Genomic DNA, 57,671 nt, shown 5'->3' on the forward strand with positions numbered 1-57,671 from the left:
GTGACGGACGCCGCCGGGTCGGCCTGGACGACCGGCTCCGACGGCTTCCTCGCCGCCGCGGGGGGGGGGGGGGGGGGGGGGGGGGGGGGGGGTTGGGGGGGGGGGGGGGGGGGGGTTTTTTTCTTGGGGGGGGGGGGGGGGGGGGGGGGGGGGGGGGGGGGGTGGCGGGACCCCCCCGCGTCCGTAGGTGGGACCAGGGACTAGGCCGCCGTAGCCGTCCGCGACGTGACCAGGCGGACGAGACCGTCGACCGTGCGGAAGTTGTCGAAGTCCATGTCCGCCGGGCCGAGGGTCAGGGCGAAGTCCTTCTCCACGAAGAGCGCGAGCTGCATCGCGAAGAGGGAGTTGACGTAGCCGAGGGCGAAGAAGTCGTCGTTGTCGGCGAGCGGCTGGCCGGCCAGGTGCGGGGCGAGGAACTCGCGGACCCGGGCGCGCACGTCGTTGTTCGTCATATCAGGTTTCTCCTTGGGTAGTTCGAGGATCAGTAGGTGTAGAAGCCCTGGCCGGTCTTGCGGCCCAGGAGTCGTGCGTCGACCATCTTCTGGAGCAGGGGCGCAGGGCGGTACTTACTGTCCTTGTAGCTCTCGTACATGACCGTGATCGAGTTCAGGATCGTGTCGAGGCCGATCAGGTCGCCGGTCTCCAGGGGCCCCATCTTGTGGCCGAAGCAGCCGCGGAACATCTTGTCGACGTCCTCGGCCGAGGCGATCTGGTCCTGGACGCAGAAGACGGCCTCGTTGATGGTCACCATGAGGACCCGGTTGGTGATGAAGCCGGGGGCGTCCTGGACGACGATGCCCTCCTTGCCCATGTCCGACAGCAGCCCGAGCGCGGTGTTCAGCGTCTCCTCGCTGGTGAAGTGGCCGCTGACAACCTCGACGGTGTCCATCATCGGGACGGGGTTCATGAAGTGCAGCCCGAGGATCTCGGCCGGTCGCCCGGTGACCGAGCCCACCCGGGTGATCGGCACGGCCGAGGTGTTCACGCCGAAGATCACTCCGGGGCGGCAGATGGTGTCGATCTGCTCGTAGACCGTGCGCTTGATGTCCCAGTCCTCGGTGACGTTCTCGACCACGAAGTCGGCGTCGGCCAGCGAGGTGAGCTCGGTGCCGGTGGTGATCCGGGCGAGGACGGTCTTGGGGTCCTCCTTCAGCGGCTTGCCGAGCAGCATCGGCTGGACCAGCAGGTCACGGCCGATCTGGGCCACCGCGCTGTCGAGCTGAGCCAGTGAGATGTCCACGAGGATCACCTCGAACCCGGACTCCGCGAAGGACTGGGCGACGCCGCGGCCGATCGTGCCGGCGCCGATCACGCCTACGGTTCGGATGCTCACGGGGATACCACCTTTGCGGGATAGAAGGGGGGAGTGGGGGTGCCTGGTCAGGCCCGGGCGTCCCTGGTGTCCAGGTGGTCGGCGAGATCCGCGATCGTGACATAGCGGAACAGGTCGACCATGGAGACCCGGATGTCCATGATCTTCTGGATGCTCTGGGCGATCCGGAGTGCGGCCAGCGAGTCCACCCCGAGCGCGAACGAGGTGTCACGCACGTTGAGTTCGGTGAGATCGAGCTCGCGGGCCCAGATCCGGGCGAGCGCGCGCTCGGTGTCGCTGAACTCGCCGCTCTCCTTGCCGAAGAGCTTCGGCTCGCCGTCGGACGGCGTGCCGTCCGGCGGCGCGGCGGATTCGCCGGCACTGCTGCGGGCCGCGGCGATGGCCTGCCGGATCGGGACGGCCAGCACCAGCGGCGCGCGACGCAGCAGCTCCGCGAGCTCGCCGGACCCGCCCAGCTTGCGGTAGTTGACCTCGCCGACGATCACCGGGGTGCAGGCCGAGGCGAGGATCTCCTCGAAGCTGCTGAGACCGTCCTCGACCGACACCGACCGGAAGAAGCCCTGGTCCTGCTGGACTCCGTGGTCGAAGGCCATGCCGGTTTCCAGCCAGTCGCTCCAGTCGACCGTCACCGTCCACCGGCCGCGCGCGGAGCGCTGCTCGGCGAACTGCTCCAAGTAGCTGTTGGCGGCCGTGTAGTCGCCTTGCCCGGCCGCACCGAAGATCGCCACCGTGGAACCGAAGTTGACCATGCAATCCGGCGGATCGTCCTGGGTGACGAGGTCCAGCACGGTGGCGCCGAGCACCTTGGGGTTCAGAGTACGACGGAAGGTCTCCGCGTCCTTGCGGAAGAGGAAGCCGTCCCCGGCCACACCGGCCGCGTGGACGACGCAGCCGATCGCGCCGAGATCGGCGCGGATCTTCGCGACGACTCCCTCCATGACCGCCAGGTCGGTGACGTCACCGGAGTAACTGCGAACTTCGGCGCCGTTCCGCTCCAGTTCACGCAGTGCCTCGATCTGCCCGCGCAGCTTGGCGTCGGTGACCTCGTCCCACCGCTCGCGCGGCGGCAGTTCGGTGCGGTTGACCAGGGCCAGCCGTGCACCCGGCCCCGAGCGGCTCAGATGGCGGGCCACCGCGAGTCCGAGTCCGCCCAGACCGCCGGTGATGAGGTACACCCCGTCCGGGCGGACCGGCGCGGACCTCGGCTGCTCCCGCAGGTGCACCGGTGCGAGCTCCGCGACGTACCGGTGCCCGTCGCGCAGCGCGACGGTGGCGGGTGTCCGGGCTCCGAGCAGTTCGGCACAGACGGCCTCGGCGCCGGTGTCGCCGGCGATGTCGAGGCAGAACACCTCGGTGTCCCTGTACTCCTGTCCGATCACCTTCGCCAGGCCGAAGAGCGTCGCGTGGACCGGGGCCGTCGCCGGCTCGGTGCCGGTCACCCGTGCCACCGAGGGGGCGACCACGCTCAACCCGGCCGGGGCCACGCCGCGCTCGGAGAGGCAGCGGGCCAAGTGGAACAGGCTGTGGACGCCGTGGCCGAGCCTGGCCTCCAGGAGCGACAGATCCTGCTGGACGCCGTCGTCGGCAGGGGCCGCGACGTGCACGACCTCGTCCGGGAGCTCCGCACCGAGTGCGTCCAGCAGCCGACCGAAACCCTCCGGGGTGGGCGGCACTTCGTACCGGTCCGGAACCGTCTGCTGCCACCGGTCTGCGAGTACCGCCTCGGCGACGCCGACGCCGCGCGCACGCAGTGCGGCACTCAGCTCGGCGCCGATACCGCCCTGCTCGCCGATCACCAGGACCCGGGCGGGCAGGGCCCGGCGCTCCTCGGGTGCCGGTGCCGGGACCCATCGGAGGGTGTGATGACGGGTGTGCGGGCGCAGCTGCGCGACCGTGCGCTTGGCGTCGGCGACGCGCTTCACGGTGAAGCCGCGGATCTCGGCGGCGGTGGCCCCCGACTCGTCGCAGATCACCACGTCGACCTTGCGGAACTCGGCGTTGTTCGCATAGCCCGGATGCGGTTGGACGAAGCTCAGGCCGCGAGCGGGCAGCGGGCCGTGCAGGAGCAGCGAGTCGTAGCCGACCGGGAGGAAGAAGTCCCTGTCGCCGAGGGCGAGTCGACGGTCGGCGGGAGTCTCCAGGACGGCGAAGCCACTGAAGCCGGTGGCCTGATCGAGCAGGGTCGGGTGCAGGAGGTGGTCCTGGCACTCGGCCCGGTACTGCTCGGGCAGGTCGAGTACGCCGAGGGCGGCCCGGACGCCGAGGTGCACGGTCGGGAGGCTGCTCCGCCAGCGATCGCCGAACTCCATCACCTTGTGCTCGGTCTGCCGCCGGGCGATGTCCACGCTCTCCAGCGAGCAGAGCTCGCGCAGAGCTGCCGGATCCTGCAGCGGCGCGGGGGCGGTGTGCGGCTCGACACTCACCACGCCCTGGACGTGCACCGTCCAGTGGTCGCTCGCCGGGTCGTGACTGGCGACGGTGAACTCGGCCCGCAGGTCGTCGATTTCCCGGACGGTCGTGTGTGCGGTACGTGGGGCCCCTTCCTGCACCAGCAGCGGGACGAGGAAGGTGACGTCGCACAGCTCGGTGACCGGCCGGCCGAAGTGCAGGGAGGCGGCGGCGCGGGCCATCTCCAGGTACGTGGTTCCGGGGACGATCGCCTCTCCGAGCAGCTTGTGCTCGGAGAGTACCCAGTGCAGCTCCAGCGAGAACTCGGTGAGGAAGACGGACTGGCCCGTCGACCGGAGCAGGACCTGGTCCAGCAACGGGTGCGGGCCGGGCGTGCGCTGGACCGCCGCCTGCGGGATCCGGGGCTCCAGCCAGTAGCGCTTGCGCTGGAAGGGGTAGGTGGGGAGGGGGATGCGGCGGCGCTGCTGCTGGGCGAAGTAGGCGGCCCAGCTGGGCCGGGCGCCGGTGAGCCAGAGGCTGCCGAGGGTGCGCTGGATGATCTCGGTGGCGGTACGGCGGTCGCGCTTGTGGGGGAGCGAGGCGAGAGCCGTGGCCTCGATGCCCGCACTGGTGAGGATGCGCCGGGCGAGGCTGCTGAACGTCTGGCCGGGGCCGACTTCGAGCAGGGTGACGTGCGGCTCGGTGGTGGCGGTCCGGACGCCGGCGGAGTACTCGACGCAGGCGCGGACGTGGTTGCCCCAGTAACCCGGGTCCACCGCCTGGCCGTCGGTGATCCACGTGCCGGTGAGGTTGGAGACGAACGGCACCTGCGGAGCACGGCGGTCGACGGCGGCGACGGCGGCGACGAACTCTCCGACCATCGGCTCCATCAGGTGGGAGTGGAAGGCGTGGGAGGTGGCGACGGGCTGGGTGGCCCAGCCGTGTTCTTCGGCGAGGGTGGTGAAGGCCCGGATGGCGTCGTGGGGGCCGGAGACGACGCAGTCGCGGGGGCCGTTGTGGGCGGCGAGCGAGAGGCCGTGGGGCAGGGCGGCTTCAACGGTGGAGCGGTCGGCCATCACGTTGAGCATGGCGCCGGGGGCCTGGGCCTGCATGAGGCGGCCGCGCAGGGCGACGAGGTGGAGGGCGTCGGGGAGGGTGAAGACGCCCGCGACGCAGGCGGCGACCCACTCGCCGAGGCTGTGGCCGAGCATGGCGGTGGGGGTGATGCCCCAGGACTGCCAGAGCCGGGTGAGGGCGTACTCGACGACGAAGAGGGCGGGTTGGGCCCACTGAGTCCGGTCGAGTCGGCTGTCCTCGGTGAAGATCACCTCGCGGATGTCCTGGTCGAGCTGCGGCCTGAGCAGCTCGGCGCACTCGTCGACGCAGGCGCGGAAGACGGCTTCCTGCTCGTACAGGTCACGGGCCATGCCGGAGTGCTGGGAGCCCTGGCCGCTGAAGACGAACACCAGCGGTGTGGCGCCGCCCGCGACGTGACCGGTGACGACGTTGGCCGGGTCCCGTGCCTCCAGAGCGGCCGCGACGGCTTCGGCGGAAGAGCCGGTGACGGTGCGGCGGTGGGGGAAGGTGCGGCGGCCGGTGGCCAGGGTGTGGGCGGCGTCGGCGAGGTTGGGTTGTTCGCGGCGCAGGTGGGCGGCCAGTCGGTCGGTGGCTTCTTCGAGTGCCTGCGGGGTGCGGGCGGAGAGGATGAGTGTTTCGGTGGGGCGTGTGCCGGCCGGGGAGGCTTCGACGGCCGGGGCTTCTTCGAGGATGAGGTGGGCGTTGCTGCCGCCGAAGCCGAAGGCGCTGATCCCGGCGCGGCGGACGCGGCCGTCGGTGCGTGGCCATGGGCCGGTCTCGGCCTGGACCCGGAAGGGGCTGTTGGCGAAGTCGATGTCGGGGTTGCCGCGGGTGTAGTTCAGCGAGGCGGGGAGGAGTTCGTGCTTGAGCGCGAGCGTGGTCTTGAGCAGGCCCGCGATGCCGGCGGCGGCGTCGAGGTGGCCGATGTTGCCCTTGACCGAGCCGAGGGCCCAGGACCCGGTGTCGCCGAACGCCCGCGACAGCGCCTGCACCTCGATCGAGTCACCGATCACGGTGCCGCTGCCGTGCGCCTCGACGTAGTCGATGTCCTCGGGGTCGACCTCCGCGACGGTCAGCGCCTCCGTGATCACCTCGGCCTGACCGCCGACGGTCGGGGCGGTGAAGCTCGCCTTGACCCCACCGTCGTTGTTGATCGCCGATCCCTTGATCACGGCGTGGACGGTGTCGCCGTCGGCCAGCGCGTCCTCCAGCCGCTTCAGGGCCACCACGCCGACACCGTTGCCGAAGACCGTGCCCCGGGCGTCCGCGTCGAACGGGCGGATGTGTCCGTCCGGGGAGAGGAAGGCCCCCTCCTGGTAGGGGTAGCCGGTGTTCTCCTGCACCTTGTAGGAGACCGCACCCGAAAGGGCCATGTCGCACTCGTAGTTGAGCAGGCTCTGGCAGGCGGCGTGCAGCGCCACCAGCGAGCTGGAGCAGGCGGTCTGGACCGGGAAGCTCGGCCCCCGCAGGTCGAGCTTGTACGACACCCGGCTGGTCAGGAAGGCGAGTTCGAAGCCCAGGCCGACGTTCTCACCCTTGATCGCCTCGCCCTGCTCCAGGTTGCCGAGAATGTTCCCGAGGTAGGCGGTGGTACTGGCGCCGCCGAAAACGCCGGTTCTGCCCTCGCACCGGGCGGCGTCGTATCCGGCGTGCTCCAGCGCCTCCCAGGCCGTCTCCAGGAAGAGCCGGTGCTGCGGGTCCATGATCTTCGCCTCGCGGGCGGTGTACCCGAAGAACTCCGCATCGAACAGGCTGATGCCCTCGAACCTGGGTGCGGCCTTGACGTAGTGGGGCCGGCCGAAGACCTCGGGCGGCACCCCGGCCGCCGTCAGCTCCTCGTCGGTCAGGGCGACGATCGACTCGACGCCGTCGCGCAGGTTCGACCAGAACTCGGTCAGGTCCCCCGCGCCGGGGAAGCGTCCCGCCATCCCGATGATCGCGACGCCGTCCCGTTCCGGGAGATCCGTGAACTCATTGGTCATCATTCGCCCCTTGCTGTCCGACGCCGTTGCTGGTGCTGACGCCGGCGCTGCTGCATCTTCTCTCTGCGTTCCTCAAGTGCCTTGAGGTTGCTGCCCGTTGTCTGCTGCAGGGGCTGCTCGGCCAGGCCGGCCAGGTGTGCCGCCGTCAACCCCTCGTACAGGTCGCCGAGGGCGAGCTTCGTGCCCAGCCGGGTGTTGATGGTGCTCACCAGCTGGATCGCGATCAGGGAGTTGCCGCCCAGATCGAAGAAACTGTCCTGGATGCCGACCGTCTCGATGCCCAGCAGCTCCTGCCACAGCTCGCAGATCGCGCGCTCGGTGTCGCCGCGCGGTGCCACGAACTCGGTGAGGATGTCCGGGCGTTCGTGCGCGGCGCTACGGGGCTCCGCGGTGTCGCCCTGCTCCAGCGAGAAGGCGTTCTCGAACAGCGCCGAGAGCTCGGCGGGCGACACGATGACCTGCGACTCCGAGACGCCGGCCAGGATCGTGTCGAGGGCCCGCAGCCCTTCGGCGGGCGACATGGCGCGCTCGTCCACCTGCTCGACGCCGGACGGCGCGGCGGTACCGACCGCCATGCCGATCTCCCGCCACGGACCCCAGTCGATCGAGATCACCCGCCGGGTGCGCCCCCGGTCCTGGGCGAAGGCGTCGAGGAAGCAGTTGGCGGCGCAGTAGTCGACCTGGCCGACACTGCCGATGTTCGCGCCGTTCGAGCCGAACAGGACCAGGAAGTCCAGCTCCTGGTCCGCCAGCACCTCCTCCAGCACCAGGGTGCCGTGCACCTTCGGGAGCAGGACCTCGGCGGCCGCCCGGAGGTCCTTGAGCTGGATCAGGCCGCCACCGGCGACGCCCGCCGTGTGGAAGGCGCCGTGGATGGCCCCCCACCGCTGGGTGGTCCGCCGGACGGCCTCGCTCATCGCCGCCCGGTCGCTCACGTCGGCCTGGAACACCAGGAGCTCCGCACCCGCGTCCCGCAGGCGGACCAACTCCCGTACGGTGTCAGCGAGTCGGCCCTTGCCCGGGTTGCCGGCGAGCCAGGAGTCCCACTGTGCGGCGTCTGGCAGCCGGGTGCGCGCGGTGAGCGCGATCCTCGCCCCCGCTGCCGCGAGGTGCCCGGCCAGGGCCAGGCCCAGGCCGCCGGTGCCGCCGGTGACCAGGTAGACACCGTCCTTGCGCACCACCGGCGACTCGTCGCGTCGGGGCAGCGGCTGCGACAGGTAGTGCTGGGACCAGCGGTGCCCCCCTCGGTGCGCCACCGTCTCCGTGCCGGGCTCCGGCGCTGCTGCCAACTCGGCCATCAGCTTGCCCAGTTGGGCCTGGGTGGGCGCTTCCTGGCAGTCGAGGTCGACGCTGCGGCAGGTGGTGCCCGGCAGCTCGCGGGGCAGCACGCGGCACGGGCCCAGCAGGGTGGCCTTCAGCGGCGAGAGCGGCTCGGCGCCGGTGACGTTGTGCACGCCGTTGCTGAGCACCCAGATCCGGCGCGGCTCGCCGTCCGGGTGCCGGACGAGGGCCTGGGCGAGGCGGATCAGACTCTCGAAACCGTGCTGGAGGCTGCCCTCCTCGCCCGGCGCGGTGACGCTCCAGCCGTGCACGATGTGGGTGGGCACACCGGCAGGGCCGTTCCGCAGGGTGCTGATCAGCCGCTCGTAGTCGGAGCTGTCGGCCGGGTCGATGGCGTAGCGGTTGCCTCCCCGGTCGGACCAGGCGCCGGCCGCCGCCACCACGGTGACGGTGGCACCGGCGGCCCGCAGCTGCTCGGTCACCGCCTCGCCCACACCCAGGCCGTCGGCGAAGACCAGCCAGTGCCGGGTGCGGTCCGGCCGCTCCCCGGCCGGGAGAGGCGCCCGCTGCCAGGACGGGGCGTAGAACCACTGCGTGATGTCGTCGCGGCGCGCCGCGGCACGACCGGTGGCCCGGGCCGTCGTGGCCTGTCGGTCGAGCCAGTAGCGCTTGTGTTGGAAGGGGTAGGTGGGGAGGGGGATGCGGCGGCGTTGTTGGTGGGAGTGGTAGGCGGTCCAGTCGGGTGTGGTGGTGCCGGTGAGCCAGAGGGTGGTGAGGGCGCGTTGGACGGTTTCGGAGGGGGTGCGGGGGTCGCGTTTGTGGGGGAGTGAGGCGAGGGTGGTGGCTTGGGTGGCGGTGTTGGTGAGGATGCGGCGGGCGAGGCTGGTGAGGGTCTGGCCGGGGCCGATTTCGAGGAGGGTGGTGCCCGGTTCGGTGGTGGTGGTGCGGATGCCGGTGGCGTATTCGACGGTGGCGCGGATGTGGTGGCCCCAGTAGGCGGGGTCGGTGGCCTGCTGGTCGGTGATCCAGGTGCCGGTGGTGTTGGAGACGAAGGGGGTGCTCGGTGCCTGGCGGGGCACTCCTGCGACGGCGGTGGTGAATTCCGTGATCACCGGTTCCATGAGGGGGGAGTGGAAGGCGTGGGAGGTGGTGACGGGTTGGGTGGGCCAGCCGTGTTCTTCGGCGATGGTGGTGAAGGCCTGGATGGCGTCGTGGGGGCCGGAGACGACGCAGTCGCGGGGGCCGTTGTGGGCGGCGAGCGAGAGGCCGTGGGGCAGGGCGGCTTCGACGGTGGAGCGGTCGGCCATCACGTTGAGCATGGCGCCGGGGGCCTGGGCCTGCATGAGGCGGCCGCGCAGGGCGACGAGGTGGAGGGCGTCGGGGAGGGTGAAGACGCCCGCGACGCAGGCGGCGACCCACTCGCCGAGGCTGTGGCCGAGCATGGCGGTGGGGGTGATGCCCCAGGAGTGCCAGAGCCGGGTGAGGGCGTACTCGATGACGAAGAGGGCGGGTTGGGCCCACTGAGTCCGGTCGAGTCGGCTGTCCTCGGTGAAGATCACCTCGCGGATGTCCTCGCCGAGGTGTGGTGCGAGGAGTTCGGCGCATTCGTCGACGCAGGCGCGGAAGACGGGCTCGTGCTGGTAGAGGTCGTGGGCCATGCCGGGGTGCTGGGAGCCCTGACCGCTGAACAGGAAGACCAGTGGCGCGGTTTCGCGGGTGGTGTGGCTGGTGGTGACGTGGGCGGGGTCGCGGGTCTCCAGGGCGGTGGCGATGGTGTCGGGGGTGGTGCCGGTGACGGTGCGGCGGTGGGGGAAGGTGCGGCGGCCGGTGGCCAGGGTGTGGGCGGCGTCGGCGAGGTTGGGTTGTTCGCGGCGCAGGTGGGCGGCCAGTTGGTCGGTGGCCTGTTCGAGTGCCTGCGGGGTGCGGGCGGAGAGGATGAGTGTTTCGGTGGGGCGTGTGCCGGCGGGGGAGGCTTCGACGGCCGGGGCTTCTTCGAGGATGAGGTGGGCGTTGCTGCCGCCGAAGCCGAAGGCGCTGATCCCGGCGCGGCGGACGCGGCCGTCGGTGCGTGGCCATGGGCCGGTCTCGGCCTGGACCCGGAAGGGGCTGTTGGCGAAGTCGATGTCGGGGTTGCCGCGGGTGTAGTTCAGCGAGGCGGGGAGGAGTTCGTGCTTGAGCGCGAGCGTGGTCTTGAGCAGGCCCGCGATGCCGGCGGCGGCGTCGAGGTGGCCGATGTTGCCCTTGACCGAGCCGAGGGCCCAGGACCCGGTGTCGCCGAACGCCCGCGACAGCGCCTGCACCTCGATCGGGTCGCCCAGCGAGGTGCCCGTGCCGTGCGCCTCGATGTAGTCGATGTCCGTGGGTGCGAGGCCCGCGCCGGCGAGCGCGGCGGAGATGACCGCGGCCTGGCCGGTGACGCTCGGCGCGGTGAAACCGACCTTCACCGCGCCGTCGTTGTTGATCGCCGAGCCCCTGATCACGGCGTGGACGGTGTCGCCGTCGGCCAGCGCGTCCTCCAGCCGCTTCAGCGCGACCAGACCGACACCCGTCCCGAAGACCGTGCCCCGGGCGTCCGCGTCGAACGGGCGGACGTGCCCGTCGGGGGACACGAAGGACCCGTCCTGGTGCAGGTAGCCGGTGCCCGGGTTCGGGTCGACGTGGACGCCACCCGCCAGGGCGAGGTCGCACTCCCCGGCGAGCAGGCTCCGGCAGGCGGTGTGGGCGGCGACCAGCGCGGTCGAGCAGGCGGCGCGCAGCGAGACCGCGGGGCCCTTCAGGTCCAGCTTGTACGACACCCGGGAGGCCAGGAAGGCGAGTTCGTTGGCCACCAGGATCTGGGTCCGGCCCAGGGTGTCCACGATCTGCTGGTGCGAGTAGACGTGCTGGACGTAGCGGTTGGCCCCCGCGCCGCCGAAGACACCGATGCTGCCGTCGTACCGGGCGGCGTCGTAGCCGGCGTGCTCCAGCGCCGCCCAGGCCGTCTCCAGGAAGAGCCGGTGCTGCGGGTCCATCACCTCGGCCTCGCGGGCGGTGTACCCGAAGAACTCCGCATCGAACAGGTCGCTGCCGGCGAAGGCGGGCGCGGCCTTGACGTAGTTCGGCTGCCCGAAGACTTCGGGTGGCACCCCGGCCGCCGTCAGCTCCTCGTCGGTCAGGGCGACGATCGACTCGACGCCGTCGCGCAGGTTCGACCAGTACTCGGTCAGGTCCTCCGCGCCGGGTAAGCGTCCCGCCATCCCGATGATCGCGACACCACCGCGCGCCGTCATCACCGCGCCGCCCGGAGGTTGTCGACGAGCGCGCCGAGGGTGCGTACGGTGGGGCCCTCGTAGACGATGGTCAGCGGTACGGCCACCGCCAGTTTCTGACGCAGTCGGTGGACGACCTGCAGGCCGAGCAGTGAACTGCCGCCCAGTTCGAAGAAGTTGTCCTGCACGCCGACGCTCTCCAGGCCGAGCAGCTCCTGCCAGATCTCCGCCACCCGGTGTTCGGTCTCGCCGTTCGGGGCGACGAACGGGTTGCGCAGGTTGGGGCGCTCGTGCCGTGCGGCCGGGGCCGGCGCCTCGGCCACCGGGTCGGCCCACAGTTCCTGACGTAGCGTCAGATCACCGGTGGAAGTGATGATCTGCGCTTGGGGCACCGCGTCGAGCAGGGCGTCGAACACCTGTCGGCCCTCGGCCGGGGTGAGTGCCAACTCTCGTACCGCAGCGCCGAGTTCGGAATTCGCCCGGTCCTCCTGGGAGAAGTGCCAGGCTTCCCAGTTGACGCTGGTCCAGGGCAGGGAGGTGCTGTGGTGCCGCTGGGCGAAGGCGTCGAGCGCGGCGTTCGCGGCGGCGTACGCCCCGAAGCCGAGTCCGCCGAGCAGCGAGGCGATCGAGGAGCAGATGACGGCGAAGTCCACCTGCTGGTCGGCCAGCACCTCGTGCAGCACCTGCGTGCCGTAGAGCTTGGGGCCGAAGTGCCAGGAGGCCTCCTCCGCACCCAGGACCGCGACCTCCCGGTGGGCCGCCGTGCCGGTGGTGCCGGCACAGTGCAGCACGCCGTCGATCGGGCCGAACTCCCGCAGGACGCGCTCCTTCAGGGCGAGCATGGCCGTGCGGTCGGAGACGTCCGTGGCGGTCACCAGCACCTCGGAGCCGAGCGCCTCGATCTCCTGGACGGCCCGGATCGCGGACCGGACCGCTTCCGGGTGCTGCGGATCGGCCCAGCTCTCGCGGGGCGGCAGACCCGTCCGTCCGAGCAGCACCAGGCGCACCTCGGCCCGGTCGGCGAGGGCACGGGCCATCAGCAGGCCGATCTTCCCGAGGCCGCCGGTGACCAGGTACACCCCGCCGGGGCGGACCGGGGACCCACCCCGCGGGCGCGGCGCGCCGGTCACGTACGTCGGCGCCCAGCGGTGCCGACCGCGCAGCGCGATGGTGCGCTCGGCGGGCGGGGCGGCGAGCTCGGCCAGCAGCCGGTCGACCAGCCCGGGTACGGCCTGCGGGCCTTCGGGGCGGAGGTCGAAGTGGACGCAGCTGAGCGAGGGGTACTCCTGCGGCAGCACCTTGCACAGGCCCTGGACGGTGGCCTTCGGCGGGCAGAGCGGCTCGTCCCCGAGGACGGCGTGCACCTCGGAGGACAGCACGTCCCAGCGCTGCTGACGTGTCATCAGCTCGGCCTCGGTGGCCTGGACCCAGTGGACCAGGCTGTCGAAGGAGCGGTGCAGCAGGGCCCGGACGTCCTCGGGCGCCGTGGCCCGGTCGGCGTCGTCGCCGACGCTCCAGCAGTGCACCACCCGACCGGGCAGCGGCCCCTCGGCGCGCAGCGCCTCGGCGAGTCGCTCGAAGTGCTCCGGCCGGGCGGGGTCGAGGACGTACTCACGCTCGTCCTTGCGGTGCCACTCGGCTCCCCGTGAGACCGTGCGCACGGTGGCGCCGAGACCTTCGAGGCGGTCGGCGAGGTGGTGGCCGACACCGGTCTCGTCCGCGAAGACGAGCCAGCGCTCGTCGGCCAGGCCGACCTCGGCGGGCTGCGGTGCGCCGGCCAGCCGCTGCCAGGACGGCGTGCAGAACCACTGGGGCAGGTCGCCGCGCCGCTGCTGGGCCGAGCCGCTGCCGGGCTGGGCGGTGCCGGGTTCGAGCCAGTAGGTGCGCCGCTCGAAGGGGTAGGAGGGGAGCGGGACCCGCCGGGCGCCGGCCGTGGCCGGGAAGGGGCGCTCCCGGCCGGCGAGCCAGAGGCGTCCGGCGGCCCGCAGGAGCGCGGTGCGGTCGCTCTGCCCGAGGAAGGCGCCGGGGAGGGACGGGAGGACGACCCGGTCGGTGCCGGCGGCGGCGGGGTGCTGGAGGGCCCCGGGGGTCAGGGCCGGCGCGGGGCCGATCTCGACGATCGCGATGTCCGGGACGGACCACAGGGTGGCCAGGCCGTCCGCGAACCGCACGCTCTCCCGTACGTGCCGGGCCCAGTACTCGGCGCTGGTGGCCTCGCCGTCGGTGATCCAGGTGCCGGTCAGGTTGGAGACGAACGGCACGGCCGGGGCGTTCAGCCGGACCGAGCGCACCAGTTCGGCGTAGCGCTCGACGACCGGGTCCATCATCGGGGAGTGGAAGGCGAAGCGGGTGGTCAGCCGGCGGGTGGCGATGTCGGCGGCCAGCAGTTCGCCGGCCACCCGCTCGATGCCCTCGACGGTGCCGGAGAGCACGCAGGTCTGCGGGCCGTTGATCGCGGCGAGGCAGACCTCCGCGTCGGTGTACCGTGCGACGGCCTCCTCGGAGAGCGGCACGGCGAGCATCGCGCCCTCGCCCTGCTCCTCGATCAGCCGGGCGCGCTCCGCGACCAGGCGCAGGGCGTCGGGCAGCGAGAAGACCCCGGCCGTACAGGCCGCGACGTACTCGCCCAGGCTGTGACCGATCATCACCTCGGGCTCGACCCCCCGGGCGGCCCAGAGCTTGACCAGGGCGTACTCGAGGGCGAACACCGCGGGGTAGCCGAGGCGTGGCTGGTCCAGCGGGTGCTCGCTGCGCTCCGGCTGGAGCAGCAGCCTGCTGAAGTCGAGGAGCTTTCCGGGGGCGGCGTCCGCGGACTCGTCGACGGTGAACACGAGTTCGCGGATGTCCGTGCCGAGCAACGGCTCCAGCAGTCCGGCGCACTCGTCCATCGCTGCCCTGAACTCCGGCTCCTGGGCGTAGAGTTCGCGCGCCATGCCGGGGAACTGGGAGCCGAAGCCGGTGAACATGAAGGCCACCGGCCGGTGCGGGGCCTCGGGCGCGGTCGCGGTGAGCAGCCGACCGTCGTCGCGGGCGTCGAGCGCCGCCAGCGCCTCCTCGGTGCCGCCGGCCACCAGCATCCGTCGGTACGGGAACGCCCGGCGGCCCTGCTGGAGGGTGAACGCGACATCGGCCAGCGGGAGTTCGGGGTGCGCCCGGAGGTGGTCGTGCAGCTGGTCGGTGGCCGCCTCCAGGGCCTCCGGGCTCTTCGCGGAGAGCACCAGCAGCTGCTCGGCGCCGTCGGCCTGCCGGGATTCGCGCGGCAGCTCCGGGGCCTGTTCGAGGATGACGTGGGCGTTGGTGCCGCCGAGGCCGAAGGAGCTGACCCCGGCGCGGCGCGGTCCGTCGCCCTCGGGCCAGGGCAGCAGCTCGGTGTTGACGTAGAACGGGCTGCCGGCCAGGTCGATCCGCGGGTTGGGCCGCTCGAAGTGCAGGGTGGGCGGCAGCTGCCCGTGCTCCACCGCCAGCACGGTCTTGATCAGGCCGGCGACGCCGGCGGCCGAGTCGAGGTGGCCGATGTTGGTCTTGGCGGAGCCGAGGGCGCAACTGCGCTCCCCGACCCCGGAGTAGGCCGAGGCGAGTGCGGAGAACTCGATCGGGTCGCCCAGGATGGTGGCCGTCCCGTGCAGCTCGATGTAGCCGATGCTCTCGGCCGGCACGTCCGCGTTCGCCAGCGCGGTGGAGATGACGGCGGACTGGGTGGCGGCGCTGGGCGCGCTGAAGCCGGCCCGGCGGGAGCCGTCGTTGTTCAGCGCGGAGCCCTTGATGACCGCGTGGATGTGGTCGTTGTCGGTGATCGCGTCCTTGAGGCGCTTGAGCACCACCATCCCGACGCCGTCGCCGCCCACCGTCCCCTGGGCGCGGGCGTCGAAGGTGCGGCAGTAGCCGTCCGGCGAGAAGATGCCGTCCGGGCGGTAGACGTAGCCCTTGCTCCTGGTCCCGTCGACGGCGACGCCGCCGGCCAGTGCGGTGTCGCACTGGTAGGCCAGCAGCGCCTGGCACGCCTCGACCACGGCGACCAGTGACGTGGAGCAGGCGGACTGGATGTTGAGGGCGGGGCCCTCCAGGCCGAGCTTGTAGGAGACCCGGCTGGCGAGGAAGTCCGGCCGGTTGCCGATCACCGTCTGCTTGTCGCCGAGGATCTGCGCGGCGCCGGGCTGGGAGGCGATGTTGAAGAGCAGGTAGGTGTTGTTGCCCGCGCCCGCGTAGACGCCGACCGGGCCGTCCTGCCGATCGGTGGCGTATCCGGAGCTCTCCAGGGCGGCCCAGGCGCATTCGAGCAGGACCCGGTGCTGCGGGTCCATGAGTTCGGCCTCGCGCGGGGAGTAGCCGAAGAAGGCGGCGTCGAACTTCTCGCTGTCCGCCAGCGGGTAGCCCGCGCCGACGAAGTTCGGGTCGGCCAGGGTGGCGGCGTCCACGCCCCGGGCGGCGAGCTCCTCGTCCTCGAAGCGGGTGACGGAGCAGACGCCCGCCTTGAGGTTGCTCCAGTACTCCTCGACCGTCCGGGCGCCGGGGAAGCGGCCGGCCATGCCGACGACGGCGATGTCCAGACTGTCGTCGAACTCGGAGAAGCCGTCGGCCCGCTCGGAGTCCAGCTCGGTGTCCAGCTCGGTGTCCAGCTCGGTGTCCACGGTGGGGTCGAGCTCGGGGGAGTACTCACTCATGGTGACCTCGCTTCGCTTGCAGCTGCTGCTGGCGGCGCTTCAGCAGGGCGTTCTGCTGGGTGCTCCTGCCGCGGGTGGCGGCCGGTGCCACCCCCTGCCTCTGCTGCGAGAGCAGCTCGGCCTGGGCCCGGACGGTGGTGTGCTGGAACAGGTCGAGCAGGTCGACCTCCCGGCCGGTCGTCGCCCGGAGCCGGTGGTGCAGTCCGACCATGAGCAGGGAGTGCCCGCCGATGTCGAAGAAGTTCTGGTCGGTGCCGACCGCCTCGGTGTGGAGGACCTCCTGCCACACCTGCGCCACCAGTCGCTCCAGTTCGTTCCGCGGTGGCAGCGGTGCGGTGGCGGGCTCGGCGGGCCGGGGCAGCCTGCCGCGGTCGACCTTGCCGTGCCCGGAGAGCGGCAGCCGGTCCAGCGTCACCATCGCCTGCGGCACCATGTGCGGGGAGAGCCGGTCCCGCAGGTGGCGCTCCAGCCCGGCGGTGCTGAACCCGGGGCCGTGCGGCTCGATGTAGGCGACCACCCGCCGGTCGCCGGGGACGTCCTCGCGGACGACGGCGATGGCGTGGCGCACCTCGGGGTGGCTCTTCAGCGCGGCCTCGATCTCGCCCAGGGCGACCCGGAAGCCGCGGACCTTGATCTGGTCGTCGCGCCGGCCGAGGAAGGCGATCGTCCCGTCGGCCAGGCGGCGGACGATGTCGCCGGTGCGGTAGAGGCGGTCGCCCGGCCCGCCGCCGAGGGTGTCGGGGACGAAGGCCGCCGCGGTGAGGTCGTCCCGGCGGTGGTAGCCGCGGGCGAGGTTGTCGCCGCCGATCAGCAGTTCTCCGGCGACGCCGACGGGTGTGGGACGGCCCGCCGCGTCCACCACGTGGGCCCGGGTGCCCGGGAGCGGAACGCCGATCGGCGCGGTCTCCCACTCCGTCTCCGGGTGGTCGGCCACGGCGAGGGTCAGCACACCGACGGTGGTCTCGGTCGGACCGTAGTGGTTGAAGACCCGGCAGTGCGGGACGAGGCGCTGGAGGGAGCGCAGCCAGCGCCAGTCGGAGGCCTCGCCGCCGATGACCAGCAGGCGGCGCGGCAGGAGCTCGGCGAAGCGCGGCGAGGTCTGGAGGGCCCGGAGGTGGGAGGGCGCGATCTTCAGGCAGTCGACCCCCCGGGTCTGCACCCAGTCGGCCAGCCTCTCCGCGTCCAGCGCGACGTCACGGGAGATCAGCTGGACCTCGCCGCCGGTGCACAGCGGCGGGGCGAAGGCCGTGACGCTGGAGTCCACCGTCAGCGGCTGCACCATCGCGTAGCTGAGCGGCCCGTCGATGCCGAGCCGCCGGACGACGGCGCGGGTGTAGCCGACGAGCTGGCGGTGCTCGATCACCACGCCCTTGGGCTTGCCGGTGGAGCCGGAGGTGTAGAGCAGGTACGCGGCGTCCCCCGGGGCCGAGTGCCCGGCCGGCGGGTCCTGGTCCGGCCGGCCGGCCAGCACGGTCAGTCCGGCGTCGAGCTCGACCACCCGGTGTCCGGTGTCGAGCGGGGCCGTCGCCACCACGATCCGCACGGCCGCGTCGGCGAGGATGCCGTCCCGCCGCTCGGCCGGGTCGTTCGGGTCCACCGGTACGTACGCGCCGCCGGCCTTGAGGATGCCGAGCACGGCCACCATCAGCCGTACGTCGCGATCGGCGCAGAGGCCCACCGTCACCTCGGGGCCGACCCCGTTCTCCCGCAGCAGGTGGGCCAACTGGTTGGCCCGGGAGTTGAGTTCCCGGTAGCTGAGGGCGGCGCCCTCGGAACGGACGGCGATCGCTTCGGGGGTGCGGGCGGCCTGCTCCTCGAAGAGCCGGTGGAAGCACCGGTCCGTCGGCTCGCCCGGGACGCCGTTCAGCGCCTCGACGACGCGTTCCTCCCCGGCGGTGAGCAGGGGCAGCTCGGCCACCGACCGGTCCGGATCGGCCGTCGCGCCTTCGAGCAGGCGCAGCAGGTGGTCCACCGCGCGGCGGGCGGTGGCCGGGTCGAGGACGTCGGTCGCGTGGACCAGGTGCCCGGACAGTTCGCCGTCGGGGCAGGAGAGCCGCAGGTCCAGGTCGCAGTGGGTGGTCCCGGGCACGGGACGCGGTTGCGGCCGGAAGGAGAAGCCCGGCCAGAGGTGGACGGCCGCGCCGGTGCGGACCTCTTCGGCCACCGCCAGCGCGGCGCCCGCCCGCCGGACCAGGTCCCGGAAGCTCCCGCCGGCCTCGACGCGGACCGGCGTGGTCACCCCGGCGCCGTTGGTCACCCCGACCGCGAGCTCGGTCTGGCCGCCGTACCGGTGCAGCAGGGCCAGGTGGAGGGCGAGGGCCGCCGCCGGGAGCCCTCCTCCGCAGGCTTCACCCAGGTGCCGCAGGGCGGCGGTCGCCCCGGCGGGGACGACGAGGGGGACCGAGCCGGCCCGGCGGTCGCGCCGGGCCGGAGGCGTCCGGTCCAACGGGAGCTCCGGGGCGGCGGGCAGCTCGGCGGGGCGCCCTTCGGCATCGGGGCCGGGCACGGGAGGTGCGGGGTGGCGCAGTGTCATGAGGGTTGCCTCGAGGAGTCTGGGGGCAGGACGTACGTCACCCGTCTCGCCGGAACGGGCCACGGCTACGCGGATCGCTTGGTGCAGAGATAGACCTGGTTGCGGCGGTGGTCGGCGGGGACGTCGATGATCTCGACCGACTCCGAGAGCGAGTGCAGCAGCGCCTCGAACGGGCCGGCGGCGTAGCGGTTGAGCCAGATGTAGCCGTCGGCCGTCTCGCGCCGCAGCAGCACCTCGGTCTCCCGCGGCACCTGGAACATGCAGATCACCACGGTGCGGCGGGAGACCCGGAACAGTTCGCGGACGGCGGTCTCGTAGTACGGCAGGCTCTCCAGCACGTGCCGGCAGTTCACCACGTCGAACGAGCCTTCGGGGAAGGTGAGGTCGGTGACGCTCATCTGCTCCCACCGCGCCTCGGGGTGGAGCCCGCGGCAGTCGTCGATGGCGGCCTCGTTGATGTCGATGCCGGTGTAGTCGACCTCCAGGCCCGCCGTCAGCAGGTGGCGGTAGGTGACCCCGGAGATGACACCGCAGTCGAGCAGTTCGAACGGTTCCTCGCCGTGCAGTGCCGCGATCCGCTCGGTCACGACCGCGTGCGAGGGGTGCCCGGCCCGGGACTCCTCGCTCATGTGAGCCATGTCAGAGGTGTGCGCCCAGAGCGATTTCGTGTTCACTGCGTTGATCCTCCGTACTGCTGGAGCGAAGCCGGTCATGACGGCACGGCCGTCCGGACGGTGGCTGTTGGGAGAGTGCCGGGCGCGCGCGGGACGCCGCCGGACCAGGGCCGTCGGGCGGCGCATGGCGGACGGTCCGGAGGGCCGTTCCAGGGTTTCCGCGGGCGCGGCACCCGGTTCCCTGCCACCCTCCGGAGCGGGAGAACCCTGGCAGCCGGCGGTGCGCGCGTGACATCCGTCCCGTCCCGGAACACGGGAACTGATGTCACATCAGAAAGCCGCGCCTTCCTGGGACTCGGTGTCGAAGACGGCGTCCGGGCCGAACATCCGGGCGTGCTTCGCCGCGGCGAGGGCCAGCGTGCCGCTTGCATCCCGGGCGCTCGCGACCTCGGCCAGTTGGTTGACCACGGAGGGCTTCGCCAACGCCTGATCGCGCAGCTCGGGGGAGCGGGACATCAGGACCATGGCCGCGGTGGTGTAGCCCGATTCGACCCAGGACTCCCAGATCGCGTCGCGGTCCTGCTCCTGGCCCGCGAAGAGCTCCTCGCGACGATCGTGCCGACGCGTGGGAACCGGGCTCCGGCCGGCGGCCTCCGTGCGCAACCGGACGCGGCGGCCCGCGATGTAGGCGACGGCAGCGCCCTTGCGGATGGCGAAGTTCAGGGCCTGGGCCGCCGTGTCCACCACCGGCTCACCCTTGTCGTTCAGGGAGGTGTTGCACACCATCGGCACCCCCGTGGCTTGCCGGAACGCTTCGATCGCCCGGTGGAGCAGGGGGTTGGTCTCGGCGGACAGGGTCTGACGCCGGGCCGAATCGTCGAGGTGGAGGATGGCCGGGACCAGCCGGCGCTTGGACTCGGTCACGTACGCCGTCTCGAGCATGTAGGGCGAGGGCCAGGGGTCCTCGAACCACTCGCCGCTGTACTCCTCCAGGACGATCGGGGCCACGGGGCGCCACCACTGCCGGCTCTTCCAGTCGTTCAGCAGCTCCTTCGACCGGGGTGAGCGGGGATCGGCGAGGATGCTCCGGTGGCCCAGTGCGCGCGGACCGATCTCGGCCGCTCCGTCCGCCCACACCAGCGGTCCGGTGGAGAGGTCCTCGACGAACCGGGCCTCGGTGAACTCCTCGACGTCCTCGATGAAGTCGTCGAAGTGCCGCAGCGCGCTCTCGACGTCGGTGAGCTCGGAGCCGTGGTAGGCGGACTCGAGCCGGAAACCACCGCCCGGGAGCAGCCCCTCGCCGAGGAGGCCGAGGAGGCCGATCCCGAGGGACTGGCCGGAGTCGTTCGCGCTCGGCGGCGTGAGCAGGCCCTTGAATCCGTAGCGGCGCAGGAGGAAGGAGTTGGTCGGACAGTTGAGGGCGAAGCCGCCGCTCAGGGAGAGGTACGCCTGGCGCGGGTCCACCCCTGCCGATTCGAGCAGCCGGTCGACGTTGCGCACCATGACGAGCTCGCAGGCCGTCTGGACGATCTTCATGACCGCGGACTGCAGGTGCTCCTGGTGGGTGAAGCGGCTGTCCAGCTCCATGGACGGCAGCTGGGACTCGGCTGCACGAATCACGGCCTGGACGAAGGGAAGCGTGTCGACCAGCGGTACTCGTCGGCCTCCGAACAGCTCCAGCTCCCGCACCGCCGCCTCGGTGTCGAAGGCGATTTCGGTGGGGCAGGCCGACGCCAGGGCCATCAGGGTGCCCGGCTCCTTGCCGAACTCCGACGACGCGGCGTCGTAAATCGGGGCCGGGGATTCGACCGGAGCGAAGTCGACGTCGCCCTTGGCCGACACGCAGCCGGTGTACCAGTACTTCTTGCCCGTCCGGTCGAGGCCGAAGTCGGGCCGGCCGTCCAGGGCCATTCCGATGATGGTCTCGCCGCGGAACACCTCGGAGTCGAGGAGCAGTCCGCTGTAGAGGTGGGCGAGGCTGTGGATCGGGAAGTCCTCGGCGCCCGCCGGTAACTTGATGTCGGCGTGGTGCGGCAGGCCGGGCGTGCCCCAGGACAGGCTCACGTCCTCCGGGGAGAGCCCTTCGGCCGCGAGCAGTTCGGTCAGCACCTTGTTGTAACGGTCGACGGTGAACAGCGGCCAGAAGTGGTGCTTCTGTCCGCTGACGCGCTCGAGCTCCCAGACTCTGACGAGTTCGACCCGCGAGTCGTGACTGCGCCAGAGCGCGATGTTCTGGTCGTGGCGCGGTGCGATGACGGATAAGCTGCCGGGCGGGGAGATGTAGCTCGACAGGAAGTACTTCGCGGCTGGGTACGCGGTCACGATGTCTCTTTCGGCGGTCGGACAGTGGCTGCTGGCTCTTCGGGCCAGACGGTCCTGGAAACGGCCCGCGTAGGCGGTCGCGAGGCTGCCGGGGCCGGCTCGGCCGGGCGTCGGTGTCCACCGGCGACGTCAGGTGCGACAGACTGTCCCGGTCGGGTGCGATCGGGCCTCGGGCCGGAACCCCGGCGGCGGCCTGCACGGGGACTTCGACCCTCTGCGAGGCCTCGGGACGGGGACGGCGGGGACGGACTCCGACCCCGCATCCTCATGTGTATGCGCCGGCCCCGAGGCGAGCGACGGGATCGCTCCGGTCCGTCCGTGGCGGGACTACTTCGAAGCGGGGATCCGCTCCTCGACGAGCTGGACCAGTTCACCGACGTTGGCCACGGTGAACATGTCGACGACGTCCAGATCGACGTCGAACGTGCTCTGGATCGAGACCATCAGGCGGAGCAGCGACACGGAGGTGGCTCCGAGGTCATCGAAAGTGCTGTCCAGCGAGACTTCAAGGGGGGCGAATACTTCGGAAATCACCGACATCAAGTCGTCGGACTGTGCGTTCGACATTTTGTGTTCCAGATCTCTTGCATTCGAGGCCTATGCAGGTAATTGACCCTATGGTGTTGCTGGGACATCGTCAAGTCTCTTTTTCTGGTTGGCAGACGGCTGATGTCCAGATTGTGTCGCGTTGGGTCAGGTGGGCGAGATTGGTGTGAAACGGGCGTAGTGAAGCAATGGTTTGTCGAGTCGGCGCGCTTTCCCTGGTCGAAGGCTCGACAGGACGTGGGTACCCTGGGGTAGGGTGGTCCACGTTTGATCGCACAGGCACGCCATTGGGGGTTCTGGTGTCAGAAATGACTTTTCGGCCTCTCACGCCTATCACTGGCGCGGAGGTGGAAGGCGTCGATCTCGCGGCGGAGTTGTCGCCGGCCGTAGTGGCCCGCCTTCGTGAGGCCCTGGTGCGTCACAAAGTTCTCGTTTTCCGGAATCAGCCGATGAGTGACGCGCAACAGGTCGAACTCACCAATGCTCTGGGCGGTGCCACTGCGGCACATCCCATCGTGAACGGTCTGAGCGAGGCCCCCGCCGTGTTGCGGACCGCACTGTCGGAGGAGCGACGGGCGCTGGTCGAGGCCGAGGCCGGCCTCAGTCATCCGTTGAAGGGATCGACACCGCGGCGCCTGCGAACCGAGTGGCACGTCGACAGCACCTTCGTGGTCAATCCGAACGCCATCACCATTCTGCGCGGTGTCGAGATTCCACCGGTCGGCGGCGACACTCTCTTCGCCAATCTGGAAGCGCTCTACGAAGGGTTGTCGCCTTCCCTCCGGGGGTACGTCGACACCTTGCAGGCGATACACTCCCGACACGCCCCGACGGCCGCGCCCCGCTTCGACGGCAAGCCGGCCGGCCCCTTCGCGGCCGTGCACCCGCTGGTGCGGGTGCACCCCGAGACCGGTGCGCGCAGCCTGCTCGTCAGCGCCGTCTTCCTCCAGGCCATCCGCGGTCTCAAGCCCCGCGAGAGCGCGGCCCTGCTGGACTTCCTTCTCGACGAGCTCGCCGGGCGGGACGAGATCCACGCCCGGGTCCGCTGGGAGCAGGACACCCTCGTCATGTGGGACAACCGCGCCGTGGCCCATGCCGGTCCGGTGGACGGCCTGATGTTCCAGGAGGAGCGGATCGTGCACCGCACCACCGTCGTCGGCGACGTGCCCCGCGGGCCCGACGGCTTCGTGTCGCGTGCCCTCATGGGAGGCCGGAGCGAAGCGCTGGCCTGAGAGGCCGCGCCGTGACGCCACGGCGATCAGGTGGTGCGTGCAGGTCAACTCGGTCATACATGTAGATGTACTGGCATCGTGGCTCCGGCATAGATTCGGGTCAGTCGGTCCATTCTCCGGTAACTTCTGTGGGGGAAAAGCAAAATGCCGGTCATCGACCACTGTGCAAAAGCCGAAGCGCCGCCCAAGTACCGCCTGTTATGCGTCGACTGCGGCTGGGAATCCGACCCGGAATTCCGGCTCCGATGTCCCCGGTGTTCGGGTGCACTCGATCCCAGGATGAACCTGGAGAACGTCACCGAGCATGACGGTGACCGGCCTGAGCTGACCTACCTGGACTTCCTTCCGGTCGAATCCGAGCACTTACACGACGCCGGCATCAGCGTGCGGACCCCCTGCCGTCCGGCCTCGCGCCTCGGAGCGGCCATCGGTCTGCCCCGCCTCTGGGTGAAGGACGAGTCCCAGCAGCCGACCGGGACCACCAAGGACCGGCTGGCCTCCGTGGTCCTGGCCGTGTTCCGGCAGTTCGGGATCAAGGAGTTCGTCGCCTCCAGCACCGGGAACAGCTCCACCGCCCTGGCCCGCGCTGTGCGGAGGGACCACTCGATGCGGGCACACTTCTTCTGCGGCCGTGACTTCACCGGCGACCACGACATCGAGACCGGCGACCGGGTGTCCCTCACCGTGGTGGACGGCAACTACGCACAAGCCACCCGGGCGGCCCAGGAGTTCGCAGCTCGGAAGGGCCTGGTCTGGGAGGGCGGGTTCTTCAACTGGGCCCGTCGCGAGGGCCTGAAGCTCACCTACCTGGAAGCCTTCGACGCCATGGACGACAAGCCCGACGTCGTCGTCCAGGCCATCAGCAGCGGCATGGGGATGATGGCCGCGCGCAAGGGCGTGGCGGAGTACCTCGCCTGCGGCCGGCTCACCTCCTCGCCCCGCTTCGTGATGGTCCAGCAGGACACCTGCGCGCCGATGGCCGCGGCCTGGCGGGAGGGACGGGCCGAGCTCACCGAGGACGACGTCATCGAGCACCCGACAGGTCTGGCCCGGGCCATCCTGCTCGGCGACGGCCGGGCCACCTATCCCTACATGCGGGACATCGCCACCGGGAGCGGCGGCTCCATCGTCTCGGTGAGCCAGGACGAACTGGTCCGAGCCCGTACGATGCTCCGCGAGCTGGAGGGGCTGGACGTCTGCCACTCCTCGGCCGCGACCATTGCCGCGCTGCGCAACGAGGTCGCGGCCCGGCGGATCACCCCGGACCAGGTCGTCCTGGTCAACCTGACCGGCCGTGAGCGGTACACCGCCGCCGACGCCGGACCGGCCCTCGCCGTCGCCACCGCCGGCTGAGCCTCCCCCTCTCCGAGCCGGATGCCACCGCTCCCACCGGAGTGGTGCGCCCGCCCCCACGTTCGCAAGGAATGCGTTGATACTCAGTCACCTCACCCCGCAGCAGGCCGAGCGCCACGCCGAGTTCCGTGCCTTCGCCGACCGTGTCCTGGTCCCGCAGGCGGACCGCTGCGACCGCGAGCAAGCGGTCTCCCGAGAGATCGTCGCCGACCTGGCCGGGCAGGGCTACCTCGGCGCGCCCGTCCCGAAGGAGTTCGGCGGCCTCGGCATGGACTGGGTCGAATACGGACTGCTCACCGAGGAACTGGGCCGAGGCTGCCAGTCGATCCGTAACCTCGTGGCCGTGGAGGACATGGTCGCCCACTCGATCCACAAGTGGGGAACGGAGGAGCAGAAGCAGCGGTGGCTCCCCCGGATCACCTCGGGCCGAACGCTGGCGGCCTTCGCCCTGACCGAGCCGGACGTCGGCAGTGACGCCGCCGCCGTCGGGACCACGGCGACGGCCGACGGCGCCGATGTCGTCCTGCGCGGCACCAAGAAGTGGATCAGCTTCGCGCAGATCGCGGACCTCTTCCTGGTCTTCGCCACGTTCGACGGGCAGCACACCGCCTTCCTGGTGGAGCGGGACACTCCCGGCCTGTCGGTGGAGCCGATCGAGGGCCTGCTCGGCCTGCGCGGCTCGATGCTCGGCCGGATGACCTTCGACGACTGCCGGATCCCGGCCGCCAACCTGGTCGGGCGTCCCGGCCTCGGCCTCACCTTCGTCGCCTCCAGCGCCCTCGACCTCGGCCGCTACAGCACCGCCTGGGGCTCGGTCGGCCTGGCACAGACCTGTCTGGAGGCCTCGACGGAGTACGCCGGCCGCCGCACCCAGTACGGCACCGAGATCCGCAACCACCAGCTGGTCCAGCAGCTGCTGGCCGACATGCTCACCGACACCATCACGGCCAGGCTGCTCTGCTACCACGCCGGGGTGAGCAAGGAGCGGGGGGAGACGGAGTCCGTCAACCACACCCTGCTGGCGAAGTACCGGACCTCGACGATCGCCGTCAAGGCGGCCGCCGACGCGGTGCAGATCCACGGTGCCCAGGGCATCGGGGCGGAGGCTTCCGTTCAGCGTCACTACCGGGACGCCAAGGTGATGGAGATCATCGAGGGCACGACGCAGATCCAGCAGACCATGCTCGGTCAGTTCGCCGTCCGGGCGGCCCGGCTGTGAGCGAGCTCCGGACGGGGGCGGTGACGTACGGGCAGCTGTCGGTCCTGCGTTCGCTGGAGACACACGGCCCCGACCATCGGGCGGTCGCCAATCTGGTCAGTGTCTGGGAGGTGCCGTTCGGTCTCGGCGCGGCCCAAGTCATGGACGCCTGGCTCCAGTTGGTGGCGAAACACGAGTCGCTGCGGACCACCTACGACCTGAGCGGCCCGACACCGGCCCAGACGGTCCACCCGTACCGCCCGTCCCGGGTGGCTGCGCTGGAGCTGGCCGAGGACAGCTTCGCGGCGGCCCTCCGGCTGGGCGGCGAGGCGGCGGTCGAGCCGATCGACATCGAGACCGAGTTGCCGTGGCGCGCGTTCGTCACCACTCACCAGGGGGACGCGCTCCACCTGGTCACCGTGATCCACCACGTGGCGGCCGACAACGGTGCGCTGCGGGTGCTGGAGGAGCAACTCGGTGTCCTCCTGGAGGGCGGGGCGCTCGGGCCGGTGGTGCAGCCGCTGGAGATGGCGCAGGAGCAGCAGGAGGAACCGGGCACCCGGAGCGTCCGGCACTGGACCGAGGCCTGGAGCCGGCTCGTCCCGGCGGACCGGGATCCGGAGGACGCCACCGAGCGACGCCGGGCGTCGCTCTACAGCCTGGAGGGGCTGACCGCCGCGCAGGAGCTCTCCGACCGGCTGAAGATCTCGGTCCAGTCGGCGGTGCTCGGCGTCGGCGCGCTCGCGCTGTCCCGGCTCAAGCGCACCGAGCGGATGACCTTCGCGCTGATGGCCGCCAACCGGCTCACCACCCGGTGGGTGCCGCTGGTCGGCTCGCTCAACCAGTTCGCCCCGGTGACCGTCACGGTCGACGAGGAGGCCCACCCGCTGGAGTATCTGCGGGCCTGCTACGTCCAGTCCATGACGGCGTACATGAACGGCTGCTACGACGTCGACGCGCTGAAGGAGAGTCTCCGGGAGGCCGGCCTGCCGGACGCGGACCCCACCGCCTTCGCCAAGCACTACAACTTCCTCGGCGATGTGGACGCCGAGCCGGCCGCCGGGTCCGCCCTGCGCACCGGGATCGAGTGGCGTCCGTCCACCCAGCGGTCGGGGCCGAACTTCCACCTGGCAGTGGCCACGGGGAAGGGAATCCTCATCGGAGTGGGCGCGAGCCGCGAATATCTCGACGGAAATCTCCCAGCCGTTCTCGCGGCGTCGATCGAGGCTGGTCTGATCAATATGTCCAAGGGGTCCGAGAACTCCCTGGCAGAAGTTTCACTGGATAATCCTTGGCGAATGTTCTGAAGAGCGGAAGAATGCAGGGAGAAAAGCTTCTTCCCCCCGCACTTCGGCATCCCTGGGCTTGGTCGAGCCAGTTCTAGAAGCCTGCACAGATTCCTCGAAGCTGCTTCTTCATCATGACCACCTCCTGTCCGTGGTGACTATAGCCACAGACGGTCGGGAGGTGGAAGGAAAATCTGGATAAGGCCCAGGAAAGATGGTTAGGATTTCACTCATGACGGATTCGTACGCCGATCCGGGAACCCCGGATCACCGAAGTGCCGCGCGTTACCTGTGGTGGCTGACCATGAGTCAGCGCCGACGGGTGACGGGCGGCGCGGTGATCGGCACCCTCTGGATGGTCGGCCTCCTGCTGCCGCCGTACCTCATGCAGCGTGCGATCGACGACGGGCTCCAGCGGGGGAGGACCGGCGTCCTGGTCGCCTGGGTGGCCGCACTGATCGGCGCCGCGCTGCTCAACGCATGGCTCGGCATCATGCGCCACCGCATCATGACGCGGGTCCGGATGGACGCCACCTTCCGCACCATCAAGGTCGTGGTCGCGCACTCCACCCGGCTGGGTGCCGAACTGCCCCGAAAGGTGACGGCCGGTGAGGTGGCCAGCATCGGCGTGGGCGACGTCGCGCAGATGAGCCAGACACTGACGATCACCGGCCCCGGCGTCGGCGCTGTCGTGGCGTACCTGGTGGCGGCCGCGCTGCTGCTGTCGGTCTCCGTCGCGCTCGCCCTCGTGGTCCTGCTCGGGGTGCCGTTGCTCGCGGTCGTGGTCGGACCGCTGCTGGAACGCCTCCAGGGCGCGGAGTCCAAGTACCGCGCGCAGCAGGGGGCGCTGACCGCCCGGCTCGGGGACATCATCGGCGGCATGCGCGTGCTCAACGGCATCGGCGGCAAGGAGATGCTGGCCGGCCGCTACCTGCGCGGATCGCAGGACCTGCAGGCCGAGGGCTACCGGGTCGGCGCCGTGACCAGCTGGATCCAAGCACTCTCGGTCGGCCTGCCCGCCCTCTTCCTCGCGCTGGTGACCTGGCTGGCCGCCCGGATGGCAGCCGAGGGCACCATCACGATCGGCACGCTGGTCGCCGTCTACGGCTACGTCGCCGTCCTGGTGGTACCGGTCTCCAACTTCATCGAAGGCGGATACGACCTCACCAGGGGCCTGGTCGCCGCTCGACGCGTCGTCCGGATGCTCGACCTGAAACCCGCCTTCGAAGACGCCGCAACACTCCGGCCCACCCATGACGAGCCATCAGCACTGCACGACGCCGACACCGGTGTGGAACTGGTCCCGGGCCGGCTGACCGCGATCGTGAGCGCTCGCCCAGCCGACTCCGCGGCCGTGGTCGACCGGCTCGGCCGGTACAGCGCGTCCGCCGCGACCTGGGGCGGCGTGCCGCTCGCCGAGGTCGCCCTGGCCGAGATCCGCAGGCGGATCGTGGTGGCGGACAACGACGCCGACTTCTTCTCCGGCACGCTGCGCACCGTGCTCGACGGCCGGTCCGAGCACACCGGCCCGGCCATCGCCCAGGCCGTCCGAGATGCCGCGGCGCAGGACATCGTGCAGGCACTGCCCGATGGCCTGGACACCATGATCCAGGCCCAGGGCAGCAACCTCTCCGGCGGACAGCGCCAGCGGCTGCGGCTGGTCCGTGCCCTGCTGGCGGACCCGGAGGTGCTCCTGCTGGTCGAGCCCACCTCCGCCGTGGACGCCCACACCGAGGCCGCCATGGCCGCCGGGCTGCGCCGGGCGCGGACCGGGCGCACCACCGCCCTCACCTCGACCTCCCCCGTCCTCCTGGAACAGGCCGACACCGTCTGCTACCTCGTCGACGGCCGCCTGGCGGCGGCCGGCCCGCACCAGGAACTGCTCGCAACAGAGCCCGGCTACCGCGCGCTGGTGGCTCGCGGCGAAACCGCCACCGAGTCCACGCCCGCCGAGGAGGCCGTCCGATGACCGCTCAGACCGAGACCGCCCCCGGACGGCTCCCGATCGCCGGTCCCGCCGAGGTCCGCCGGGCCGCCGTGCACCTGATGAGGCAGGACGGCCGTGCCGTCGCCGCGACGCTGACCCTCAACGGACTGGCCGCGGCCGCCGGACTGGGCGGCCCCTGGCTGCTGGGCCGCATCATCGACGACGTCCGGGGCGGCGCCGGCACCGGACACGTCGACCGACTCGCCCTCGGCATCCTCTGCTTCGCGCTCGCGCAGCTGCTCCTCGGCCGCTTCGCCCGCTACGCCGCCCACCGCTTCGGCGAGCGGACCCTGGCGCGGATCCGCGAGCGGTTCGTCGACCGCTCCCTCGCCCTGCCCGCTTCGGTGGTCGAACGCGCCGGCGTCGGCGACCTGCTGACGCGCGGCACCGCCGACGTCGCCACCGTCGGCTCCACCCTGCGCGACGCCGGGCCCGAGGTCTCCGTGGCGCTCGTCCAGATCCTCCTGATCCTGGTCGCCATGCTCGCGGTCAACCCGCTGCTCGGCATCTGCGGGTTGCTCTGCCTCTCCGGGATCTGGTTCGCCACCCGCTGGTACCTGCGCCGCGCACACACGGGCTACCTCGCCGAAGGCGCCGCCAACTCCGCGCTGATCGAGATCCTCACCTCCACCGCGACGGGAGCCCGCACCGTCGAGGCCCTGGGTCTCCAGGACCGCCGCATCGCCGCCACGGCCGAGGCCGTCGAGCACTGCCGGGCCACCCGTACCTACACCCTCAGCCTGCGCACCGTGCTCTTTCCCGTGGTCGAGTTCTCGTACATCGCCCCGGTCGCCGGCATCCTGCTGCTCGGCGCCGCCCTGCGCGACACCGGCGCGGTCACCACCGGCGCGGTCGTCGCCTGTGCCCTCTACTTCTGGAAGCTCTCCGAGCCGCTGGACAAGGTCCTGCTCTGGCTCGACCAACTCCAGCGCAGCAACGCCTCCTTCGCCCGGGTCGAGGGCATCGGCCAGGTGGACGCCCCGGCCGTGACCGGCGGCGGCCGGCCCGAGGACGACCGGATCGACGTGGTCGACGTCCGGTACGCCTACCAGGGTGAGCGGGACGTCCTGCACGGCGTCGACCTCACCGTCCGTCCGGGCGAGCGACTGGCGATCGTCGGCCCGTCCGGAGCCGGCAAGTCCACCCTGGGCCGGCTGCTGGCAGGGGCGGAGACGCCCCGCACCGGACGGGTGACGGTGGGCCAGGTGCCCGTCGCCGAGCTCGACCCGGCCCAGCTGCGCCGACACGTCGTCCTGGTCTCCCAGGAGCATCACGTCTTCCTCGGCACCGTCCGGGACAACCTCCTGATCGCCGCGCCCGCCGCGACCGACCAGGACCTGCTCGCGGTGCTGGCCGCCGTCGACATCGACTGGGTGGACGAGCTGCCGGACGGCCTGGACACCGAACTCGGTGCCGGCGGGCTCCGTCTGGACGCCCAGCAGGCCCAGCAACTCGCCCTGGCCCGGGTGGTCCTGGCCGATCCGCACACGCTGATCCTGGACGAGGCCACCTCCCTGCTCGACCCGACCACGGCCCGGCACACCGAGCGCTCGCTGGCGGCCGTGCTCAAGGAACGCACCGTGATCGCCATCGCCCACCGCCTGCACACCGCCCACGACGCGGACCGGGTCGCGGTCATGGACGGCGGCCGGGTCACCGAACTGGGCAGTCACGACGAGCTGTTGGCGGCCGGCGGCGGATACGCCGCGCTGTGGAAGTCCTGGCACGGCGCCTGAGCGCGCCCCGGCCCTCCCGACCTCTCCCGACCAGTAGGAGCGGAACCCCATGCACTCGGCACCACCGCAGGCCCAGAGCTGGGTCCGGCCGATTCCCGGCCGGACCGAGCCCGGCGCCCTCCGGCTCTTCTGCTTCCCGTACGCCGGGGCAGGCGCCTCGGCCTTCCGGGGGTGGGGCGCCGGACTCCCGGAAGGAGTGGAGGCACTCGCCGTGCAGCTGCCGGGTCGGGAGGACCGGTTCTTCGACCGGCCGATCGCGGACCTGGAAGAACTGCTGGACGTCCTTCTCCCCGCCCTGCTCCCGTACCTGGACCGGCCGTTCGCCTTCTTCGGGCACAGCATGGGCGCCATCGTCAGCTGGGAGCTCGCCCGCAGGCTGCAGCGTGAGCAGGGGCTGGAGCCGGTCCGGATCACGGTGTCCGGCTGCCGGGCGCTACCGGCCCACGAGTCCAGAAAGCCGAGCGAACTCGACCTCTCCGACGAGGAGCTGATCAACGAGCTCCGCCGTCTCAACGGCACACCGGAGACGCTGCTGCAGAACCCGGACTTCGCCGCCTTCATCCTGCCGACCTTCCGGGCCGACCTCTCGCTGTTCGCCGGCTACGTCTACCGGCCGGGCGAGTTGCTCACCTGCCCCGTCTCGGCCTTCGGCGGTGACGCGGACCCCAGGGTCGCCGAGGAGCACCTCCATGGCTGGGCCGAGCTGACCACCGGCCGGACCGAGGTGGAGGTCTTCCCCGGCGGCCACCTCTTCCTCAACGACGAGCGGGAGGCCGTGCTCCGGAGCGTGTCCCGGGCGCTCCCGGTCGTCGGCCACTGACCAGTACTTCTTTCGAACCCAGGGGGCTCGCGTGGAGACAGTGTGGAATGTCGTCCAGGCTCAGGCGGAGCGGACGCCCGATGCCGTGGCCGCGCGGACGGCACGCACCTACACCTACCGTGACCTCGCCGCGCTGGCCGCAGACCTCGGCGAGCGGATGGCGGCGAAGGTCCGGCCGGGCTCCGTCGTGGCGCTCGACGCGTCCAGCCGGTTCAGCGGGGCCGTCGGCATCCTCGCCGCGAACGCCGCCGGCTGCGCCGTGCTGCCGCTCGACCGGCAGAGCCCGCCGGCCAGGCGGGCCCGGGTCCTCGACGACGCCCGCCCCGCCCTGCTGCTGCGCGAGCTGGCCGAGGGCGAGTTCGCCCTGGAGGGGAACGGACTTCCGTCACCGCCGAGGGAACCGGACCTGGGGGAGATCGCCTACATCCTGTACACCTCCGGCTCGACCGGGCAGCCCAAGGGCGTGATGGTGGGCCACCAGGCCCTGATCGACCGCCTCGCCGCCCTGGCCGAGCGGCCGGGGCTGGCGGCCGGCGAGAGCGTGCTGGCGATGGCCGCGCTGTCCTTCGACATCTCGCTGGTGGAGCTGATCCTTCCACTGACCGTGGGGGCCTCCTTCACGGTGGTCCCGGAGGAGATCAGGGCGGATCCGCTCGCCTTCGCGGAGCTGGTGGCGGGGGCCGCACCGGACGTCGTCCAGGCCACCCCCAGCTTCTGGCGGATGCTGACGGCCTCCGCCTGGAAGGGTGCGCCCGGCAGCCGACTGTGGACCGGCGGAGAGACGCTCACCCCGAGCCTCGCCCGGGAGCTGCTGCCGCGGTGCGGCGAACTCTGGAACGTGTACGGCCCGACCGAGGGAGTCCTCTGGGCCACGGCGGCGCGGGTGGACTCCGCCGAGCGGATCTCGCTCGGCGAGCCGGTGGCCGGGGTGGGCCTCCTCACCGACGAGAGCGGTGAACTCCTGCTCTACGGGGAGGGGCTGGCGCACGGCTACCTCAACCGGGAGGAGCTGACGGCAGAGCGTTTTCTGCACGGCGACACCCCCGACGGCCGCCGCCGCGTCTACCGCACCGGGGACCGGGTCGGACGGGGACCGGACGGCGCACTGACGTTCCTCGGCCGCCTGGACAGCCAGGTCAAACTGCGCGGCCACCGGATCGAGCTGGGCGAGGTGGAGGCCGTCCTGGAGGAGCACCCGGAGGTCTCGCAGGCCGTCGTGCTGCTCCAGGACGCCGACCGGCCCGACACCGCGGCGCTGGTGGCCTTCGTGGTACAGCGCGGCGAGGCGGACCTCCAGGGCTGGCTGAAGGACCGGCTGCCGTCGAGCCACCACCCCGCCAGGATCACCGCCCTGTCCGCGCTGCCCCGCACCACCACGGGAAAGGTGGACCGGATCGGATTGGCGGCCGGCCCGGCCGTTGACGACCGGGTGGTGCAGGCCGCCGAACCGCCCGCCGCAGCGCCCGCCGAACCGCCCGCCGCAGCGCCCTCGGGGGACGTCCGGGCACTCGTGGCCGAGGCGTGGCGCCAGACGCTCGCCGCGGACCCCGTCGACGAGGACACCAACTTCTTCGACGCCGGCGGGAACTCGGTCCTCCTGACGGTGCTCCAGAAGCGGCTCACCGACGGCCTCGACATCCGGGTGCCGATCAAGGAGATCTTCCGGCACCCGACCGTCGCCTCGCTGACCGACCACATCCTCCGTACGGAGACGCCCAAGTGAACCTCTACTGCATTCCCTACGCCGGGTGCTCGGCACGCGTCTACGACCCGTGGCAGCGGCACCTGCCGGACCGCGTCACCGTCGTGCCGCTGGAGCTCCCCGGCCGGGGCTCACGCTGCGTGGAGGAGCCGATCGACGAGCTGGCAGCCCTGCTCGCGGACCTGTACCAGCAGCTCGACCCGACCTCGCCGTACGTGCTGTTCGGCCACAGCTACGGTGCTGTGATCGCCTTCGAGCTGACCAAGCTGCTCCGCTCCAAGGGCGCTTCGGAGCCGTCGGCGCTGCTGGTCTCGGCCAGCCGCGCACCCCGGCTGCCGGCCGCCGACGCGGACAGCCACCGACTCTCCGACGCCGAACTCATCGAGCGACTGGCCGCGTTGGGCGGGACCCCGAAGGAACTGCTGGAGAACGAGGAGCTGATGGAGATCTACCTCCCCGTCATCCGCGCCGACTACCGGATCCTCGGCGAGTACGGCACCGGCACCCCGGGCACGGTCGGCTGCCCGGTGGTGGCGTTCTACGGGGACACGGACGACGAGGCGGACCTGCCCTCGGTCGAGGCGTGGGCGGAGTACACGGACGGTCCCTTCCGAGTGGAGGAAATCCGCGGCGACCACTTCTTCCTGCACTCCGCCGAGCGTGAGCTCGTGGCCGCCGTCGAGGCGGTCTGTACGAAGGGGGAGCCGTGCTGAGTCCGGCCGTCGCACCGGTGACCCCCGGCCCGTTGTCGGTCGCCCCGCCGCGCCGGGTCGACCAGAACCCGGAGAGTACCAAGTGACCGTGACACAGGCCCCACGCTGCCCCTACCGCGACGACGACCGCCCGGCGGCCGACCCCTGCGCGGACTACCTCCCACTGCGGGAGGAGGAGCCGGTCCGCTGGGACGAGGACCTGGAGGTGTGGATCGTCTCCGGGTTCCGCGAGACGACGGCCCTGCTGCGGCACCCCGCTCTGTCGGCCGCCTGGCCGCAGCGGGGCACCACCACCCTGCACCGGGAGGGAGAGGGCGGGGGGCGGGCCGCAGAGGTCGTGCGCAGGTGGTTCATGTTCAACGACGACCCCGAGCACGCGGCGGCCCGCCGGGTCGTCGCGCCGCTCTTCGCGGCCGACCGGCTCGCCGCGATGCGTCCCGCCGTCGAAGAGCTCGTCGACGAGCTCCTGGCGGGGCGGACGGACGGGCTGGAGGTGATGGCGGAACTCGCCGTCCCGCTCTCCAGCCGGGTCATCTGCCGGATCCTGGGCCTGCCCGGGGAGGTCGCGCCCCGGCTGCACGACTGGGCGCCCGACATCGCGGCGCTGCTGATGGCGGACTACCTGCCGGAGGTCAGGACCAGGGCTCATCGCGCCTTGCGGGAAATCGCGGACGCGGTGGACGAGGCCCTGCGCTCGGAGGTCCGCGAGGGCACCGGGCTCTGGCTGCTGCGCAACGCCCACCAGGGGGGCGTCATCGAGGCCGCCGACGTCTGGGCCACGGCGAGCCTGCTGATCTACGCCGGGTTCGAGACCACCTCGACCTTCATCGGCAAGGCCGTTCGGGCCGCGCTGCACGCCGATGCCTGGGCCGACCTGCGGAGCGGTGAACCGGGCTCGGTGGTCGACGAGCTGCTCCGATTCGACACCTCGGTCCAGCAGGTGGCCCGGGTGGCCACCGCGCCGGTGGAGGCGGCCGGTCACCTGATCGCGGAGGGGGATCTCGTCCTGCTGATGCTCGGCGTGGCCAACCGCGACCCGGCCGTCTTCGACGACCCGGACCTTCTGGACTACGACCGCGAGATCAGGCGGCATCTCAGCTTCGGCTTCGGCGCGCACTACTGCCTGGGGGCGGGGCTGGCGCGGATGGAGTCCGAGATCGTACTGGAGCGCCTCGCCGGCAGGTGGGCGGATCTCGCCCTCGACGGGCCGCCGGTGACGAGGCAGCACTTCGGCGTCACCCTCCTGGAGCGCCTGGCCGTGCGCGGCACGGCCTCCTGACGGCCGACCGCACATCCCCGAAAGGAGAGTTGGGATGACACGAGTGACGAGCGGCTCCCCGGAGTCGGCGGACAGCCCCATCGGCGGGGAGCGGGTGTCGCGGCACCACCTCCGCCGGTTCCGCACCCACCAGGATCACCGGGGCGACAGGGACGTGGTGGAGCGCGCCGCCCGGGCGGACCGGGAACTGCTCGCCGGGGACAGGAGTGGTCTTTGATGCAGGGCATCGTGAACGAACGGACGGTGGTCCGGATGCTCGGCGCGATCGTCGACGCGCATCCGGACGTGGTCGCGGTCGAGTGCGGCGGGCAGAAGCTGACCTACCGTCAGTTCTGGGACGCGGCGGCCGCGGTGGCCGGACGCATACGGCAGGCCGAGGGCCACCGGAGCGGCTGCCTCGTCGGCCTGATCTTCGAGCGCGGCATCGAGGGCATCGTGGCGCAGCTCGGAAGCTGGCTCGCGGGTGCCGCGTACCTGCCGCTCGACCCGGCACTGCCGGACGGCCGGGTGGAGGCGATCCTGCACGACGCCCGGCCGGTGGCCGTGCTCGCGCAGGAGGGGCTCGCCGGACGGGTGCCCGCGGGTGTTCCGGTACTCGACGGCACCGGGGCGGCCCCGGCGCCGGTGTCGCCGGCCCCGCCGGCCCCGCCGGCCCCGCTGGCCTACGTCATCTACACCTCCGGTTCGACCGGTACGCCCAAGGGCGTCGAGGTCGGCCACGCGGGCCTGGCGAACCTGGTGTCCTGGCACCGGGAGACCTACGGCACCCGGCCCGGGGTGCGGGTCGCAGCCTTCGCCGGGCTGGGGTTCGACGCCGCGGTCTGGGAGGTCTGGGCGGCTCTCGCGAGCGGGGCGACGCTGGTGCTGCCGACCGAGCGGCTGATCGTCGACAGCGCGGTGATCGCCGGGTTCATCGAGCGGAGCGCCATCACGCACTGCTTCCTGAGCACCCCGCTCGCCGAGCAACTGCTCGCCCTCCCGGCCCCGCCCGTCGGCCTGGCCGTCCTGCTGACCGGCGGGGACCGTCTTCGGGTCAGCCCGCCGGCCGGCTTCCCCGCCGCGGTCTTCAACCACTACGGGCCGACCGAGGCCACCGTGGTGACCACCGCCAGCGCGGACCTGCGCCGCTGCCCCACCGAGGGCGCGCCGGTGATCGGACGCCCCATCACCGGCGCGAAGGTCCGGCTGGTGGACGCCGACGGGGTCGAGGTCGCCGAGCCCGGCGTGCCCGGGGAACTGCTGATCGGAGGCGACGTCCTGGCCTTCGGCTACCGGGGCGACCCGGAGCTCACCGGCCGCAAGTTCGTCGCCGACCGGGACGAGAACCGCTGGTACTCCTCCGGCGACCTCTGCCGCTGGACGGCCGACGGCGAGCTGGAGTTCGTCGAGCGGCGGGACGCCCAGGTCAGCATCCGCGGTCACCGGGTGGAGCCGGCCGAGGTCGAGCAGGAGATCCTGGCCGTCCCCGGAGTGGACCAGACGGCCGTCGTCCACGTGCCGGACCAGGACGGCGGATCGCTGCGCGCCTACTTCTGCGGCGAGGCCGAGCCGGACGACATCCGCGCCGCGCTGACCGGTCGGCTGCCCGCGTACATGCTCCCCGCCGGGCTGCACCGGCTCGTCGCGATGCCGCTGACACCCAACGGCAAGATCGACCGGAAGGCCCTGCCGGACACTCCGGTCGCAGCCGCGGCCGAGCCCTCCCCCCTCGGCGCCACCGAGGCGCGGATCGCCGAGATCTGGTCGGATCTGACCGGGAACGTCCCCCGCTCCGGGGACAGCTTCTTCGAGATCGGTGGGCACTCGCTGATCGCCGCCCGGGCGGTGTCCCGGACGCGCGAGCAGTTCGGCATCAAGATCGGGCTGCAGGCCATCTTCAATCATCCGGTCCTCGCGGACTTCTCCGCCGAGGTCGACGAAGCCGTCAGGAGTGCAGAGTGATGCAGGACCAACGGCCCCTCGTGATACTGGAGTTCGGGAACGAGGTGCCCCGCAGGACCTTCGGCGCCATCCTGCCCGACGGCTGGCAGGAACGGACCCTCAGGATCGACCCGTTGCACTACCCCGGCCTCGCCGACGGAGTCGTCGGGACGGCCGAGCAGGCCGCCCACTGGGCCGGGCGGATCACCGCCGCCGGGCCGCTCCCGGTCGCGGTGCTGGCCTACTGTTCGGCCGTCGGCCTGGCCTCGGCACTGGTGGAGGCGCTGCCCGGGCCGGACGTCCCGCTCATCGTGCTCGACCCGGCACCGGCCGATCCCAGGACTCCTCAGGAACTGCTGGACGACCTCGCCCTGGCCATGGACGAGTCCGCCGAGGTGCCCACGATCACCGGCCTGCCGTCCGGTGACGCGCTCGCCCTGGCCGGCTCCTTCCTGCTCTCGGTGATCGTCGGCTGCTCGCCCGGGCTCGACGAGGAGATCCTGGTCGAACTGACCGAGGGGCAGCGGGCCTGGCTCAGCTTCACCCTGACCGCGGCGGTGCCCCCGCAGGCCCCGCCGGCTCCCACCCACGTCCTGCTGAGCGAGGCGCTCGACTGGCCGGGCCCCGGGGCGGTGCACCGGGTCGATGTGACGGCGGAGGAACTGTTCCACGCGCCCGCCGTGAAGGTCCTGCTCACCGACCTGCTGGCCACCGGGGAGAAGGAGGAGCCGTGCAGCCCGCCCTCGTAGAGCGGGACGCCGTCGACGTACCCACCCCGGAAGCGGTGGAAGCCGTGATGGCCGAACTCGACGGGGCCGCCTCGTGATCACCCTCCTGCCGCCCGGCGCGGAGGTCGAGGAGGCGTACGGTGATCTGCCCGACGTCCCGCTGCAGCCGGGGGAGGCCGAGGCGGTCGCCCGCTCACCGCTCGCCAGGCGCCGCGAGTTCGCCACCGTCAGGCACTGCGCCCGAACCGCCCTCGGCCGGCTCGGCATCCCCCCGGCCCCGATCCTCCGGGGCACGGCGGGGGCACCGCAGTGGCCGCGCGGCGCGGTCGGCAGCATGACCCACTGCTCGGGCTACCGGGCGGCCGCGGTCGCCCGGGCCGGGGCATTCCGCTCCCTCGGCATCGACGCGGAGGTCCACCAGCCGCTGCCCGACGGCGGCCTGCGCCTGATCACGTCGCAAGCCGAACGGCGCCACCTCGCGGAGCTCCTCCACCGGGACGCGGAGGTGCACTGGGACACGCTGCTCTTCGCCGTCAAGGAGAGCGTCTACAAGGCGTGGTACCCCCTGGGCGGCACCGTGCTCGACTTCGCCGACGCCGAAGTCGCCCTCGACCCGGACAACAGGACCTTCACCGCCCGGCTGCCGGCTTCGCAGGCGACGGCCGACGGGGCCGGCCCGGTCTTCTTCGAGGGGCGCTGGCGGGTGGCGGACGGGCTGGTCCAGGCCGCGAGCGCCGTTCCGGGCCGGCCGCGCACGTCCTGAACCGGTCGCGTCGGTCCGGGTATTCCGTAAACCATTGATGTGAGGATTGGCTGGCCAAGTGGAAGACCCCGACGATTTCGAGGACGACAGGGCCTGGTTCGAACTGTGGAACGGCCAAAGGGGGCTGTGGCTCCAGCATCAGCTGGACGAGGGCCGGGCGGAATCCAACCTTCCGTACTGGCAGCACCTGTACGAGGCGGTGGACATCGTCGCCGTGCGCCGTGCCGCAGCCTTCCTGATGGACCGGCACCAAGCGCTGCGGCTGTCCTTCCGGGACACTCCAGAAGGTCCGCGCCAGCGTGTCCTGCCCGCATTCGACCTGGACGTGCCGCTCGTCGACCTGACCGGCGCCGCCGATCCGACGGCCGAACTGAATCGGCGCGTCCGGGCCGAGAACGCGACCCCCTTCGACGAACTCGCCACCCCGCCGGTACGGCTCAAGGTGTTCAAGCTGGCCGCCGACCACCACTGCCTCTACGTGAACGTGCACCACATCATCACGGACGGCACCAGCATGGGCATCCTCATACGCGAACTGCTGCTCTGCTACCGAGCCTTCGCCGCGGACGGAGAGCCGCAGCTGCCCCCGCTCCCGACGACCTACGACGCCTTCGTGCGGGGCCGGCGGGAGTGGCTGGCGAGCGACCAGAGCAAGGCCATGGAGGCGTACTGGCTCGACCAGCTGGCCGCCCCGCTGCCGCGGCTGCGCATCGGGGACCACGACGCGCCCGCCGATGAGGTGGTGAACGAGACGCTGGAGTTCGACGTCGAGGCCGACACGGCCGCAGGGGTGGCGGCACTGGTCAAGAAGCTGCGCGTCACGCCGCACATCCTGCTGCTCAGCGCCTACGCGGTCGCGTTGCGGGACATCAGCGCCGACGACGACATCGTGGTCTGCGTCCCGTTCTCCGGCCGGGACACCAAGGAGTTGAACGGCATGTTCGGCAGTTTCGTCAACCCGCTCTCCGTCCGGGTGCGGATGTCGGGTGCGGACCCCTTCGAGGAGGTCGTGCGCCGGACCAGGGCCGTGAGCATCGGCGCCTACGCGCACAGCCGCTATCCGTTCACCCTGCTGCTCGAGAAGCTCGATGCGGAATCCCGACCCGGCCGGAACCCGGTCTTCTCCACCTCCTTCCAGTTCGCGGACTTCCTGCCCCCGGCCCGGCAGACCTCGCAGCTCGACCTCTGCCTGTTCGGCAAGCCGGACGGCGACCGGCTCGGTCTGCGGCTCAACTACAACTCCCGACGGCTGGCGAAGTCCGAGGCCGAGGAGGTCCGGTCGGCCTTCCTGGCCGTCCTGCGGACGGTCGTCGAGGACGTGACGGTCTCGCTGGCCGCCCTGGCGGAGCCGCTGGCGCGGGCCCGGCGGGCGGCACGGACCGTACCCGCCGGCCGCCGTCGGCTGGGGGCCCTGCGAGCCTCCCGGCCCGGGACGCCGAACGCCTGAGCCGGTATCGCGCCATCTCACCGAAAGGAAGGGCCCATGGACGGACAGCGTGACGACGACGGCTACGTCGTGGTGACCAACTCCGAGGAGCAGTACTCCATCTGGCCGCAGGGCCGCGAGCTGCCCGCCGGCTGGCGGGAGACGGGCGAGCGGGGCTCGAAGGAGGCCTGCCTCGCGCACATCGACGAGGTGTGGACGGACATGCGTCCGCTGACCCTGCGCCGGGAGATGGCGGGCGGGACCGGCCGATGAGGGTGACGGTCAGGCCGCTCGCCGAGCGGCCGCAGGCGGCCACGCGGCTGTTCTGCTTCCCCTACGCCGGCGGCGGTGCCTCGGTGTTCCGCGACTGGGCCGCCGCCCTGCCCGCCGACATCGAGCCGTGGTCGGTACAACTTCCGGGCAGAGAAGACCAGTTGGGCACCCCGCTGTTCGACCGGATGGGCGCGGTGCTCAACGTCCTGGTGCCCTCGGTCATCCAGCACCTGGACCGTCCGTTCGCATTCTTCGGGCACAGCATGGGCGCCCTGGTGGCCTGGAACCTCACCCGCACCCTGCAGCGGATGGAGATCGGCTCACCCACCCGGCTGTTCGTCTCGGGGTGCGTACCGCCCCAAGCCCGGGAGGAGACCGCGCACCACGCCGGTCCGGAGAAGGAGCTGATCGGGAAACTGCGCTCCTGGTCCGCGACACCGGAAGCGGTTCTGGCGGACCCGGAACTGATGCGCCTGATGCTCCCGGTGATCCGGGCCGACCTCGCGGTGGTCGAGACCTACCGGTTCACCGACGGGCCGCTGCTGACCTGCCCGGTCACGGCGTTCGGCGGGACCGAGGACGATCCCGCGGGCACTGCGGCGATGCCGCGCTGGGGCGAACTCACAGCCGGCGGCTTCGACCTGCGGATGTTCCCCGGCGGCCACTTCTTCCTGCACTCCGCCCGTCCGGCCGTGCTCGCCGAGATCGCCGGGCGGCTCGCCGCCGTGCCCCGGCAGCACGGTCACTGACCCGAAGCCCTTCGAAACAACCAACCTCTCGATCGACGGATTTAGGTGGAACGACATGTCGCAGCGGTCCGTGATGGACGTCGTCTCGGATGTGTGGACGGCAGTCCTGCACACCGAGATATCCGGTCCCGACGCCAACTTCTTCGCGCTGGGCGGAAATTCACTGCAAGGCGCCAGAGCGATCAGCCGGCTGCGCGAGGAGCTGGGCATCCGGATTCCGCTCAGCGTGCTCTTCGACGCACAGACCCTCGTCGAGCTGACCGCGGCCATCGAGGCGATGCGGGAGACGGAGCCCGGGGCGGAACAGACCATCGAGCCCTTCGACGGGCGCTCGGGCGAGGTCTTCCACGCGCCCACCTCGTTCACCCAGCAGCGGCTGTGGGTCGACGAGCACATCCAGGGTCCGAGCTCCCGCTACAACATCCCGATGGCGCACGAGCTCGTGGGCCCGCTCGACATCACGGCCCTGGGGCAGGCCGTCCAGACGCTGGTCGACCGGCACGAGGTCTTCCGCACCACCATCGAGGCGGTCGACGGCATCCCCGAGCAGGTGATCCGGGCCAAGGCCGAATTGCCGCTGACCGTGGTCGACCTCCGGGACGAGCCGGAGGAGAAGCAGGAGCAGGTTCTGGCCGCTCTGCTCCTCGACTCCGCCCAGCGGCCGTTCGACGTGGAGCGGGGGCCGCTGCTCCGGGTCGAGCTGTACCGGCTGGACGAGGACTGGCACGTCCTGCTCATCAACCTGCACCACATCATCACCGACGTGTACTCCTTCGAACTCGCCGTGGCCGAGCTGCTGGAGCTCTACGCCGCCGCCGCCGACGGCGGGATCCCGGCGGCCGCGAAGCCGCCGGTGCAGTACGCCGACTACGCCGCCTGGCAGCGGCGCACGGTCACCGGGACCACGCTCGAACGCCAACTGGACTACTGGAAGGACCGACTGCGCGGCCCGCTCCCCGTGCTGGACCTTCCGACCGACCTGCCGCCCCGGGAGACCGGCACGAGCCAGGGGGCGTCGGTGGACATCGAGCTGCCCCGAGCGGTGTCGCGCAGGATCCGCGAGCTGTCCAGGGAGCACAACGCCACCCCGTTCATGACCATGTTCACGCTGCTCAACGTGCTGCTCAGCCGGTACAGCGGCCAGACGGACATCGTGGTCGGCATCCCCAGCGCCAACCGTGATCTGCCGGAGCTCGATTCCATGCTCGGGTGCTTCCTCAACACCCTCGCCGTGCGCAGCGACCTGTCCGGCGACCCGACGCTGGCCGAGCTGCTCGGCCGGGTCCGGGGCAGGATCCTGGAGGCCTTCGCCCACCAGGACGTCCCCTACGAGCGGGTGGTCAACGCGGTCTCGACCGACCGTTCCTCCCGGCAGGGGCCGTTCCGGGTCATGCTGGCGTACCAGCACGCGGTCCCGGCGCCGGAGCTGGCCGGGATCACCGTCGACGACGTCGAGTTGGGCCTGAACCTGAAGGCGGTCAAGTTCGACCTGGTGTTCCGGGTCGTCGAGACCGAATTCACCTACCGCCTCGCGGTCGACTACAACACCGACCTGTTCGTCGAGGACAAGGCCTGGCGCATCCTCGACCACCTGGCCGTGCTCGCGGCCGACGCGGTGGCCGCTCCCGCCAAGCGCCTCTCCGGGCTCACCATCCTTCCCGAGGAGGAGCGCCGTCAGCTCGAGAAGTGGTCCACCGCCGACTGCGGTCCCTACCCCACGGACCTCTTCCTGCACCGGCTGTTCGAGGCCCAGGCGCTCAGCACCCCGGACGCGGACGCGGTGGAGAGCGGCGACGAGCGGGTCAGCTACCACGAACTCGACCGCAGGGCATCCCGGTTGGCCGACGAGTTGACGGCGCGCGGCATCGGCACCGACGACCTGGTCGGCCTGTGCGCGGACCCGTCGGTGGACCTCATCGTCGGCATCCTCGGCATCCTGAAGTCCGGTGCCGCCTACGTGCCGATCGATCCGCTCGCCCCCGTCGACCGGATGTCGTACGTCGTCGCGGACAGCGGGATGACGATCCTCGTCACCACCCCGGAACTGCGCGACCAGCTGCCGATGGCCGTCCTGGAGAGCGTGGACGTGGTGAGCACCGCCCAGGACGGCGCGCAGGACCAGGCGCGGGACGGCGCCCCGGGTTCCGCGCTGCACCCCTCGCAGCTGGTGTACCTGATGTACACGTCCGGGACCACCGGCCGGCCCAAGGGCGTCGGCCTGCCGCACACCGCGATCACCCCGTGGATCCAGTGGGCCCAGGACATCCGTCCGATCGGGCCCGGCACCCGGGTGGTGCACAACCTCTCCTACCACTTCGACTGGTCCGTCGAGCAGATGTTCCACGCACTGACCGCAGGCGCCTGCCTGGTCATGCTGCCCCGTGAGGTCAAGGCCGACGGCCGGGCCACCGCCCGTTTCATCAACGAGCAGTCGATCCACATGCTGTACCTGACGCCGACCCAGATGCGCGGCATCACCGACGCCGGCCTCGACATGCCGACGCTGCGGCACGTGTCCATGGGCGGAGAGAACCTGGACGCCGACCTGGTGGCGCGGACCCGTGCGGTCGTCCCCGCCGGGTGCGAGATCTGGAACGAGTACGGGCCGACGGAGACCGCGGGCGCCGCCCTGGTCGGCCGGATGGGCGACGAGCCGCTGGAACGCAGCTCCATGCCGCTGGGGGAGTTGATCGCCAACGCCTCCTGCGCGGTGGTCGACCGCTGGGGGAACCTGCAGCCCATCGGCGTGCCCGGCGAGCTCTGGATCGGTGGTGACGGCGTCGCCCGCGGCTACCGCAACCAGCCCGCCCTGACCGCCGACCGGTTCGCCCCGGACCCGGCCCGGCCCGACCGACGCCTCTACCGCACGGGTGACCTGGTGCGCCGCCTGCCCAATGGGGAGATGGAGTTCCTGGGCCGGGTCGACAATCAGGTCAAGATCCGCGGCGTGCGGGTCGAGCTGGAGGAGATCGAATCGGTGCTGCGCGGTCACCCGGAGGTGGCGAACGCCGTGATGGTCCTGGAGCCCGACCAGCGGCTGGTCGCCCACGTGGTCAGGACACCGGGCAGCGGGCTCGACGAGGCCGCGCTCCGTGCCCACCTCGCCCCGAAACTGCCCATCGTCATGCAGCCCGCCGTGTTCATGTGGCTCGACGCCATGCCGCTCTCCCCGACCGGCAAGGTGGACCGCCAGCGGCTGCCCCGACCCGAGCCGATCCCCGTGCTTGCGACGGCCGTGACGCCGCCGAGCACGGAGACGGAGCGCACCGTCGCAGCGGCCTGGGCGGAGGTGCTCGGGTTCGCCGAGGTGGACGTGCGGGCCAACTTCTTCGAGGCCGGCGGGGACTCGTTCTCCCTGCTGGCGGTCGTCAGCCGACTGCGGGCCGAGCTCGAGCTGGACATCCCGGTGCGCGCCCTGGTCGACGCGCCGACCGTCGAGACGCTGGCCGCGCACATCGAGGCACTGCGCCGGGCGGCCTTCCATCCGTCCGCGGCGCCCCTTCCGTAGCCGACCTCAGGAGAGGACGATCCGCGTGAGTGGACCCCCCGAGAACAGGACCGCCCTGGCGAGCCGTGGCGGTCGCGGAACGGCGAGAGCCGAGTCCCCGGCAAGCCGTACGCCCCTGCGGGTCCGCCGCGGGGCGACGAATCCTTCTCCGCCTCGTCGGTGCCTGTCCCGGTCCGGCGGTCAGTTCGACAACGATGGGAAGTGACGTCATGAGCGACACCGCGGCTCACGACATGGCGGCAGAGACCCTGCCCGATCTGTTCGCGGCCCAGGCGGCCCGTACCCCTGACGCCGTCGCGCTCGTCGGCGGCGATGCATCTCTCACGTACGCCGAGCTGGACGCCAGGGCCGGCCGACTGGCGCGGTTGCTCATGGCCAAGGGGGCGGGGCCCGAAACCGTCGTGGCGGTCGCGGTGCCGCGATCCGTGGAACTGGTGGTCGCCCTCCACGCGGTGCACAGGGCCGGGGCCGCCTACCTTCCGGTCGATCCGCAGCTGCCCGCCGAGCGGGTACGGGAGATGACCGAGGACGCACGCCCCGTGCTGATGCTCGACAGCGAGGACGTCCGGCGGATGTCGGAGGAGGGCGCGCCCGAGGCGGACGGGACCGGTTGGCCCTCGCCGCACCCGTCGAGCACCGCCTACGTCATCTTCACCTCGGGATCCACCGGCCGGCCCAAGGGGGTGGCCGTGTCCCACGAGGCCATCGTCAACCGCCTGCGCTGGATGCAGGCGGAGTATCCGCTGGGCCACGACGACCGCGTCCTGCAGAAGACCCCCGCCGGATTCGACGTCTCCGTGTGGGAGTTCTTCTGGCCGCTGTGCGTCGGTGCGCGCCTCGTCCTGGCCGGGCCGGACGAGCACCGGGATCCCGCCCGGATCGCCGAGCTGATCCGGGCGGAGCGGATCACGACCGTGCATTTCGTCCCGTCCATGCTGCGTCACTTCCTCGAAGGGCCGACGACGGCCCGATGCGATTCGCTGCGCCGGGTGTTCGCGAGCGGCGAGGCGCTCTCGGCCGATCTGCGGTCACGGTTCTTCCGCCTCCTGGACGCCGAACTGCACAACCTCTACGGGCCCACCGAGGCCGCGGTGGATGTGTCCCACTGGCGCTGCGGCCCCGGCGACCCACCCGGCCCGGTGCCGATCGGCGCCCCGGTGCGCAACACCCGGCTGTACGTTCTGGACGAGCAGCTGAACCAGGCCGCGCCCGGTGCGGCCGGCGAGCTCTACATCTCGGGCGTCCAGCTGGCCCGGGGGTACGTCAACCGGCCGGGGCTGACAGCAGAGCGCTTCGTCCCCGATCCCTACGGCCCCGAAGGCAGCCGGATGTACCGGACCGGGGATCTCGCCCGGCGGGACCCCGACGGGGTCCTGCACTACCTGGGCCGCAACGACCACCAGGTCAAGGTGGGAGGCGTGCGCATCGAACTCGGCGAGATCGAAGCGACGTTGGCCCGGCACGCCGCGGTCGCCGACGCGGTGGTGGCCGCGAGGCCCGACGAGGCCGGCGAGGCGCGGCTGACCGCCTACCTCGTACCCGACCCCGACGAGGCCGCCGCGCTGCGGAACCTGTGCCGCCTCGAAGAAGCCGGGCTCCTCGACCGGAAGGACCTGCAGACCCTGCCGAACGGCATGGCCGTCGTCGCGTCCAACCGGTCGGAGGCGGACTTCCTGTACCGCGAGATCTTCGAAGAGGGCGAGTACCTGCGGCACGGGATCACGCTGCCCGACACCGGGGCCTGCGTCTTCGACGTGGGCGCGCACATCGGGTTCTTCTCGCTCGCGGTGGCCCGCTCCCGTCCCGGCAGCGTGGTCCATGCGTTCGAGCCGATTCCGCAGCTGTTCCGCATGCTCGAACTCAACACCCGGCTGCACGGAGTCGACGCCAGGCTGTTCCCGTGCGGCCTCGCCGAAGAGGCGGGTACGGCGTCGTTCACCTACTATCCGCAACTTTCGATAATGTCGGGGCGATTCGGGGACATCGGCGAGGAGCGCGGTGTCCTGGAGGCCTTCGTCCGCAACGAGCAGCCGATGCAGGAAGCCCTTCCGCACAGCGGTGCGGCGGATCTCGACAGTCTGCTCACGGAGCGGCTGCAGCACACCGACGTGACCTGCGAACTGCGCACGCTGTCGGACGTCATCGACGAGACCGGTGTGGAACGGATCGACCTGCTCAAGATCGATGCGGAGAAGAGCGAACGCGCGGTGCTTCTGGGGCTCCGTGAGGAGCACTGGAACCTGGTCCGCCAGCTGGTGATCGAGGCGCACAACGCCCCGGGCCGGATCGACTGGATCCGGGGCCAACTGGAGGAGCGGGGGTACCGGGTCACCGTCGACGGGCTGGCGATGCTCTCGGAGACCGGTCTGGTCACCCTCTACGCGGTCCGCGGCGGGCAGCCGGCCTCCGGTGGCGGGGAGAGTGCCGCACCGGCGTACCGCGGGTCGGATTGGTCGTCCCCGGACCTGTATGTCGAGGACGTGCGGCGAGAAGCGCAGCTCCGGCTCCCGCCGCACATGGTTCCGGACCACTTCGTGATCGTCGACGCGCTTCCCCTGACGGCCAACGGCAAGCTCGACCGGGCGGCACTGCCTGCGCCCCGGCGCCGGCCGACCGGGAGAGCGGCCGCTCCGCGCGACACGACCGAGGTGCTGCTCCGCTCCCTGTTCGCCGACGTGCTCGCCGCACCCGACATGGGGATCCACGACGACTTCTTCCGCCTGGGCGGCAACTCGTTCGATGCGATCCGCCTGGTGGCCCGGATCCGTGAGGCGCTGGGTATCGGAGTGACCGTCCCGAGCCTGTTCAAGGCCCCGACAGTGGCCGCCTTCGCCGAACTGCTGGCCGATGGATCCGACGGAGCCCCGCTCTCGCCCGACGCATGACCCTTCCGCGCGTCGATCGTTGAACCGCCCCTCCCGTCCGGGCACCCGGATGGGAGCGGCAGCCAGCACGGCGGACCCCTGAAAGCTGTCAGGGACGGTGGACCCCGGCTCCCGCACCGGCGTACGGCAGCCACGTCGACGTGGTGGTCATGCGGGAGCTTCCGAGGAGAAGGAGTGCGGCGTGGCCGACGGGGCGATTTCGGAGAGTCGGCTGTCGAAGGCGCGCAGCAGATCAGGGAGCCGCTGCGGCCAGGAACCGGTCAGCGGAGCCTGGACGACGCATTTCAGGGTCCCGTCGGGCAGTTCGCACACCTGGAGCTGAACCTCGGCGACCGCGCCGACCGGCGGCACCGGAACGGCGTGCATCCTTACCGGACCGGCCGAATGCTCGACGCGCTGCCAGTTCTCGAAGGCGAACAGCACCTGGTAGACGGGCATCCGACCACCGGGGACCGTCTGCACGGCCCGGACGATCTCGTAGCGGGGCAGCGCGGAGCCCAGGACACTCTCCCGCACGGCGGCCCAGACCCGCTCGACCACCCCGGGTGCGGACAGCTCGGGCATCCGCACCGGCAGGATGTCGATCAGGCAGCCGAGTTCGTCCTCCTGCCCGGCCGAGCGGGTGGCCACCGGTGTGCCGACGCAGAAGTCGGAGCCGCCGGTGATCTCGGCCAGAGCCCGGCCGTACGCGGCCAGCAGCACCGCGAACGGTGAGCAGGCGCTGCGCCTGGCCCGGTCGCGCACCGCCTGCCAGGTGCTGGGCGGGTAGGTGGTTCGGAGCTCGGCCGACCCACCTGCGGCGAGCTCGTGCTGGTTCGGCGCCGGGCTGCCGTCCGGGGTGGGCAGGTCGGCCGCTCCGGTCAGCACGGTGCGCCAGTGCGTGGTGAGTTCGGCGTGTTGCGCCGGCGTGAGTTCTGCGGCCTCCACTCGTTCCAGCACGGGCAGATCGGTCGAGACGCCGTCGACGGCCCGTGCGTAGGCGCGCGCCAGATCGGCGGCGAACACCTCCTGGGAGAGGCCGTCGAAAGCGATGTGATGGACCGCCAGGAAGACGGTGGCGCCCCGTGCGTCCGGGGCGACCGCGGCCCTGTAGACGCGGCCCGCGGCGAGATCGAAGGTGTCGGCGTTCAGCAGGGTGGCAGCGGCCTCCTCGAAGCCGGTGCCGGACCCGAGGCGCAGCAGCGGCTCCGCGACCGGCTCCGCGAGGACCTTGCGGACCACCTGCTCGTGCTCGAAGACGAAGGCGGTGCGCAGCGCCTCCTGGCGGCGCGCCACGGCCGACAGCGCCGCGTCGAGGGCGGGCAGATCGAGGGGGCCGTCGACGCGGACCTGGGCGAGGATCCAGCCGGCGGGGCTCGCCGGGTCGATCTGCTCACCGAGCCAGAACTGCATTTCCAGAGCGGAGGCCGGCTGGACCCGCACCGTCGTGTGGTCAGTCACAGGAAAGCTCCTTGTCCGCGCCTGCGGGGTTGTTGGTGCCGATCGGAACGTCCGTGTCGCGCAGCTCGCGTTTCAAGCACGTCCGCACCGTCGCAGCGCGGCGCTCATGCGGTCCAGGGTCTCTTCCAGGACCTGCGGGGACGTGCCGAAGTTGAGCCGTACGAATCCGTCGCCGCCGGCTCCGAAGGCCGGACCGGAGAAGAGCAGCACCTTGGCCTCGTCGCGGAAGAAGGGCATGGGGTCCGGACCGATCCCCAGCTGCCGGCAGTCGAGCCAGGCAAGGAAGGTGGCCTCCGGAGTCCGACACCGGATCCGCTCCGGGAGCCGCTCGGCCAGCAGCCGACGGTTCCGGTCCAAGATGGCCAGCACGTCGTCCAGCCAGGCATCGCCCGAGGTCCAGGCGGCCTTCAGTGCCTCGACCGCGAGCACTCCCACTTGGCCGAAAAGCAGCCCGCGCCGGGCGTCGACGGCATCCCGTACGGCCCGCGGTCCTATGTGCGCCAGCGCGCAGCGGATCCCGGCGAGGTTGAACGCCTTGCTCCCCGAGGTGAGGGTGACGGTGCGGGCGGCGATTTCCGGGCTGAGCGAGGCGAAGGGGATGTGCCGGTGCGGGGCATGGGTCAGATCCGCGTGCACCTCGTCGGAGATCACCAACAGGTCGAACCTGAGCACGAGTTCCGCGAGCGACTCCAGCTCGTCACGGCGGAACACCCGGCCGGTGGGGTTGTGGGGGTTGACGAGGAAGAGCACACGGCAGCGCCCCGAGCCCTCGTCCGCCGCGGTCCGCTCCATGAGCGCGGGATCGAAATCCCACCCGCCCTCGCCCTCCTGGAGCGGAACGGTCAGCGCCCTGCGGCCGATCCTCTCGATGACATCGACGAACGGCGGGCAGGCGGGGGTGTGCAGAAGTACCGCATCGCCGGGGTCGGTGGCGACCTGGAGCGTCGCGAGCATCGCCTGGTTGATGTCCGTGAACAGCCGGACGTGCGTGGGATCGGGCCTGTGGCCGTACCGGTGCCGCGTCCGCTCGGCGAACACCTCGCCGAGCGGGCCGCCGCGGCTCTCGTCGAACCACGGGGGGTAGCCGAGATCGCCGTCGGCGCGGCGCAGCAGGGCCTGGCGTATCGCGGGTGCGGTCGGAAAGTCCATGTCCGCGACCCAGGAGGCCAGCATGCCGTCGCCCGCGGTGGCCCACTTCTCCCCGTCCCGCTGTGACAGGCGGCTCAGTTCGAGGGAGTCGAGAGCAGTTGACGAAGTGTCGGCCTTCATAGTCCTGTTCCGTGTTGGTTCGATGGCACAGCGTTGTGCGGACCAATGCCGGTGCGGTGCCGCACGACGGAGAGGAGGCCGGTACGGAAAGCCCGCGACAGGAAACCGATCGCCCGGCAGACCTCCTGCGGGCCCCCGGCCCTCCAGTCGCATCCCCATAACCCTGTTGGGCTACACGGGAGTTCCCCGAGCACGTCATGGTTGCCCTACGGGGGGGAGCACACAAGGTTATGCGCCAGCCTTCGACCGCGAACGTGTGACGTCGGCCACATTGCGGCGTTCGCGACCCGCCGATACTGTCGCCAGCAGCGCCTTCCTCGGCCCGGATCAGACGCTGAGGCTGGTCGCTCGCAAAGCTTGGAGCTTCCTGGCCCGGCAGTCGGTGCGCCCATGCGCCCATCCGATATTCACAGTCGAATTACATCTGCGATGTCGAGAATCTGTGACAGGAGACAGGATTGTCCTCCCATGCCGCCCAAATCCCTGCGGACCGGCCGCGTGGCGTCGACGCACCCCGTTGCACGGGGGTAGTACGCCGAGAAATTCCCGGTCTTTACGCCGGCGCCGTCAGGGATGTGGCGGTGTCCTGTGCGACCGCCCCGGAGAGTGTGCTGATCGCCGGCTTCGCCGCGCTGCTGTACCGGTATTCCGGCCAGAACCAGGTCGAGTTCCACGTGCACCGCGAAGGAGGTGAGGACTCGCTGCTCCGCTTCTCCGTCACCGGGGAGAGCACGCTCCGCGGACTGACCGGTGCGGCCGGTACCGGGGCGGCCCCCGGGAAGGAGCCCGCCCGCATCGGCGTTCGTTTCGGTGCGGATCGGGCCGGCGAGGGCGATCAGCCGTACGAGGTCGAGCTCGTGCTGCCCGCGGCCGGGGCGGCGTCCCGGTCGGCCGCTCTCCACTTCGACGGGCGACTCTTCGAAACGGCGACCGGCGACCAACTGCTTGCCCACTTCCAGAACCTGCTCGAGGACGGCGCGAACCGGCCGGACCGGGCGCTGGCGGATCTCGTGCTTCTCACCGGGCCCGAGGCGCACCGGATCCTCGTGGAATGGAACGACACCGCTGTCCGGCTGCCCCGCGAGGAAAGCTGTCTGCACGAGGCGTTCGAGGAGCGGGCCGCGCGGTCCCCCGAGGCCGTCGCCGTGATCCAAGGAGCGACCCGGCTGACGTTCCAGGAGATCAACGTCGCGGCCAACCGGCTGGCACACCATCTGAGGGACCTGGGCGTCGGCCCCGACGACCGCGTCGGCCTCTACCTCGAGCACTCGCCCGATCTGCTGATCGCGATGCTCGGGGTGCTCAAGGCCGGCGGGGCCTATGTGCCGCTCGACCCCGGCTATCCGCAGGCCAGGGTGTCCACCATGATCACCGGTGCTTCCTGCGTGGCTCTGATCAGCCACAGCAAGCTCGCTGCCGCTCTGACCGGGGAGGACTCCGTACGGCAGGAACTCCTGGTGCTACTGGACCGCGAGACCGCCGCCCTGTCCGCTCGGCCCGATCACGATCCGAAGGCCCAGGCCGGGTCGGACAACCTCTGCTACGTGATCCACACGTCCGGTTCCACCGGAAAGCCGAAGCCGATCGCGCTGCGCCACCGGGGCGTGACGAACAACATCGAGGATCTCAACTCCCGCTTCGCCGTGGGCATCGGCGACAGTGTCCTCGGCCTGTCATCCCCGAGTTTCGACATGTCGGTCTACGAATTCCTCGGGATGACGGCGGCAGGCGGCACTCTCGTCCTTCCCGCGCCCGACCGGGCCAAGGATCCGGCGCACTGGGCCGAACTGGCGGCGGAGCACGGCGTCACGGTGTGGAACACCGCACCGGCGCTGCTGGAACTGGTACTCGATCATGTCGAGCGCGGCGGGGGTGGCGGACCCTCACCGGTGAACGCACTGCGGCTGATCATGGTCGCCGGAGACTGGATCCCGCTGAAGCTGCCCGGACGCGCCCGCGGAGCCGCGCCCGATGCCAGGTTCATCTCCCTCGGTGGGGCCACCGAGGCCTCGATCTATTCGACGATATTCGAGGTCGAGGCCACCGAACCCACCTGGAGGAGCATTCCCTACGGGCGCCCGATGGCCAATCAGCGCACCTACATCCTGGACGAGTCGCTTCAACCCGTTCCGCCGGGTGTGACAGGCGAGTTGTACCTCGCCGGCGTCGGCCTCGCGCTCGGCTACCTGGACCGGCCCGCCCTCACCGCCGAGCGATTCATCGAGTGGACGTACGGCCCAGTGGCCGACGAGCGGCTGTATCGCACCGGCGACTTGGCGAGGTTCGGTGCCGACGGACTGATCGAACTGATCGGCCGGACCGACCTTCAGGTGAAGATCCGCGGGCTGCGGGTGGAGCTGACCGAGATCGAGTCCGTGCTCCGCGACCATCCTCAGGTCAAGGAAGCGGCGGTGACCGCGCAGACCGATGCCGCCGGCGTCCCGGTCCTGGTCGGATACGCCGTGCCGCGCGACGGCGAGGTCCTGGACCCGGAGGACGTCCGCAGGACCCTCGCGGCCAGCCTCCCGGCTCACATGGTTCCCGGCACTGTGCTCGTGCTGCCGGCCATGCCGTTGAGCCCCAACGGGAAGCTGGACCGCAAGTCGCTTCCCACGGCCCCCTCACCGCACGAGGAGCGCCGTGGCGCCACCGTGCCCGTGGGTGCCGAGCCCAACGGTCCGTGGGAGAAGCGGATCGCCGCGGCATGGCGGGACGTTCTGGGCATCGATGCGATCCGGCGTGACGACGACTTCTTCGCCCTGGGCGGCGACTCGATGAAGGCCATGCGCAGCATGGCGCAGGTGCCCGAGCTGACGTTGGTGGCCCTGCACCGCCATCCGACGCTGGAGAGCCTGGCCGCGTACCTTCAGGCCACGGCCGCTCTGCCCGGTGCGGGGAACTGACCGAGCAGGAACCGCAGCACACAGACGGTGGCCGGCCGGGCGGGCCGGATGCCCGGGCGTCCGTCGCGCGGGTACCGGCCCGCGAGGTCCTCGTCGCACCACAGCCCGTCCCGCCGGTCTCCCACCCACGTCGCCGTCGTACCGCCCGGGTTGCCCGCCCGCGCGATCTGCGCGGTCGGAGACGGGAATTGCTCATTCGCCGAGCTGCCGGGTGATTTCTTCGATGCGGGCCCGGAACTGCCTGGTTCGGTCGGCCGGTTCGCGTTCGCGGAAACCCCGGTCGAAACCCTTGGCCGGCGCGTGCACGTGAATGACCGAGGAGTGATGCGGACGTGAAATTGAAGACACGGCCCAGTAAGGTCGAGTAAGATCGCGGGTGAGTTCGAGGTCGTGCCGGGTGGGCCCTCGATTGAAGAGCTGATGGATCGCCACAAGAAATATGCGGCCAGGCTTTGAGAATGTCCCGATCTGTGACGGATTGGGATGTGTGTTTTTCGGGAAAGCAGAAGGACGGGAATGTCCATCGATGGCCCGCCGGAGTAATTGCGTCATCGATGTCCGTGTTCGGGGATAATATCCTGGAAGAACCAGAATCCGGAGGACCGATGGCCACGCACGCTATTCAGAAGACGCATTCGGGGCGCGGCGGAATTCAGATGCACCGCCAGGGGGAAGTGTCCGATCTGGACGCGTTTCGGGAACGGCGTCTGACGCGCAGGCGCCGGCTGTTGGATGACCTGGCGAGTGCGAGAACGGACACCCGCTATTTCCCTGTGCTGTCGGTACTGGCGCCCGTCATGACCCAATCCGAGGGTGAGATCACCTATCCGGGCGACCCGATGTGTCTCTACACAGCGCTGAGCGCCGCCGTGCACCGTGCCGTGGCGGACGCCGGCCCGCTGGAGGACGCCGTGCACTACAGCGACCTCGCGCCCGAGTGGACCCGGTTCCCGTCCAAGGAGTACCGGCTCTCCGCCAGTGACGACGGATACCGGGCCTACGGCACGTCACCCAACACCGACCAGACGGTGTTCGACCCCCGGGTCTGGGACGACGCGGCGCGCACGAGATGGCTGCGGCTGCTGCGCGAGGTCCAGCCCAGGGTCGTGCTCATCAGCGCCGTGTCACCCGCGCACCGCTACGCGCTCGAAATCGCGAGGTTGGTCAAGCGCGAGGTCCCGGACGCCTTCGTCATACTCGGAGGCCGTCATGTGGACGAGACCGTCACCTGCACCCCCGACGGCCAGTCCCTCGTGTGCGAACCCAGCAGCACGGTGACAGTCATTCAGGAGGGCAAGGCTCCCGGAGTGGTCGACGCCGTCGTCGGCGGCGAGGCCTACTTCGCCGTGGACCTGCTCATGCGGGCCATCGCCCTTGCCACCGATCTCGACCGGCGTTGGGTGGACCGTGACCAGGTCCTGCCGTGCCTGCAGGGGCTGCTCGCCGAAGAGGGGCCCGTGTCCGGCTCGTCGGTCGTCGTCCTGGCGGCGGGGGAGACCTTCGACGCCGTTCCGCTCCGTGGCCGAACGATCGACCTCGCGTCCTTACCCTCGCCGTACGAGGCATTCGCGATCCGGTCCCGATTCCCCATCTTCACCCGCCCCGGGACGGGGGAGGTGATGCGCACCGCGCACTTCATGGTATCCAACGCCTGTCCGTACCGATGTAATTTCTGCTCCGAGTCGTCGCAACTCGGCACTGGGCTCAAGCGGTTCAAGGACGATGCGATAGGCGCGGCGGCGGAGCGGGTCTGCGAATACGTCAGCTACGGCGCCGAGTCGCTCTTCTTCGACGACTCCGTCTTCTGGAGCGGCCGGTACCGGGACATCGAGAACTTCTGCGACGAGCTCAGCCGGATCCGCCGGGACGAGAGCGGTTCACTCGAACCGCGTTACCGCAGATTCGTTCGCGAGGAAGACGATGTCCAGCGGCTGCGCGACCTCCAGTGGGGTGCTCAGCTGACCGTCGACACCCTCGTTGCGCTGCATTCGGCTGAAGAGTCGTCAAAAATCCTGGGAAAGATGAAGGATGCCGGATGCAGCTACATCTACATCGGCATCGAGAGCATGTCGACACAAGTCATGAACAACATTCACAAGAATATCCGCCGGGACGAACGGAAACCCTGGAGGGAAAAGGTCAGGGAAGCTGCGGCCCTCGTCAAGGAGCAGGACCTGCAGCTGGGAACCTCCGTTCTTTTCGGCCTCGACGGTGAGACGCGGGACAGCATCGACGAGACCATCCACGAAGTGGGCCGCCTCATCGACGACAAGCTGATCGATCTGGCCAGCCCGAACATACTCACCTACCACCCCGCGACACCGGTCACGCGCCAGCACGGCATGCAGGACCAACTCGACTACCACTCCCCGCGCATCGACAACCGGAAGCCCTACATTTATTTCGAGGAAGCCTTCCCCGGTGTCGTCTCCGTCCTCCTCACCGAGGACGACATCTGGCACATTCACAGGGAGACCGAGAAACGCTGGGGCGGGGCCCGCAATGATGCTGCCGCAGTTCCTGTCCAGGAAGAGCAGTCCGACAGCCCCCGGCACGTCCACGCCGGACCATGACGACACCTGAAGGCGCCCAGAGCTCCGGCCACGGCTGCAAGGGCTGAGCCGCCGGACGGCCTACGGGACTTGCCCACCCGGAGCCCCGTGACGACTCGATCGCTACTGCAGGACAACGCCGGCGAGGTCGTCCGCGGGATCGACGCGAGTCGAGCCGGCGGAAGGGGACGCGACCAAGATCTGGGCCGGGGCGGATATCGGCAAAACGCACCCCCATGTCGTCGTGATCAACGAGGAGGGCGCGCGGCTGCTGTCCCGCCGGACCGAGAACGACGAGACTGAACTGCCGGCTCTGATCGGCGATGTGCTGTTATCGGGGGTGCGCTCTAACCATCTGAGCCACCGGCCTGTTGACCAAGATCATACGTACATACCGCAGCTGCTGCCTGTTCCGGCCGGGTGACCGGGGGAAGCGGTCTCTCCGTCCCGTCCCGTCCCGACGGCCCGGCTCGCGCCGCGCCCGCCGTCGCTCCGGGCCCGTGCGGTCTCTCCACCTTCGCCGGGCCTGCGCAGGGCCCGCCGCCGCCCCCCGGCTGCGGTGCAGCCCCGGTCGCCCCGTCCCGGCCGCATCCGTCGGTCGGGACGGCCCTGTCCCGCCCGCCCCGTCCGCCGTCGCCGGGCCGCCGTGCGCCGTCCGCCCGGGGTTGTTCCCGGGCCGTCCTCCGCGAACCCGCCTGTCCGGGCGGGGGTATCCGCGCCTCGGCGGCGCGGCTTCACTCATTCTCGTTACAACAATCCGCCCCGGTGTGTACCGGTGTGGCTAGACTGACGGCCAGCGTTACACCTTGCGTGTGGGTGCGGGTGGCCTGTGGTCCGGGCCGTGCCGCGCCCTGCCCGGGACTGGGGCGGCCTCCTGCCGTCCGCCGGTCGGCACCGCCGCCCGTCGGCGGTGGCGCCCGCCCGCTCCGGGCCCGTGCGCCTTCGGCCCCCGGGCCGTTGCCGGTCGTTCCTGTCTGTCTGCTGTGTGCCCTTCTGTGTCTGGAGTGCCTGGTGTCCTCTTCTCGTTCGGGTTCCTCCCGCGCCGCTGCCGGTGTGGCACGCGGTGCGGACGAGGTCCCGCCGGTGGCGGTCAAGGGCCCGGCCGGTGCGGACCCGCTCGTCCCGGCCGCAGGGGACGCCGGCGCTGCGCCGGGTCCGGCCCGCTCCGGCAGCGCCCCACGCTGGGCCGGTTCCTCGCGGCGGTCCGGCCGTCCCGCCGCCGCACCCGCCGCACCGGCCGTCTCCACCCCGGAGCCGGAGCCGGGAGCGGCCGGATACCTGAACCTCCCCGGCCCGGAAGACTCGCTGTGGGCCTCGGTCCCGCTTCAGCTGCGCCAGAACCTGGCCATGCCCGCGTACCAGCTGGTGAACCCGGCGCGCGGTCACCTGGCCACCCCGGCGGGCCGCAAACTGAAGTCCGCGCTCGGGGCCGCCGTCCGGGGCAAGATCACCGGGACGCACTGGCTCGCGCTGCTCACCGCTCCTCGTACCGCGTTCGGCGGTCCGGCCAGCGCCCGCGCCGAGCAGGCGTACAAGGCCCTGGAGCAGCTGGTGACCGACTTCCTGCGGCCCGCGCTGGGCACCGTCGCCGGGGCCGAGTTCGCCGCCGGGGTGGAACTGGCCGCGCCCGCGCCCGCCGCCCCGGAGACCGACGCCACCGCCGTCCCGGCCCCGGCCGCCGCCGTGCCCGGCCCGGCCCCGGAAGCCGTCACGCTCCCCGCCCCCGCCGGGCCGCCCCGGGACAGCGCCGCCCCGGCCCAGCCCGGCCCGGCGGCCGGAACCCCGGCACCGGCACCGGTGCCGGTCGGCGACCTGGCCGAGCTCCTGCGCGTCACCACCCAGACGCCCGGGACGATCCTGGCAGTCACCAGCGCGCACACGACCACCGCGCAGACCGCTCTCGCCCAGGCCCAGGACCTCGAGCCCGCTCACCTGCCGACCGTGCAGGTGAGCGGCCATGACCG

General features: G+C 71.3%; 34 protein-coding genes and 1 pseudogene (1 of these 35 running past the window's edge). 23 read left to right on the forward strand and 12 right to left on the reverse strand.

What is annotated here, in order from left to right; translation table 11 throughout:
- Window positions 1–200: 200 nt before the first annotated feature.
- From ACFVGO_RS27665 to ACFVGO_RS27705, 9 genes are all read right to left on the reverse strand, one after another.
- Window positions 201–452, reverse strand: a complete 252-nt coding sequence (locus tag ACFVGO_RS27665; protein ID WP_359899092.1) for an acyl carrier protein — start codon at window positions 450–452, stop codon at window positions 201–203.
- Window positions 453–481: 29 nt separating this feature from the next.
- Window positions 482–1,333, reverse strand: coding sequence for a 3-hydroxyacyl-CoA dehydrogenase family protein (locus ACFVGO_RS27670; RefSeq protein ID WP_380351981.1), 852 nt, complete (start codon window positions 1,331–1,333; stop codon window positions 482–484).
- Between the two features lie 47 nt (window positions 1,334–1,380).
- A complete protein-coding gene (locus tag ACFVGO_RS27675) occupies window positions 1,381–6,780 on the reverse strand; it encodes an SDR family NAD(P)-dependent oxidoreductase (protein WP_380634666.1) in 5,400 nt (1,799 codons plus the stop codon).
- Window positions 6,780–11,330 (reverse strand): SDR family NAD(P)-dependent oxidoreductase, encoded by a 4,551-nt coding sequence (locus ACFVGO_RS27680; protein ID WP_380634711.1) that lies wholly within the window; start codon window positions 11,328–11,330, stop codon window positions 6,780–6,782. The genes ACFVGO_RS27675 and ACFVGO_RS27680 overlap by 1 nt, the downstream gene beginning before the upstream one ends.
- A complete protein-coding gene (locus ACFVGO_RS27685; RefSeq protein ID WP_380634668.1) occupies window positions 11,330–15,970 on the reverse strand; it encodes an SDR family NAD(P)-dependent oxidoreductase in 4,641 nt (1,546 codons plus the stop codon). The genes ACFVGO_RS27680 and ACFVGO_RS27685 overlap by 1 nt, the downstream gene beginning before the upstream one ends.
- Window positions 15,963–18,503, reverse strand: coding sequence for an amino acid adenylation domain-containing protein (locus tag ACFVGO_RS27690; RefSeq protein ID WP_380634670.1), 2,541 nt, complete (start codon window positions 18,501–18,503; stop codon window positions 15,963–15,965). The genes ACFVGO_RS27685 and ACFVGO_RS27690 overlap by 8 nt, the downstream gene beginning before the upstream one ends.
- Before the next feature lie 65 nt (window positions 18,504–18,568).
- A complete protein-coding gene (locus ACFVGO_RS27695) occupies window positions 18,569–19,132 on the reverse strand; it encodes a class I SAM-dependent methyltransferase (protein WP_359899080.1) in 564 nt (187 codons plus the stop codon).
- A 315-nt stretch (window positions 19,133–19,447) separates the two neighbouring features.
- Window positions 19,448–21,439, reverse strand: coding sequence for a carbamoyltransferase C-terminal domain-containing protein (locus tag ACFVGO_RS27700; protein ID WP_380351976.1), 1,992 nt, complete (start codon window positions 21,437–21,439; stop codon window positions 19,448–19,450).
- A gap of 327 nt (window positions 21,440–21,766) precedes the next feature.
- Window positions 21,767–22,006: an acyl carrier protein gene (locus ACFVGO_RS27705; protein ID WP_380634672.1), complete on the reverse strand. Its 240-nt coding sequence runs from the start codon at window positions 22,004–22,006 to the stop codon at window positions 21,767–21,769.
- 287 nt (window positions 22,007–22,293) lie between these two features.
- Here ACFVGO_RS27705 and ACFVGO_RS27710 point away from each other — a divergent pair, with 287 nt between their 5' ends.
- The 19 genes and pseudogenes from ACFVGO_RS27710 to ACFVGO_RS27800 form a co-directional block, all read left to right on the forward strand.
- Complete coding sequence (locus tag ACFVGO_RS27710; protein WP_380634674.1) at window positions 22,294–23,217, forward strand: TauD/TfdA dioxygenase family protein; 924 nt, start codon at window positions 22,294–22,296, stop codon at window positions 23,215–23,217.
- 279 nt (window positions 23,218–23,496) lie between these two features.
- Window positions 23,497–24,570, forward strand: coding sequence for a pyridoxal-phosphate dependent enzyme (locus ACFVGO_RS27715; protein ID WP_359899072.1), 1,074 nt, complete (start codon window positions 23,497–23,499; stop codon window positions 24,568–24,570).
- A 76-nt stretch (window positions 24,571–24,646) separates the two neighbouring features.
- Window positions 24,647–25,789, forward strand: a complete 1,143-nt coding sequence (locus ACFVGO_RS27720) for an acyl-CoA dehydrogenase family protein (RefSeq protein WP_359899070.1) — start codon at window positions 24,647–24,649, stop codon at window positions 25,787–25,789.
- Window positions 25,786–27,075: a condensation domain-containing protein gene (locus ACFVGO_RS27725; protein WP_380634676.1), complete on the forward strand. Its 1,290-nt coding sequence runs from the start codon at window positions 25,786–25,788 to the stop codon at window positions 27,073–27,075. The genes ACFVGO_RS27720 and ACFVGO_RS27725 overlap by 4 nt, the downstream gene beginning before the upstream one ends.
- A 211-nt stretch (window positions 27,076–27,286) precedes the next feature.
- Window positions 27,287–29,023, forward strand: a complete 1,737-nt coding sequence (locus ACFVGO_RS27730; protein ID WP_359899066.1) for an ABC transporter ATP-binding protein — start codon at window positions 27,287–27,289, stop codon at window positions 29,021–29,023.
- The gene (locus tag ACFVGO_RS27735; protein WP_359899064.1) at window positions 29,020–30,777 is read left to right on the forward strand and encodes an ABC transporter ATP-binding protein; all 1,758 of its coding nucleotides are present in this window, start codon (window positions 29,020–29,022) and stop codon (window positions 30,775–30,777) included. The genes ACFVGO_RS27730 and ACFVGO_RS27735 overlap by 4 nt, the downstream gene beginning before the upstream one ends.
- A 49-nt stretch (window positions 30,778–30,826) precedes the next feature.
- The gene (locus ACFVGO_RS27740) at window positions 30,827–31,597 is read left to right on the forward strand and encodes an alpha/beta fold hydrolase (protein WP_359899062.1); all 771 of its coding nucleotides are present in this window, start codon (window positions 30,827–30,829) and stop codon (window positions 31,595–31,597) included.
- 31 nt (window positions 31,598–31,628) lie between these two features.
- Window positions 31,629–33,320 carry an AMP-binding protein gene (locus ACFVGO_RS27745; RefSeq protein WP_380634679.1) on the forward strand — a complete coding sequence of 564 codons (1,692 nt, stop codon included), beginning with the start codon at window positions 31,629–31,631 and terminating at the stop codon, window positions 33,318–33,320.
- Window positions 33,317–34,012 (forward strand): alpha/beta fold hydrolase, encoded by a 696-nt coding sequence (locus ACFVGO_RS27750; protein ID WP_359899058.1) that lies wholly within the window; start codon window positions 33,317–33,319, stop codon window positions 34,010–34,012. Before ACFVGO_RS27745 ends, ACFVGO_RS27750 begins: the two co-directional genes overlap by 4 nt.
- 88 nt (window positions 34,013–34,100) lie before the next feature.
- Window positions 34,101–35,291, forward strand: a complete 1,191-nt coding sequence (locus ACFVGO_RS27755) for a cytochrome P450 (protein WP_380634682.1) — start codon at window positions 34,101–34,103, stop codon at window positions 35,289–35,291.
- Between the two features lie 34 nt (window positions 35,292–35,325).
- Entirely contained in the window at window positions 35,326–35,508 is a 183-nt protein-coding gene (locus ACFVGO_RS27760) for a hypothetical protein (protein ID WP_380351968.1), read from the forward strand.
- On the forward strand, window positions 35,508–37,232 hold the full coding sequence (locus ACFVGO_RS27765; protein WP_380634684.1) for an amino acid adenylation domain-containing protein: 1,725 nt from the start codon (window positions 35,508–35,510) through the stop codon (window positions 37,230–37,232). Before ACFVGO_RS27760 ends, ACFVGO_RS27765 begins: the two co-directional genes overlap by 1 nt.
- Complete coding sequence (locus tag ACFVGO_RS27770) at window positions 37,232–37,960, forward strand: hypothetical protein (protein ID WP_380634686.1); 729 nt, start codon at window positions 37,232–37,234, stop codon at window positions 37,958–37,960. Before ACFVGO_RS27765 ends, ACFVGO_RS27770 begins: the two co-directional genes overlap by 1 nt.
- Window positions 37,961–38,033: 73 nt before the next feature.
- Window positions 38,034–38,702, forward strand: a complete 669-nt coding sequence (locus tag ACFVGO_RS27775) for a 4'-phosphopantetheinyl transferase (RefSeq protein ID WP_380634688.1) — start codon at window positions 38,034–38,036, stop codon at window positions 38,700–38,702.
- 58 nt (window positions 38,703–38,760) lie between these two features.
- Complete coding sequence (locus tag ACFVGO_RS27780; protein WP_359899046.1) at window positions 38,761–40,149, forward strand: condensation domain-containing protein; 1,389 nt, start codon at window positions 38,761–38,763, stop codon at window positions 40,147–40,149.
- Between the two features lie 36 nt (window positions 40,150–40,185).
- Complete coding sequence (locus ACFVGO_RS27785) at window positions 40,186–40,401, forward strand: MbtH family NRPS accessory protein (protein ID WP_359899044.1); 216 nt, start codon at window positions 40,186–40,188, stop codon at window positions 40,399–40,401.
- Window positions 40,398–41,150, forward strand: a complete 753-nt coding sequence (locus tag ACFVGO_RS27790) for a thioesterase II family protein (RefSeq protein ID WP_380634691.1) — start codon at window positions 40,398–40,400, stop codon at window positions 41,148–41,150. The genes ACFVGO_RS27785 and ACFVGO_RS27790 overlap by 4 nt, the downstream gene beginning before the upstream one ends.
- A 55-nt stretch (window positions 41,151–41,205) precedes the next feature.
- Window positions 41,206–44,658: an amino acid adenylation domain-containing protein gene (locus ACFVGO_RS27795; protein WP_380634693.1), complete on the forward strand. Its 3,453-nt coding sequence runs from the start codon at window positions 41,206–41,208 to the stop codon at window positions 44,656–44,658.
- 215 nt (window positions 44,659–44,873) lie between these two features.
- Window positions 44,874–47,543: pseudogene (locus tag ACFVGO_RS27800) on the forward strand (amino acid adenylation domain-containing protein); the annotation flags it as partial.
- A 147-nt stretch (window positions 47,544–47,690) separates the two neighbouring features.
- On the opposite strand, the gene ACFVGO_RS27805 reads toward ACFVGO_RS27800, so the two are convergent.
- Complete coding sequence (locus ACFVGO_RS27805; RefSeq protein ID WP_380634695.1) at window positions 47,691–48,983, reverse strand: condensation domain-containing protein; 1,293 nt, start codon at window positions 48,981–48,983, stop codon at window positions 47,691–47,693.
- A 72-nt stretch (window positions 48,984–49,055) separates the two neighbouring features.
- Window positions 49,056–50,252, reverse strand: a complete 1,197-nt coding sequence (locus tag ACFVGO_RS27810) for a MalY/PatB family protein (protein ID WP_380634697.1) — start codon at window positions 50,250–50,252, stop codon at window positions 49,056–49,058.
- A 581-nt stretch (window positions 50,253–50,833) separates the two neighbouring features.
- On the opposite strand from ACFVGO_RS27810, the gene ACFVGO_RS27815 reads away from it, so the two are divergent.
- Window positions 50,834–53,155 (forward strand): amino acid adenylation domain-containing protein, encoded by a 2,322-nt coding sequence (locus ACFVGO_RS27815; protein ID WP_380634699.1) that lies wholly within the window; start codon window positions 50,834–50,836, stop codon window positions 53,153–53,155.
- A 192-nt stretch (window positions 53,156–53,347) separates the two neighbouring features.
- On the opposite strand, the gene ACFVGO_RS27820 is transcribed toward ACFVGO_RS27815, so the two are convergent.
- The gene (locus ACFVGO_RS27820; protein ID WP_380634701.1) at window positions 53,348–53,587 is read right to left on the reverse strand and encodes a hypothetical protein; all 240 of its coding nucleotides are present in this window, start codon (window positions 53,585–53,587) and stop codon (window positions 53,348–53,350) included.
- A gap of 173 nt (window positions 53,588–53,760) precedes the next feature.
- Between ACFVGO_RS27820 and ACFVGO_RS27825 the strand changes: the two genes are divergently transcribed.
- The 3 genes from ACFVGO_RS27825 to ACFVGO_RS27835 all read left to right on the forward strand — a co-directional run.
- The gene (locus tag ACFVGO_RS27825; protein WP_380634703.1) at window positions 53,761–55,728 is read left to right on the forward strand and encodes a B12-binding domain-containing radical SAM protein; all 1,968 of its coding nucleotides are present in this window, start codon (window positions 53,761–53,763) and stop codon (window positions 55,726–55,728) included.
- 196 nt (window positions 55,729–55,924) lie between these two features.
- Window positions 55,925–56,131, forward strand: a complete 207-nt coding sequence (locus ACFVGO_RS27830) for a hypothetical protein (RefSeq protein WP_380634713.1) — start codon at window positions 55,925–55,927, stop codon at window positions 56,129–56,131.
- Between the two features lie 629 nt (window positions 56,132–56,760).
- Window positions 56,761–57,671 carry the 5' end (the start) of a DnaB-like helicase C-terminal domain-containing protein gene (locus tag ACFVGO_RS27835; protein ID WP_380634705.1) on the forward strand. Its footprint extends 3,358 nt past the window's final position, so only the first 911 of its 4,269 coding nucleotides appear in the window; the start codon lies at window positions 56,761–56,763; its stop codon lies off the right edge, out of view.

This window comes from Kitasatospora sp. NPDC057738 (genome assembly GCF_042798815.1).
Taxonomy (GTDB): domain Bacteria; phylum Actinomycetota; class Actinomycetes; order Streptomycetales; family Streptomycetaceae; genus Kitasatospora; species Kitasatospora lactacystinica.

Coding starts and splice junctions, on each gene's coding strand:
- ACFVGO_RS27665 (WP_359899092.1), bottom strand. CDS start 452: ATGACGAACAACGACGTGCGCGCCCGGGTCCGCGAGTTCCTCGCCCCG.
- ACFVGO_RS27675 (WP_380634666.1), bottom strand. CDS start 6,780: ATGACCAATGAGTTCACGGATCTCCCGGAACGGGACGGCGTCGCGATC.
- ACFVGO_RS27680 (WP_380634711.1), bottom strand. CDS start 11,330: ATGACGGCGCGCGGTGGTGTCGCGATCATCGGGATGGCGGGACGCTTA.
- ACFVGO_RS27685 (WP_380634668.1), bottom strand. CDS start 15,970: ATGAGTGAGTACTCCCCCGAGCTCGACCCCACCGTGGACACCGAGCTG.
- ACFVGO_RS27690 (WP_380634670.1), bottom strand. CDS start 18,503: ATGACACTGCGCCACCCCGCACCTCCCGTGCCCGGCCCCGATGCCGAA.
- ACFVGO_RS27695 (WP_359899080.1), bottom strand. CDS start 19,132: ATGAGCGAGGAGTCCCGGGCCGGGCACCCCTCGCACGCGGTCGTGACC.
- ACFVGO_RS27705 (WP_380634672.1), bottom strand. CDS start 22,006: ATGTCGAACGCACAGTCCGACGACTTGATGTCGGTGATTTCCGAAGTA.
- ACFVGO_RS27710 (WP_380634674.1), top strand. CDS start 22,294: ATGACTTTTCGGCCTCTCACGCCTATCACTGGCGCGGAGGTGGAAGGC.
- ACFVGO_RS27715 (WP_359899072.1), top strand. CDS start 23,497: ATGAACCTGGAGAACGTCACCGAGCATGACGGTGACCGGCCTGAGCTG.
- ACFVGO_RS27730 (WP_359899066.1), top strand. CDS start 27,287: ATGACGGATTCGTACGCCGATCCGGGAACCCCGGATCACCGAAGTGCC.
- ACFVGO_RS27735 (WP_359899064.1), top strand. CDS start 29,020: ATGACCGCTCAGACCGAGACCGCCCCCGGACGGCTCCCGATCGCCGGT.
- ACFVGO_RS27740 (WP_359899062.1), top strand. CDS start 30,827: ATGCACTCGGCACCACCGCAGGCCCAGAGCTGGGTCCGGCCGATTCCC.
- ACFVGO_RS27760 (WP_380351968.1), top strand. CDS start 35,326: ATGACACGAGTGACGAGCGGCTCCCCGGAGTCGGCGGACAGCCCCATC.
- ACFVGO_RS27765 (WP_380634684.1), top strand. CDS start 35,508: ATGCAGGGCATCGTGAACGAACGGACGGTGGTCCGGATGCTCGGCGCG.
- ACFVGO_RS27770 (WP_380634686.1), top strand. CDS start 37,232: ATGCAGGACCAACGGCCCCTCGTGATACTGGAGTTCGGGAACGAGGTG.
- ACFVGO_RS27785 (WP_359899044.1), top strand. CDS start 40,186: ATGGACGGACAGCGTGACGACGACGGCTACGTCGTGGTGACCAACTCC.
- ACFVGO_RS27790 (WP_380634691.1), top strand. CDS start 40,398: ATGAGGGTGACGGTCAGGCCGCTCGCCGAGCGGCCGCAGGCGGCCACG.
- ACFVGO_RS27795 (WP_380634693.1), top strand. CDS start 41,206: ATGTCGCAGCGGTCCGTGATGGACGTCGTCTCGGATGTGTGGACGGCA.
- ACFVGO_RS27810 (WP_380634697.1), bottom strand. CDS start 50,252: ATGAAGGCCGACACTTCGTCAACTGCTCTCGACTCCCTCGAACTGAGC.
- ACFVGO_RS27825 (WP_380634703.1), top strand. CDS start 53,761: ATGGCCACGCACGCTATTCAGAAGACGCATTCGGGGCGCGGCGGAATT.